Genomic DNA, 42,705 nt, shown 5'->3' on the forward strand with positions numbered 1-42,705 from the left:
CGCCGAGGGCATGAGCAAGAAAGAGATCATCCGCTGCCTCAAGCGCTACATCGCCCGAGACATCTACCGAGCCCTACTCACACCCCACGACCTCGAACTCGCCGCTTGACATCCATAGGAGCATCCCGTGAGTGGATATCGCGGTCCCGACCGCGATATCCACTCACGGGTCAGCGGTGCGGGCGCGGGACCAGCTCGACGTCCACCGGCCCGCCGCGGTCGTTGGCGGTCGTGACCGCGTCGTCGACGAGGTGGTGGTCGGGCGAGAGGTGGCACACCGGGTCGGTCGCCGCGGCGTCGCCGGTCAGCTGGAACGCCTGGCAACGGCACCCGCCGAGGTCGATCTCCTTGCGGTCGCAGCTCCGGCACGGGTCCTGCATCCAGTCGTTGCCGCGATAGGCGGTGAACAGCGGTGCCGACGTCCAGATGTCGGCGAGCGAGGCATCCCGCACCGAGGCCGGGGGGAGCGGCAGGGTCTGCGCGGCGGGACAGGGCAGTGCGTGCCCGTCCGGGGCGACGGTCAGCTGCCGCTGCGCCCAACCGCCCATGCACGGTTTGGGGTAGCGGCTGTAGTAGTCGGGCAGCACGTGCACGATCTCCATCCGGCCGGCCAGCCGGTCGCGGGCGGCGGTGACGATCTCCTCGGCCCGGTCCAGCTGCTCCCGGCTCGGTAGCAGCGCCTCCCGGTTCTTCCAGGCCCAGCCGTAGTACTGGGTGTTCGCCAGCTCCACCCGGTCGGCCTGCAGCTCCTCGACCAGGGTGACGATCTCGGCGACCCGGTCGATGTTCTGCCGGTGCAGCACCACGTTCACGGTCAGCGGCCAGCCGAGCTCGCGCACCAGCCGGCACGCCTCGATCTTGCGCTCGAACGAGCGGATGCCGGCGATCCGGTCGGACGTGGCCGGCTCGTCGGCCTGCACGCTGACCTGCACGTGGTCCAGCCCGGCCTCCCGGAGCCCGAGCGCCCGCGGCCGGGACAGCCCGATCGCGCTGGTCACCAGGTTGGTGTACATGCCCAGGTCGTTCGCGGTGCGGACCAGCTCGGGCAGGTCGCGGCGCAGCAGCGGCTCGCCCCCGGACAGGTGGCACTGCAGGACGCCGAGGTCGGCGGCCTCCGCGAACACCCGCTGCCAGTCCGAGGTGGACAGCTCGTCGTCGTAGCGGGCCAGCTCGATCGGGTTGGAGCAGTACGCGCAGGCCAGCGGGCAGCGGTAGGTGAGCTCGGCGAGCAGTCCGAACGGGCGCGGGGCGGTGCCGGTCATCGGACGGCCCCGCCCAGGTTCACCAGGTTCCGGGCCGCGAGCCGGGACAGGTAGTCCCGCACCTGCGCGGCGACGGTCTCCTCGTCGGCGCCCTCGTGCGTGGCGACCAGCTCGGCGACGATCTCGTCGACGGTGCGCGCGCCGTCGCACCGCGACAGCACGGCGTGCCCGGTCGCGTTCAGCACGACGACGGTCTCCGGGCCGAGCAGGACGTGCCCGCCGGTGGCGCGGTCCGGGCGCATCCGGACGTGCGTGCCCAGCCGGGGCCGGGCGTCGCCGGGGACGCGGGTCACCGTCTCACCCACGGCCGTCGCCCGGGTAGGCGTGCTCGATCGCGTCCATCATGGACCACAGGACGTCGCACTTGAACGACAGCGCGGCCTCCGCGGCGTCCCGCTGCTCCGGCGTCCGGCAGTGCTCGACGACGACCTCCAGCGCGTGCTCGGAGTCCCGTGGCGCCTGGAACAGCCGGTTGCGGAAGTACTGCAGGCCGTCCGGCTCGATCCAGGTGTAGTACCTCTCGAACGCGGCCAGCCGCTCGGCCATCAGGTCCGGGGCGAACAGCTCGGTCAGCGACGAGGCGACGGCCTCCACCCACGGCTTGGTCCGGGCGAAGGTGACGTAGGCGTCGACGGCGAACCGGACGCCCGGCTGCACGTGCCGGCGGTCGAGGATCTCCGCGCGGGTCAGCCCGCACGCCTCACCGAGCCGCAGCCACGCCTCGATCCCGCCGCTCGTCGGCCCGTCGGCGTCCGTGCCGTCGTGATCGGTGATCCGGCGGATCCAGCGCCGGCGCACGGTCACGTCCGGGCAGTTCGACAGGATCGCCGCGTCCTTGACCGGGATCGCCTCCTGGTAGGCGAACCGGTTCGCGACCCAGCCACGGATCTGGTCGGGGGACAGCGCGCCCTCGTTCATCCGCAGGTGAAACGGGTGCGCGCTGTGGTAGCTGCGGGCGTGCGCGCGCAGGCGCTCCACCAGCGCGGTGCCGGTGCCGCTCTCGATGCCGCCGTCGAGCTCGCGTTGGCCGTCCAGGGTTGCGCTCACCTCAGACCTCCAGGTCCAGTCCGTCGGTGCCGACCGTGAAGCCGGCCTTCTCGACCTCGGCGCGCTCGTCCGAGTCGTCCAGCAGGATCGGGTTCGTGTTGTTGATGTGCACGTAGACGACCCGGGGCAGGCCCAGCCGGGCCAGTGCCTCCAGGCTGCCACCGGAACCGCCCACGTGCAGGTGTCCCATGTCGTGCGCGGTCTTCGCGGCGAGCCCGAGCCTGGTCAGCTCGTCGTCGTGCCAGGTCGTGCCGTCGATCAGCAGCAGGTCCGCGCCGGCGAGCTCGTCGAGCACCGCGGGGGTCAGCTCCTGCACGCCGGGCAGGTACACGGCGACACTCCCGCTGCCGGCGTCGGTGAACCGGTACCCGACGACCCGTCCGCTCCCGGTGCCGATGCTCGTTCCGCCTGCGCTCCTCTCGGCGCCGATGCTCGTTCCGCCTGCGCTCCTCTCGGCGCCGATGCTCGTTCCGCCTGCGCTCCTCTCGGCGCCGATGCTCGTTCCGCCTGCGCTCCTCTCGGTCCCGAACCGGTCGTGCTTGCCGGTCGGCACGTCGAACGCCCGGTAGCGCAGCCCACCCAGGTCGTGCTCGACGCCGGGGTCGACGGGGGTCCAGTGCACCGGGCAGAACTTCTCGAGGGTGTCCAGCAACCCGGTGCCGGAGCGCAGCGTGCGCTCGGTCGCGGCGGTGGCGTGCAGGTGCACCCCACCGCCCTCGCGCAGCAGCACGAGCCCGAGGCTGTGGTCGATCTCGGCGTCGGTCAGCAGCACGCCCCGCAACGGCGTGCTGCGGTCCCCGGTGGGGTGCAGGTCCGGGGTGTCGGCGAGCTGGGTACGGACGTCCGGGGAGGCGTTGACCAGCCACCACTGCCGCCCGTCCGGGCTCACCGCGATCGACGACTGGGTGCGCGGTGTCGCCGGCCGGGTCCCGTCGCGCACCGCCCGGCATCCCGGACAACCGCAGTTCCATTGCGGGAACCCGCCACCGGCGGCCGATCCCAGCACCCGTATCCGCATCCCCGTCTCCTCTGCCGCACACGCCACAGGGGCGCCGGATCGCTCCGGCGCCCCTGGGCACTGCTCACCCCATCACGCCTCGGTGCGGGCGATGTACATCGTCACCTCGGGCGCGCACCCGATCTCTTCGAAATCGGGGGCCTCCCACTCGGTGATGCTCTCCACGGCGGACACCTCCTCTCCCCGTCTCGGGTCTGCCGTGTGCACGGATGGCCGGCCTCGGTGTTGCTGTTCCGGCCCTCGACCGCCGGGCCTCACGCCTCCGGCAGCGCGAAGCAGAACAGCGCGTCGCCCGCGGCGGCGCCGAGCAGGCCGGGCAGGAAGCCCTCGATCCAGCCGCCCCAGCCGGTCGGGACCGCGATGTACTGGCGGCCGTCCACACTGAACGTGCTGGGGCTCGAGTGGTGCCCGCTGCCGCACTGGAACGACCACAGCTTCTCGCCGGTCGCGGCGTCCAGGGCGACGAACTCACCGGTCGGGGTGCCCTGGAACACCAGGCCGCCCGCGGTGGTCAGCGTCGAGGCGCACATCGGGTACTCGTTGCGCCAGCGCCACTTCTCCTCCCCGGTCAGCGGGTCGACCGCGCTCACGAAGCCGTAGAAGTCCTCGATGTCCACGGCGACGCCCGCGCCCCAGTACGGGATCGACTCCCGGAACTCGCGACGCCGCCGGGTCGCCGTCGCCCCGACCTCCTGGACCGGGATGTAGATCAGCCCGGTCTGGGGGTTGTAGGACATGTGTGTCCATTCCTTGCCCCCGGCCGGCCCCGGCCAGAAGTGCACCGGGACGCCCTCCTCGTCCGGATAGACCTTGGGCGTGACCGTCCCGTCCGGGGCGATCTCACCCCAGGTGATCCGGTCGACGAACGGGAACACGCGGACCAGCTCGCCGTTGGTCCGGTCCAGGACGAAGAAGTACCCGTTCTTGTCCGCGTGCGCGAGCAGCTTGCGCCCGTTGGGGGCGTCGAACAGGAGGTTCTCCATCGTGGAGTCGTAGTCCCACAGGTCGTGCGGGGTGAACTGGTAGTGCCAGCGGATCTCGCCGGTGTTCACGTCCACCGCGACCGTGCTGTCGGTGTAGAGGTTGTCGCCCGGGCGCACGGCGCCGTCGAAGTCCGGCGCCGGGTTGCCCGTCCCCTGGAACAGGAGCTCCAGCTCCGGGTCGTAGGTCGGGGTGACCCAGCAGTTCGCCCCGCCGCGCTGCCACGCCTCACCGTCGTCGGGCCAGGTCTCGGACCCGGGCTCGCCGGGCTTGGGGACCATGTAGCGCCGCCAGCGCCGCTCCCCGGTCTGCGCGTCGAACGCGTCCAGGTGGCCGCGGACCCCGAACTCCCCGCCGGCGCTCCCGACGATGACCATGTCCTTCGCGATCAGCGGCGCGGCCGAGCCGCTCTCCCCGGCTCGCACGTCACCGTTGACGGTGTCCCAGACCTTCACACCGGTCGTCGCGTCGAGCGCGATGATGTGGGCGTTGAGCGTGTACATGTAGACCTTGCCGTGCCCGACGGCCACGCCCCGGTTCACGTTCCCGCAACACAGCGAGACGTCGTACGGGGAGTTGGCCTTGTACCGCCAGAGCTCCTCGCCGGTCTTCGCGTCGATGGCCCAGACCCGGCCGTCCGGGCCGGAGACGTACATGATGCCCTCGACGACGAGCGGCGAGGCCTCGAAGGAGTAGGTCGACGCGCCGGACTGCATGCCGACGGCGCCGGCCTGGAACACCCACGCCGGGCTCAGGCGCCTGACGGTGTCCTTGTTGATCTGGTCGAGCGTGCTGTAGCGCTGGCCGTCGTAGGTGCCGTAGTAGGTGAGCCAGTTCTCGGGCTCCGAGGTCGCGGCCCTGATGCGCTCGTAGTCCACGTTGGTGGTGGCCGGGGCGCTTCCCTTGACGTTGCTGAGCTGGGCGAACGGGATGGCCTCGCCGGCGTCGACGTAGTCGGTCATCTCTGCTCCTTCCTACGGACGCGGCTGCGCGGGACGGTCGAGCTTGGCGGAGTCCGGCACCTCTCCGCCGATGACGATGGCACCGGTCAGGCCGCGGCCCTCGTCGTTGCCGCTGGCGGAGCCGTACCAGTAGGTGCCGGGGCCATCCAGGGTGATCGAGGCCGTCCCCTTGGCGTGGTTGACCAACCAGATGAACTTCGGATCGCCGTTGTTGGGCAGCACCGCACAGTGGGTGTTCTTGTCGTCGTTGTAGAGGGTGAGCAGGAGGTTCCCGCCATGCGGGAGGATCAGGATCCCGGGGTCGTAGCAGAGGTAGTCCTCCGGGATCCGGATGTCGGCACGCATCGTGCCGTCGGCGTCCTCCTCCGCGTAGCCGATGCGCCCGGTCCCGAGCAGCCGGCCCAGCGCGGTCCGGTTCTGGCCGTCCAGGCCTGCGGCGGCGAACTCAGCCGCTCGATCACTTTCTGCCGTCGTCATTGACACATCCTCCCGAGCACAATTCGTCGGCGGGTTGGTGATCACTTTCACACCACCCGGGCGGGCCGTCAAGCCCACCGGTGTGTCATTTGGAGAACGCGATCACGAGTGCGGGACGTTCCTGCGTACCCCCCAAATGGGCCACGGCGGTGGGCGGTGCCCCGGCGGCCGTGGGGCGGCCGACCGGCGGGCCCGATCCGGGTGCCGGGACACCGCCCACTCGTCGTGCGGCGGTGCCGGTCCGGGTGGGTCGCGGGTCCCGTGTCCGCGGGTCGTCGGCGCGCTCTCGCTGGTCGCGGGGTGTGCAACAGGGGGAGGATCGCCCGCTCGCGCGCGGGCGGGTGCCGATCCGGCCGGCCCTCGCCCGGCCGCCGGGCGCGTGGCGACGACGCCGGCCCGGGGTGGCTGTGGCGCCGGCCCGGCCGTGGGTCATGTCATGATCGACACTGCCTGTTCCGGGAGGTTTCCGGGATGGCGAACAATGACTCTACTCGGCCGTGCGCCGAGTGTCGGGATCGCTCTTGTCCGGCGTTTCCGCGGAACTGATAGACATCATTTCCGAGACAATTCCGTGCCGGCCCGGTGATCGTGACGGCGCGGGCGGTGTGGTCGCCGCCGACGGGTGCCCCGGTGCTGTGACGTGCGGGTGGACGGTATGCGGGCGATCACTCGGTCGCGCTCCGGCCGGTGTGGGCGGCGCGCGGCCGCCGGTTCTCGGCACCGGAGCCCGGCCACGGTGCGACATTCTCGCCGGGGTGAGGGGCACGGCGACCCGAAACGAAACACGTGTTTCTTCAGGCGCTGTTCGGCCCTCGGGTCCGGGCGTTCCGGCTCGGCCACGGCGGCCCGGCAGCGGGTCCGGCGAGCCGGTGCCGTACCTGCGCCCGATGATCGCCTCGACCGGGGCGAGAACGGACGAACCGGACCGGCTCGTCGTGCCGTGCCGCCGATCCGACCGACCTGACCATCGGGACAGGTGCCCACGTCACCGGCACCACCCGCGGCACGCGGCAGCGCCCGCCCCGGACGTGCGGGACGGGCGCTGCCGTGCGGACGCGGCGCGACGCCGCGCGGGATCACCAGAACTTGATGCCGGCCGCCTTGAGCCGGCGCTTGTGCTGCTTCACCGCGCTCTCGATCGCGTCGGCGGAGATGAGGTCCCCCCAGACCTTCGCGGCCGTCTCACCCTCCTCGAGCAGCCCGTCCGCCTCGGGGCCGCCGAGCGCGGCGCTCTGCACCACGCGCGAGCCGAACCCGATGTGCCAGCGCTCGTCGCGCAGGACCAGCTCCATCCCCTTGCGCAATCCCGGCAACTCGACCGACGGGCTCCCGAGCGCGTCGAGCATCGCGTGCTGTCCCGCCAGCAGGACCACACCCTCGATCACCATGTGGTAGAGCCCGACCGCGCCGGTCAGGCCCTCGTGGTCGGTGGCGAGCCGGCGGGCGGTGTCCGGGAGCCGGTGCTCGAACAGGTCGACCAGCTCGCTGCTGACGTGCGTACGCAGGGCGTGCTGCCGGTCCGCGGGGTTCGCCCCCGGGACGCCGACGACCTCGGCGGTGACCAGGTCGAAGAAGCGGGCGTGCCGCGCCTCGTCGCGAGCCTGCGCACGGAAGGTGGCCTCCATGGTCTCGTCCCGCGCCGCCGCCTGGTATGCCCCGAGCTCGCCCGCCACCGAGGTCTCGGCGATGCAGAACCCGGCGATCAGGCCGAGGAGCTGGGTGGTCTCGGCATCGGTGAGCTGCGGCCACGCCGCACGGTCGGCCGAGAAGTCGATCTCGCGCTCGTCCCACTGCAGCGACTCGGCGAGCTGCACGAAGTGGCTGTACCCGGCGATCATCGTCATCGGTCCCTCACATCCCCGGGAACTCTTCGCCCGGCTGCAGCTCGCGGAAGTCCGACTTGCTGGCCCCGCAGATCGGGCACATCCAGTCGTCGGGGATCTCCTCGAACGGCGTCCCCGGCTCGATGCCGCTGTCCGGGTCGCCCTCCTCGGGGTCGTAGATGAAGCCGCACGGCTCGCAGAACCACCTCGTGGCCCGTGGCCCGGCCTCGGCCAGCCCGACGCTCATGTCCCGGCCACCCCCGGCCCGGCCGGGAGGGCCTCGAGCCCGGCGCGGGCCGGCGACCCGGCCATGTCGGCGGGCCGGTCGACGGCGGGCCGGGAACTCGGCCCGAGCGGTTCGTGGCCGCCGTGCACGACGGCCTTCTCACACGTGGTCATGTGCCTCCTCAGGCTCCTTCGCCTGACGTGCCGGCCTTCCGGACCGGGGTTGCGCCGGTCCCTGGCCGAAGGGGCGATCCCCTGTGCCCAAGGGAGCCACACCGGGTCCGGGACCGCAAGGGGACCGGGCCGTGTGGGCCGCGGTCCGGGTGCGCCGTCCGGGTGGCCCCGTGGACCGCCCACGACCGGGTGGCCCCGTGGACCGGGAGGTCGCGCCGGGACGCGGGCGGGGCAGGATGAGACGATCATGTTCGACATCGCGCTCGCGTTCGTCTCCTTCGCGGTACCGGTCGTGTCCCTGCTCCTCGCGGTCGGCGGCTGCCTGCTCGTACGGCGCCGCATCCGCCGGGATCCGCGACGGCTGAGCAACGCCTACTGGCTGCTCGCCGCGGCGCTGCTCGTCGGCAACGCCGCAGCCACGCTGGGGTTCGTCGGTAGCAATCCGGTGCTGGCGACCGGACTCGTCCTGACGCTCGCCTCACCGCTGATCGCGCTCGTCTTCGCCGGGTTCCTGCTCCTCAACGGGGCCGTCATGCTGCGCCGTGAACGGGTGAGCCCGGGCAACTCGCTGTCCCTGCTCGGCGGGGTTCTGGTCGTGGTGCTGCTGGCGGCGGCCGTTCCGGTGCTGCTGGCCGACGCATCGTGGCTGAGGGCGCTGTGGTTGCTGTGCGCGCTGGCGGCCTTCTTCCTCGCCTTCCAGTTCGTGGCGTTCCTGCTCTACGCGCGGCTGTACCAGTGGCTGGTGCGGGACCGTCCGGCCGACTGGGTGGTGGTGCTCGGTTCCGGCCTGCGCGGCAGCGAGGTCCCGCCGCTGCTGGCCTCCAGGATCACGGTCGGGATGGCCGAGTTCGCCCGCCGCGACGCCCAGGTGCTGGTCCTGTCCGGCGGGAAGGGGAGTGACGAGCAGCTCGCGGAGGGGGAGGCGATGAGCCGGTGGGCCGTCGCGCACGGCGCCGATCCCGCCGCGCTGCGGGCGGAGACCGGGTCCCGCACCACGGAACAGAACCTGCGGTTCAGCGACGCGCTGGTGCGGACCGAGCGGAGCTCCGGAGAGCTTCCCGGGAGCGCCGGAGCCGGACTGATCGTCACCAGCAACTACCACGCGTTCCGCGCGGCCGTGCTCGCCCGCAGGCTCGGCGTCGACGCCCAGGCCGTCGGCGCTCCGACGGCCGGCTACTACTGGCCGAGTGCCGTGCTCCGGGAGTTCGTCGCCGTCCTGCGTGAGAACCGCGTCCTGGTGGCGGTCCTGCTGCTCCTGGTGTCGATCCCGGTGCCCGCCGCCATCCTGGTGGTCGCCTGACCCGATCCTGTCCGGACGATCAGGCGCCGAGGGCGTCGCGCAGGAACCGGACCTGCAGCAGGAGCAGGTTCTCCGCCACGACCTCCTGCGGCGTCATGTGCGTGACCCCGGACAGCGGCAGCACCTGGTGCGCGCGGCCGGCCGCGAGCAGTGCCGAGGACAGCCGCAGCGTGTGCGCGGCGACGACGTTGTCGTCGGCCAGGCCGTGCACGATCATCAGCGGCCGGTGCGGGCGCTGTTCGGTGGGCGGGACCGCAGCATCATCGACGATGGACGATCGGCGGTACGGCTCGCCGCCCGGCATCTCGAGGTAGCGCTCGGTGTAGTGGGTGTCGTAGAGCGCCCAGTCGGTCACCGGTGCCCCCGCGACGCCCGCGTGGAACACGTCCGGGCGGCGCAGCACCGCCAGCGCCGCCAGGTACCCGCCGAACGACCAGCCACGGATCCCGACCCGGGTCAGGTCCAGGTCCGGGTACTGCTCGGCGGCCGCGTGCAGGGCGTCGACCTGGTCGTCGAGCACCGGCCCGGCGAGGTCACCGTGGATCGCCCGCTCGAACTCCGGCCCGCGCCCGGGGGACCCGCGGCCGTCGGTGACCAGCACCGCGAAGCCCTGGTCGGCGAACCAGCGGCTGGTCAGGTGCGCGTTGCGGGAGCGCAGGACGCGCTGCGAGTGCGGCCCGCCGTACGGGTCGAGCAGCACCGGCACCTTCGCGCCCGGCACCTGCCCGGACGGCAGCAGCACCGCGCTGCGCAGCTCCCGCTCGCCGAGCACGTGCAGCGCGACCGCGGGGGAGAAACCGGGATCCAGGGCGTGCCCGGCGACCGCGTGCTGGGCTCCCTCCGCGGTGACCAGCACCGCGTGCGGTGCGGTCTCCAGGTCCTGCGAGATCCGCACCAGGGTGCCGCCGGCGGCGACGCCGGAGTGCAGGCCCGTGACCGGGGACAGCGCCTCGGGTGCGTCGCCCGGGGTGACCCGGTACAGCCCGACCGATGTCGGCTCGACCGACGCCCGGAACAGCACGGTCTCGTCCTCGATCCCGAGGACCTCGCGGACCTGCAGGTCCGGCCCGGTCAGCACCTCGTCATCGGCGAACAGCCGGCGGGCACCGCCCGAGTCCGCGGCCCGGATGAGCGCCCCGGACGCCGTGCGCGCCGGGACACCGGGGACGTTCTCCACCCACACCGGGTCGGTCTCGGCATGCAGCACGGTCGTCGCGCCGGTGCCGGGGTCCACGGCCAGCGTGCGCAGCTCGCGCTGGTCGCGGGGCTGGACCGACAGCAGCGGGCCGCGGGAGTCCCAGCCGGCGGTGGCCACGTACTCGAAGGCCTCGGCGTCCCGGACGATCGGGGTGCGGTCCCCAGCGACGGTCACGATCTCCAGCTGCACCCGGGCGTTCGGGGTGCCGGCGGCCGGGTAGCGGACCGCGGCGGGCTCCCGGTCCGGGTGGGCCGGGTCGGCGATGTGCCAGCGCGCGACCGGGGACTCGTCGACCCGCGCGACCAGCAGCGCGTCGCCGTCCGGGGACCACCAGAACCCGCGGGTCCGGCCCATCTCCTCGGCCGCGGCGAAGTCGGCCAGGCCGAACGAGACGTCGTCCTCGCCGGGCTCCGGGCCGACCAGACGGGTGGTGCGCCCGGACGCGAGACCGTGCAGGTGCAGCGCCCGGTCCGCGACGAACGCGACCCGGGTCCCGGTCGGGTCGATCCGCGGATCGACCACGGCCTCCACGTCGCCGACGTCCAGCGGGCGCGGGTCCGGGTCGCCGACCAGCGACGCCGTGAACGGCCGCCCGGACAGCGCGAACACCGCCCGCTCGCCTGCGGCGTCCACCGTGTACCCGACGACGCCACCGGCCTGCTCGCGCACCCGTTCCCGCCGCGCCCGCTCGGCGGCCGGGAGATCCTCCTCGCCGGGCAGCCCGGGCAGCGTCGCGGGGTCCACCAGCAGCCGCTCCGCGCCGGTCACCGCATCGATCGACCACAGGCAGGTCACCGGGTCGGTACCGGACCGGCTGCGCAGGAACGTCGCGCGCGAGCCGTCCGGGGCGATCGCGAAGCCGCGCGGGACGCCGAGCGAGAACCGGCGGGTGCGGGCGTGCAGGCGGGGGAACCAGTCGCGGGTCTCGGTCACCCGCCGGACGCTATCCGACCCGGTCCCGACGACCGGGCGGCGTCCCGCCGACGCTTTCCCTGCCAAACGTACGGTTGATACGGTCGGCCGGTGCCGATCACCGGGGACACCGTCGGGAGCCGCGTCGCGGCCGCGGCGCGGGACACGCCCTGGCTCGTCGCCGGGGAACCGACCTCGGCGGCGGCGCTCGACGCCGCCGCGGACCGGGTCGCCGGCGGGCTGCTGGGCACCGGCCTGGAACCCGGGGAGCACGTCTGCCTGCTGCTTCGGACCTCGCCCACCGCGCTCGTCACCTGGTTCGCGCTGGCCCGGGCCGGTCTGGTCGAGGTACCGCTGAACACCGCCACCCGCGGCGGGCTGCTCGCCCACCTGCTGGAGCACTCCGGAGCCCGGGTGGTGGTCGCCGACGCCGATCTCGCGCCGCTGGTGCTGGCCGCGCGGCCGCCGTCGGTGACCCGGGTGATCGTGCACGGTGGCGACCCGCCGCCGGACCCGCCGCCGGGCGTCACGGTGTCCCGGTGGGCGGAGCTGGCCGTGGCGGCGCCGCCGGAACGGCAGGTCGCCGTCGACCCGGACGACACGACGGTCGTCCTCTACACCTCCGGCACGACCGGCCCGCCGAAGGGCGTGCGGCTCTCGCACCGGGCAAACCTCGCGCTGGCCGAGCACACCGTGGACCTGATGTCCTACACCGCCGCGGACCGGCTGTACTCGGTGTTCCCGCTGTTCCACTCGAACGCCCGGTTCTGCTCGGTGCTGCCCGCACTGCTCACCGGGGCCGGCCTGGTGCTCGACGCCCGCTTCTCGGCGAGCGGGTTCTGGGACACCTGCCGCACCCACGGGATCACCGCGTTCAACTTCCAGGGCGCGATGCTCACCCTGCTGCACCAGCGCCCCGAGACCCCGGCCGACGCGGACAACCCGGTCCGCGCCGGGTTCGGCGCGCCCTGCCCGCCGGAGGTCACGCCGTCGTTCGAGCGCCGGTTCGGCGTCGAGCTGACCGAGGTCTACGGCAGCACCGAGGTGTCGATCGTCTGCCAGGCCCGCCCGCACGAGCGGCGGCCCGGCTCGGCGGGGCGGGAGTCGCCGCTCTACCACTGCCGGGTCGTCGACGACCGCGGCGATCCGGTGCCGTCCGGGGTCTCCGGCGAGATCGTGGCCCGCCCCAAGCGGGCCGGGCTGATGTTCTCCGGCTACCACGCGATGCCCGACGCGACCGTCCGCGCGTGGCGCGACCTGTGGTTCCGCACCGGCGACCGCGGCCGGATGGACGGCGACGGCCACCTGTACTTCCTCGACCGGCTCTCGGACTCGATCCGCCGCCGCGGCGAGAACGTGTCGTCCTGGGAGATCGAGCGCGCGCTGGTCGCGCTGCCCGACGTCGCGGCCGCCGCCGCGTACGGGATCGCCTCGGCACTGTCCGAGGAGGACGTGATGGTCGCGGTGGTCCCGGCGCAGGAGGCCCGGATCGACCCGGCGGACCTGGTGGGGCGGCTGCGCGAGGCGGTCAGCGGGTTCGCGCTGCCGCGCTACGTCCGGGTCGTCGACGCGCTGCCGCTCACCCCGAGCCAGCGCACCGAGAAGTACCGGCTGCGCGCCGAGGGGGTCACGCCGGAGACCTGGGACCGGGAGGCGGAGCGGGATGAGCGGTGACCGGCTGGTGGTGACGACCCCGCGGGAGGGCGTCGCGCTGGTGACGATGGACCGGCCGGGGAAGCTGAACGCGATGGACCCGGCGTTCTTCGCGGAGCTGACCGCGCTGGGTGCGCGGCTCGGGGACGGTGACGGGATCCGGGCGGCCGTGCTCACCGGTGCGGGCCGGGCGTTCTCCGCGGGCGGGGACATCGACTCGTTCCACGACCTCGACGGCGACCCGGCCCGGGCCCGGGCGCACCTGAAGCGGGTCTACGACGCGTTCTGCGCGGTCGAGCGGTGCTCCGTGCCGGTCGTCGCCGCGGTGAACGGGATCGCGCACGGCGGCGGCACCGAGCTCACCCTGGCCTGTGACGTGGCGCTGGCCGGGCAATCGGCGACGTTCGCGTTCCGGGAGCCGACGGTCGGGCTGATGCCCGGCTGGGGAGTGGTGCGCGGGCCCGAGGTGATGGGCCGGCACTGGACCCGGCTGCTCGCGCTGACCGGGCGGGTGATCGACGCCGGCACCGCGGAGCGGGCCGGGCTGGTCCAGCAGGTCGTGGCCGACGACGAGCTGCTCGGCGCCGCGCTGGACCTCGCGGGTGAGATGGCCGCGCTGCCCGCCCCGGCGGTGCAGGTGGCGAAGGCGTTCGTGAACCGGGACGCGGTCGGCGGGTTCGCCGAGTCGGTCGAGGCCACCGCGCTGCTGTTCGGTACCCCGGAGCACCGCGACGCCGTCGCCGCGTTCCGGGCCGCGCACGGCCGGTGAGGCCGGTCCGGTCCGCCGGGGTCCGACCCGCCGGCCGGGGCCACGGCCGTACCGGGAGCCGGCGCGGCTCAGCCGGGCTCGGCGACCGTGCGGGTCCGTTTCCGGGCCGGTCGGGCGACGGGGGCGGGCCGGCCGCCGGCCTCCTCGCACCCGCGCGCGGCCAGCCGGTCCGCCCGCTCGTTCTCCGGGTGCCCGCTGTGGCCCTTCACCCAGAACCAGGAGACCTCGTGACGCCGCACGGCGGCGTCGAGCTCGCGCCACAGGTCGTCGTTCTTCACCGGCTCGCCGGCCGCGGTGCGCCAGCCGCGGGACCGCCAGCGCGGCAGCCACTGGGTGATCCCGTTCCGGACGTAGGTGGAGTCGGTGTGCAGGTGCACCACCGACCGGCGGGTCAGGCACTCCAGCGCCCGGATGGTGGCGGTGAGCTCCATCCGGTTGTTCGTCGTGCTCGACGGCTCGCCGCCGTGCAGCTCGCGTTCGTGCGTGCCGTAGCGCAGCACCGCACCCCAGCCACCGGGACCGGGGTTCGGCACGCAGGCGCCGTCGGTGAAGATCTCCACGACCGCCGTCACGGGCCGTGACGTTAGCGTCCTAGTAGAGCCGGAACGACGCCCGGGCCGCCTCGAAGCCGTGACCGCTGCCCGCGTCCCGGCACTCGACACCGCTGCGCCGGCTGGCGCAGGTGACGTCGCCGCGCGTCAGGTGGGTGTCGTAGTCCAGCTCCGACCCGCCGGTCGGGTCGGCCGGGGCGCCGCCGCAGCTCGCCCGGGCGCCGCCCGCGCCCCCGACGACCAGCCCCTCGCCGGACCCGTCCGCGCAGTCCGGGTCGGCGGGCGGGGTCCAGCTGCGGGACGCGACGTCGCAGCGGGTGCCGTCCTCGTCCATCCGGCAGCTGATGTTGCCCGACGGGCTGCGGAACTCCGGGACGGCGCCGAACGCGGCCGGGTCGGCCGCAGTGGTGCCGGCCACCAGGTCGGCCGGTACCGGCGCGGCCGGGGCGGACCGCGGGGTGACCCCGGCGTCGTCCGTGCCGCCGGCGCCGGTGTAGGTGGCGGCGGCGACGCCGATGGCCATCAGGAGGGTCAGGCCGACCGCGAACGCCGCCCGGTGCGGGACGGGCGTGCCGGCGCCCAGCCCACCGGCCACGGCGCCGATCCGGCCGGTGAGCCCGGCGAGCGAGGGCCATCGCCGGTTCGGGCCCGCCCCCGGCTCCGCGGTCCCGCCCGGGTACACCGCCGGGACCGGCGCCGGCGGGATCGCCGGCCACGGCATCGGCGGCGTGTGCGGGCCCGGGTGCAGCCCGGGCACCGGCTCGGCACCGGGTGCGGCGCTGGTGGGACGGGGCGCGGGCCTACGGGGCGCCGGAACCGTCGCACCGGCGGCCGTCCCGTCGTCCCCGCGCCCGGCGAAGTCCCGGGACGCGTCGCTCCCGTCCGTGGCCCGGTGCGCGGCGCCGTCTCGGGGCAGCGGCACCGAGGGGTGCACGAGGACGGCGGCCGGCTGGTGGCCGTTCCGGGGAACCGTGGCATCGGTGGGCTCGGGCGGCTCACCGCCCCGATCGGAACGGCGGCGGTACGGGTCGTCGGCGTGGGGAGCGCTCATCGGAGCGGGACGCTAGGTGGGCATCGTCGACCGCACAGCGCCCGTTCGGCCTAGGCACGGCGGCCGGTCCCTCTGTGACGCTGACCGACAGTGACCGCCGTCGAGCGGTGGGTCCCGTCGGGAGCGGGGCCGCGGCACATCGCGCGTGCCGGCCCGGTCGTCGAGCACCGGCGTGCGAACCTGGCCGGGTGAGCCAGGCCCTGTACGAGGTGACGGTCAACGCGCTGCTCGACCGTGACCGCCCGCTCACCCCCGAGGAGTGGGACGCCGCCGCGGCCCGGGTCGGGGCCGCTCGCGCGCCACTGCTGCTGGCCGAGCTCGACGACGCCGGGCTCCTGTCCGCGGACCTGCTCCCGGTGGCGGTGCGGGCCGCGTGGGACGGCGCCGACCGCCCGGACGAGCGGCTGCATCCGGACCGCTGGGCGGAGTTGTTCGTCGACGCGGGCCTGCCGGGCCCGCGCTGACCGGCCGCGGTTCCGGCCTTCGGCGGCCCGCTCGTCACCCGACGGTCACCGGACCTCAACCCGGGCGACCGACGTGCCGGTCACCCTGGAGTCATGAGCGAGAGCAGTACCGCACACGCGACGACGACGTGGCCACACCCGGCGAGCGACGCGGCGAGGACCGCCGGCCGCTGGGCCGCGGACGACACCGACTCGACCCAGCGCCACGCGGACCACCGACCCCCCCCCCGCTGACCCACCCCACCCCAGCCGCCGCCCACCCCCTGCCCGCCGTCCCTGCGCGGAGAACGCGCACGAGACCCGGGAACGCGCACCCGATCGGGCGCGCGTTCTCCGATGTCGTGCGCGTCCGGCGTCGTGGCAGGGGCTCGACGCGGGCGGAGGCCGGCATCTGCTCCCCGGCACGACCCGCACGAGGGTGGGCCCGGGCTCGTCGTCGCGGCCGGCTCCGCGGCGACCACCGGTCGCTGCGGCACGCACTGGCCGGTACCGAGACCGGCGGAGCCGGTGACGACCCCTGGTCGTCCCTCAGCTCCGCGCTCGGCCACGTCCGGGCCGGGGACTCTCGGCCGCCCGCGACGCCCTGCACTCGGCGCGCGCCTGCCGACCCGCCGAGGACTCCGCGGAGCTCGCGGTGCTCCGCGGAGTCGCCGAGCAGCTCTACGCCGGTACCCCGGAGCGGCGCCGGTCGCGGGCGGACGACGGTGGCGGGCAAGCCGAGCGACACGTTGCACCCGCGGACCGAGCGGAGCATCTGAAGCAGGCTGGACTGGAGCGGAGGACGTCGTGAGCGGGAATGTCGCCGTGGTCGAGCGCGACGAGCCCGGTGGTTACAGCTCCTGGAGCCCTGAGCTGCCTGGTTGCGTCGCTGCAGCGGGTGACTACGACACGTGTCTTCAGTCGATGACCGAGGCCGTACAACGACACGTCGAGGGTCTGCGAGCGGACGGCGTACCGGTCCCGGAGCCAACCGCGCTGGCAGCGGTGATCGTCCCCGCGGCCTGATGCTGTCGTTCGAACGCTGCGGTCGGTCTGGGGAGGGTAAGTGGTGACCGTATGAAACGCTTACCTTGTGAGTTCATCACGGCGGACCCTTGACTGGCCGGCTTTCCTCGGTGAGGCGTTGCCGGGCTGCCTCACCGAGGTCGGGATAGCCGAAGGTGAACGTCAGGTCATTATTGGGGACATCGAACGTCGAGCGCTGGACTACGCTGCCAGCGGTAAGGCAGCGCGGCGATTGCTGCGAGCTCCGTTCCTGGACGACGTCGCGCAGTTCTTGCCAGATGAGGCGCCGATCGGTTCGAAGGCGGACACGGCGGTAGTTGTTCGAAACAGTGTGCTGGAGACTGCTCACTCTCGGGGGCCGGTCGACGGCGGTATGCTCGCTCGGATCACATATCTGGCGACTGGCGCCCTGAACCGATGGCTCAACCACAACGCGGACCAGGACGAGGCCGCGCCCCCTGCTGGTGTGTTCTCGTCGGTAGTCGAGTCACGTCGGGCTTGTGCGGCATTTCGTGCGATGGCGCTCGCGGCCGGGTCCGGTGGGAGGAAGGCGATCCGCGGGCCATCCGTTGGGCATGCTCCGCCGCGACTCTCCGACGTCGAGCATGGCGCCACGCCGCCGGCAGAGCTGGATGATGATGTGGCATGGCTCGGGCGTCAGGTGCGTTGTGGGCTCGATCCTGTCGATGACGACCTCTTGCAAATGTTGGGCAGCATTGAGACTGGCGCCAGCGAAATTCTGGTCACGAGTTCGCTGTCGCGATACAACCGCGGCAGTACTCGCTTGGCTCGAGTTCTCGAATTCGTCCTCGGTCATGGTGGCGCCGTTCTCACCACGAATTTCCTCATCCGTCCCCGCGAGGTATTCGCACGCCGCGCCCCCTTCCTCGGGGCGAACTCGGAGGAGCCGCTGGCACAATTGTCGACGGATCGCTTGTCAGGCCTCCACGCCCGCTACGTGCGTGATGTACTGGAGCAGCTCGGCTCAGCGGGAGACAGGTGATCGCCCGCGGATCCCGCGCGGCTACCAGCCGCGGCCCTTCCACTCGGACAGCTTCGGCCGCTCGTCGCCGATCGTCGAGTCGTCACCGTGGCCCGGGTAGAACCAGGTGTCGTCGCCCAGCTTGTCGAACACCCGCGACTCCAGGTCCCCGACGAGCTGGTGGAAGTCCCCCTCGGACCAGGTCTTGCCCGGCCCGCCCGGGAACAGGCTGTCGCCGGTGAACAGGTGCGGCCGGTCCTCGCCGCGGTAGAGCAGCGCGATCGAGCCCGGCGTGTGCCCGCGCAGGTGGATCACCTCCAGCTCGAGCTCCCCGAACGCGATCCGGTCCCCGTGCTCGACGAACTCGTCCATCGGTGCCGGCAGCTCGGGCGCATCGACCGGGTGCGCGATCAGCCGCGGCTCGAACATGCCGGCGACCGCGCCGAGCGCCTGCCAGTGGTCCGGGTGCCGGTGCGTGGTGACCAGGTGCCGCAGGTCCGGTCGCTCGGCGGTGGCGCCGATCAGGTCGGCGAGCCGGTTCGGCTCGGCGGCCGCGTCGACCAGCAGGGCCTCGCCGCTGGCCTTGCACACGAGCAGGTAGGCGTTGTTGTCCATCTCGCCGACCGAGAGCTTGGTGATGCTCAGCCGGTCCAGGTCGCGGCGCGTCGCCGCCCCGCCGGGGTCGGTGTGACCGGTGTAGTTCTCCAGGACGTCCACGGCCGGGAGCGTATCGGCCGGGTCCGACATCCGCTGGGGTGAACCCGCCGGTCGCGCGGACCCGCCCGCTCGCGGTGCGGTGGTGCGCGCCCCGGCCACGATCTCGAACATGCGTACGAGTATCATCGCTGCGGCACCGCGCGGCGCGGGCGGCGGCGCATCCACCGAGGAGGACCTGCGGGTACCCCCGGTCGACGGGTTCTTGTCGGTGGTCGCGCCTAGCATCGGGCCGGACGCGGAGACACCCTTCCCGGCCGGCGGAGTCCGGCCGCGGGAAGGTTCCGATCGCTGTGGGCGTCACCGGGTCCGTCCGGACCCCGACCCCGCCATCCCAGGAGGCGCGCATCGTGAGCGACCCGAGCACCGACCGCCGTGATCCCGGCACCGCCCTGTCGCCGGGTGCGTCGCCGGTCCCCAGCGGTCCGCGGCTGGTCGTGCGCGGTGCGCGCGAGCACAACCTGCAGGGCGTGGACATCGACCTGCCCCGGGACAGCATGATCGTGTTCACCGGTCTCTCCGGCTCCGGCAAGTCCAGCCTGGCCTTCGATACGATCTTCGCCGAGGGGCAGCGCCGGTACGTCGAGTCGCTCTCGGCGTACGCCCGGCAGTTCCTCGGCCAGATGGACAAGCCGGACGTCGACTTCATCGAGGGGCTGTCCCCGGCGGTCTCGATCGACCAGAAGTCGACCAACCGCAACCCGCGGTCCACCGTCGGCACGATCACCGAGATCCACGACTACCTGCGCCTGCTCTACGCACGCGCCGGCATCCCGCACTGCCCGACCTGCGGGCACGTGATCGAGAAGCAGACCCCGCAGCAGATCGTCGACCAGGTCCTGGAGATGGAGCAGGGCAGTCGGTTCCAGGTCCTCGCGCCGGTGGTGCGGACCCGCAAGGGCGAGTTCGTCGACCTGTTCTCCACGCTGCAGTCCCAGGGGTACTCCCGGGCGCTGGTCGACGGTGTCGTGCACCAGCTGTCCGACCCGCCGACGCTGAAGAAGCAGGAGAAGCACGACATCTCCGTCGTGGTCGACCGGCTGTCGGTGAAGGCGACCGCCAAGCAGCGGCTCACCGACTCGGTGGAGACCGCGCTGCGGCTGGCGGACGGGTTGGTCGTGCTGGACTTCGTGGACCTGCCGGAGAACGACCCGGAGCGGGAGCGCCGGTTCTCCGAGCGGATGGCCTGCCCGAACGGGCACGTCCTCGGCGTCACCGAGATGGAGCCCCGCACGTTCTCCTTCAACGGTCCCTACGGCGCCTGCCCGGCCTGCACCGGCCTCGGCATCAAGAAGGAGGTCGACCCGGAGCTGGTCGTCCCGGACCCGGAGCGGTCGCTGGAGGAGGGCGCGATCGCGCCGTGGTCGTCCGGGCACAACGCCGAGTACTTCGGCCGGCTGCTGTCCGGGCTCGCCCAGGCGGTCGGGTTCCGGATGGACACCCCCTGGCGGAAGCTGCCCGCCACCGCCCAGAAGGCGGTGCTGCAGGGCAGCGAGGACCAGGTGCACGTGCGCTACCGCAACCGCTACGGTCGCGAGCGCTCGTACTACGCCAACTTCGAGGGCGTCATGCCGTTCCTGGAGCGGCGCCTGGAGCAGACCGAGTCCGAGTCGCAGCGCGAGCGCTACGAGGGCTACATGCGGGACATCCCGTGCCCGGCCTGCGGTGGTGCCCGGCTGCGCCCCGAGGTCCTCTCGGTCACGTTGCCGCACAAGGACCTGGGGGAGCGGTCGATCGCCCAGGTCTCCGCGATGTCGGTGGCCGAGTGCGCGGACTTCCTCAACGGCATGGTGCTCGACGACCGCCAGGCCATGATCGCCGGCGCGGTGCTCAAGGAGGTCCGGGCCCGGCTCGGCTTCCTGCTCGACGTCGGGCTGGAGTACCTGTCCCTTGACCGGGCCGCCGGAACCCTGTCCGGTGGCGAGGCGCAGCGGATCCGGCTGGCCACCCAGATCGGGTCCGGCCTGGTCGGCGTCCTCTACGTGCTCGACGAGCCCTCGATCGGGCTGCACCAGCGGGACAACCGGCGCCTGATCGAGACCCTGACCCGGCTCAAGGAGCTGGGGAACACCCTGATCGTCGTCGAGCACGACGAGGACACCATCCGCGCCTGCGACTGGGCGGTCGACATCGGCCCGGGCGCCGGTGAGCACGGTGGGCACATCGTGCACTCGGGAACGGTCGCCGACCTTGAGTCGCACGACACGTCGCTGACCGGGGCCTACCTGTCCGGCCGGCGCTCGATCCCGTTGCCGCAGCGCCGCGAGCTCGATCCGGGCAGGGCGCTGACCGTGGTCGGGGCCCGCGAGCACAACCTGCGCGGGATCGACGTCGACATCCCGCTCGGCGGGATGATCTCGGTGACCGGGGTGTCCGGCTCGGGCAAGTCGACGCTGATCAACGACATCCTCGCGACCACGCTGGCGAACCGGCTCAACGGGGCCCGGCAGGTCCCCGGCCGGCACACCCGGATCAACGGCGTCGACGAGGTGGACAAGCTGGTGCGGGTCGACCAGTCGCCGATCGGCCGGACCCCGCGGTCCAACCCGGCCACCTACACCGGGGTCTGGGACAAGGTCCGCAAGCTGTTCGCCGCGACCACCGAGGCGAAGGTCCGTGGCTACGCCGAGGGCCGGTTCTCGTTCAACGTCAAGGGCGGGCGGTGCGAGGCGTGCACCGGCGACGGCACGATCAAGATCGAGATGAACTTCCTGCCGGACGTCTACGTCCCGTGCGAGGTCTGCAAGGGCGCCCGGTACAACCGGGAGACCCTGGAGGTGCACTACAAGGGCAAGACCGTCTCCGACGTCCTGGACATGCCGATCGAGGAGGCGGCCGAGTTCTTCGCCCCGATCACGTCGATCAGCCGGTACCTGCGGACCCTGGTCGACGTCGGGCTCGGGTACGTGCGACTGGGCCAGCCGGCACCGACGCTGTCCGGTGGCGAGGCGCAGCGGGTCAAGCTCGCCAGCGAGCTGCAGAAGCGCAGCAACGGCCGGACCGTCTACATCCTGGACGAGCCGACCACCGGCCTGCACTTCGAGGACATCCGCAAGCTGCTCGCGGTGATCCAGGGGCTGGTCGACAAGGGCAACACGGTGATCGTCATCGAGCACAACCTGGACGTCATCAAGACCTCGGACTGGATCATCGACATGGGGCCGGAGGGCGGCGCGGGCGGCGGGACGGTCGTCGCGCAGGGCACGCCGGAGCAGGTCGCGGCGCACTCGGAGAGCCACACCGGACGGTTCCTGCACGACCTGGTGACCCCGGACGACTCGCCGGTGCGCCCGCGTCGCACGTCGAAGACCGCGGGCTCCGGCGGTGCGGCCGGAGCCACGACGACGCGGCGGCGGAGCCGGGCGGCTGCGGCGAGCTGAGAACGCCGCCGGACGAGCACGCGGTGCGAACCGGTGGTGTCAGCCCGTCCGGACCGCGGTGGGTGCCGGGCGCCGGACCGTGCTGTAGAGGAATAGGGCACGGCGCCGGGCCATCGCGGCGTAGCTGCCGACCACACCGGCCACCCGGTCCCGGCGGCGGATCCCGGCCGCCGGGTTCGCGATCAACCGGCGGGTGAACTCCCGCTGGGTCGTGAGCTGCTCCCGGCTGGTCGCCGCGGACGCCGAGCCGGGGTGCACCCGGAAGCTCGCCGCTGTCGCCCGGTCGCCGTGCATCCTGCCCCGCGCGAGCAGCCGGACCCACAGGTCGAGATCCATCGTGAACTCCAGGTCGTCCCTGAACCCGCCGACCGCCTCGAAGTCCGCCCGCCGGAACGTGCCGGCGACCGGCGGACCGATCGGGTTACCGCCGTGCCGGACCACGGCCCGGGAGACGTCGGTGGCCGACCGGGTGCCGAGCACCGAGCGGGGCAGGTGCCTGCCGCGGAACAGCACCCGGTCGTCGGCGTCGATCATGTCGGTCCGGCCGACGGCCAGTGCCAGCGACCGGTCCGCGCGCAGCGCCGCGAGCTGGGTGCGCAGCGCCCCCGGTGCCAGCATGTCGTCGGCGCAGAGGAGTTTCACGAACTCGCCGCGGGCCAGGCCGACGACGTGGGCCCAGTTCTCGGCGAGCGGGACGGTGTCCTCGGCACGTTCGAGCCGGATCCGCGGGTCGTCGAAACCGCGCACGACGTCCGCGGAGCCGTCGGTGCTGCCGTTGTCCCGGACGACCAGCTCGAGCCCGTCCACGTCCTGGTCCAGCACGCTGCGGACAGCCCGCTCCAGGTAGACTCCGCCCTGGTAGACGGGGACGCAGACGGACACCGTGGGGGATCGGTCCTCGTGCGATGCAGGTGCCACCGCTCGCTCCTCTCACCTCCGGACGAGCCGGACGTCGGCGGCCGAACCGGATCATGCGATCCGATCGCCGGAGCAGGGCAGGCCACCCTGTCGCCGCGAAACGTTCGGACGATGGTGGCAGACGGCGTGCGGCCCGCGCCCGGCGGTGCCGTCCCCGCCGCCGGACGCGCGGCGGGGCGGGCCCGGGGACACCCCGGGTCGACCTGCTACCCTCGGGAATGCGACCACCCGGGACCGCGTTGAGGCGTGTGTTCCGGGCGTCAAGTGGAGCCCCGCTCCCACCCGCGCCGTGATCGTAACGGTGTGCGGGTCCATGGTCCGGCCGTCCGGCATCTGTGTGCCGTCGGTCGATCAACGGGTCTTCGCTTGTCGTCGCCGGCGCAACAGCAGCGGCAGACAACCGAGACATCAGGAGACCCCATCAGCACAGAGCCCCGCATCAACGACCGCATCCGCGTGCCCGAGGTCCGCCTCGTCGGCCCGAACGGAGAGCAGGTCGGGATCGTGCGCATCGAGGACGCCCTGCGCCTGGCCCAGGACGCCGACCTCGACCTCGTCGAAGTGGCCGGCCAGGCCCGGCCGCCGGTCTGCAAGCTCATGGACTACGGCAAGTTCAAGTACGAGAGCGCGCAGAAGGCCCGGGAGTCCCGGCGCAACCAGCAGGCCACCGTGATCAAGGAGCAGAAGCTCCGGCCGAAGATCGACAAGCACGACTACGAGACGAAGCGCGGGCACGTCCGGCGCTTCCTCGAGGGCGGCAACAAGGTCAAGGTCACGATTATGTTCCGTGGTCGCGAGCAGTCGCGTCCCGAGCTGGGCTACCGGCTGCTCCAGCGCCTCGCCGAGGACATCGGCGACATCGCCGTGGTCGAGGCCGCACCGAAGCAGGACGGTCGCAACATGACGATGGTCGTGGCGCCGACCAAGAAGCCGACCCCGCGCAAGTCCGCGGCAGCGGCCACCGCCGACGCCTCGGCGGAAGCCGAGGCGTAAGGGGTCGGCCGCCCTCCGCCGGGTGACCGACGGAGGGCGGCGGACCGCAGTACCCCGAACCGACCCCCGGTCCGCCGGGGGCCGACACCGAACGGATACCTCATGCCCAAGAACAAGACGCACAAGGGAACCGCGAAGCGGGTCCGCACCACCGGCAGTGGCAAGCTGATGCGCCAGCAGGCCGGCCTGCGGCACCGGCTGGAGGTCAAGTCCCGCAAGGAGAAGCGCGACCTCTCGGGTCTCGTCGACGTCGCCAAGCCGGACCAGAAGCGCGTCAAGAAGCTGCTCGGCCGCTGAGCCTCCCGGCTCGCGCCACGTGACCCCGCGGCGGCCCGTCCCCCTCGGCCGCCGACCCCACCCCAGACGACAAGGACAGACCCATGGCACGCGTGAAGCGCGCGGTGAACGCCCAGAAGAAGCGTCGCACCACGCTGGAGTCGGCCGCCGGCTACCGCGGGCAGCGTTCGCGGCTGTACCGCAAGGCCAAGGAGCAGGCGCTCCACTCCATGACCTACGCCTACCGGGACCGTCGCCAGCGCAAGGGCGACTTCCGGCAGCTGTGGATCACCCGGATCAACGCCGCGGCCCGCGCGAACGACATGACCTACAACCGGTTCATCCAGGGCCTCAAGGCCGCCGGCGTGGAGGTCGACCGCAAGAACCTGGCCGAGATCGCGGTCAGCGACCCGGCCGCGTTCACCGCGCTGGTCACGGTCGCCAAGCAGAACCTGCCGGCCGGCCCCGAGCAGGGCTCCTCCGCGGCCTGAGCGTGACCCACGCTTCCGCGCGCGAGACGCGCAGCGCCGAGCGGCGTTCCGCGAGCTCCACGCCCGGTACCGAGCGCACCCCGCGCGTCGCGGCGGCCCGAAAGCTGCTGCGCCGCGCCGGGCGCGATCGGGCCGGGCGTTTTCTCGTGGAGGGGGCCCAGGCCGTCCGGGAGGCGCTGGACGCCGGACCCGTGCACGAGCTGTTCGTCACCGACGTCGCGGCGGACCGGAACCCGGAGCTGCTCGCCGTCGCCCGCGACCACGGGGTCCCGGTGGTCCCGGTGACCGGGAAGGCCGCGGCCGCGCTGTCCGAGACCGTCACACCGCAGGGTCTGGTCGCGGTCTGCGACCTGCTCGACGTCCCGGTGACGACGGCGCTGGCCGGTACCCCGACCTTCGTCACGGTCTGTGCCGGGATCGCCGACCCCGGCAACGTCGGCACCGTGGTCCGGGTCGCCGACGCCGCCGGCTGCGACGCCGTGCTGCTCGCCGGGGACACCGTCGACCCGCACAACGGCAAGGCCGTGCGGGCGTCCACCGGCAGCGTGTTCCACCTGCCGCTGGCCCGGGACCGGGACGCCGCCGGGGTGCTCGCCGCCTGCCGCGACGCCGGCCTGGTCACCCTGGTCGCCGACGGCGGCGGCGAGCGGGACCTGCACGACCCGGACACCGCCGCGCTGCTCGCCGGCCCGGTCACCTGGGTGCTGGGCAGCGAGGCGCACGGCCCCGGACCGGAGGTGCTGGCCGCGGCCGACCACCGGGTCCGGGTGCCGATCCACGGTCGAGCCGAGTCGCTGAACCTGGCCACCGCGGCCGCGGTCTGCCTGTACGCCACCGTGGCCGCGCGGGCGTGAGCGAGGCTCGCCGAGCGGACCACTGGCGCTGAGCGCCCGGACCGCACCCGCCCGACCTGGTCGGGAACCCGTTCGCGGCACCCCTCTAGGATCGGGGCACCATGAGTGACGACGGTACGAGCCCGCTGGACCCGGACGCGCTGAAAGCCGCGGTGGAGGCCGCCCGGGTGGCGTTCGAGGACGCCTCCGACCTGGACGCGCTGGCCGCGGCCAAGCCCGCCCATCTCGGTGACCGGGCCCCGATCCCGATGGCCCGCCGCTCGCTCGGGCAGCTGCCCGGCCCGGAGCGCGCCGACGCCGGCAAGCGGGTGAACGCCGCCCGCCAGGAGGCACAGGCCGCGTTCGACGAGCGCCGTGCCGTCCTCGCCGCCGAGCGCGACGCCCGGGTGCTGGCCGAGGAGACCGTCGACGTCACGCTGCCCTGGGACCGGCGCCCGCGCGGCGCCCGGCACCCGATCACCCAGCTCTCCGAGCGGATCGCCGACATCTTCGTCGCGATGGGCTGGGAGATCGCCGAGGGCCCCGAGGTCGAGGCGTCCTGGCTGAACTTCGACGCGCTGAACTTCGGCAAGGACCACCCGGCCCGCACCATGCAGGACACCTTCTACCTGGGTGACGCCGCGCAGGGTCAGGACTCCGGCACCGTGCTGCGCACGCACACCTCGCCGGTGCAGGTCCGGTCGCTGCTGGAGCGCGAGCTGCCGGTGTACGTGGCCTGCCCGGGCCGCACCTTCCGCACCGACGAGCTGGACGCCACGCACACGCCGGTCTTCCACCAGGCCGAGGGCCTGGCCGTGGACACCGGTCTGACCATGGCGCACCTCAAGGGCACCCTGGACGCGTTCGCCCGGGCCATGTTCGGCCCGGAGGCCGGCACCCGGATGCGACCGTCGTACTTCCCCTTCACCGAGCCGTCCGCCGAGGTGGATCTGTGGTTCCCGCAGCGCAAGGGCGGTCCCGGCTGGGTCGAGTGGGGTGGCTGCGGCATGGTCGACCCGGATGTGCTGCGGGCCACCGGCGTCGACCCGGAGGTGTACTCCGGCTTCGCGTTCGGCATGGGTATCGAGCGCACCCTGCAGTTCCGCAACGGCATCCCCGACATGCGCGACATGGTCGAGGGCGACGTCCGCTTCTCGACCGCTTTCGGCGTCTGAGCCGCCACCACCGCTACCTGAGGAGTACCGAGCAGTGCGCGTGTCCGCCTCCTGGCTCGCCCGGCACATCGACCCGGCGGCCCTTCCGACGTCTCCCGAGGACATCGGCGAGGCCTTCGTCCGGGTCGGGCTGGAGGTCGAGGAGATCCATCCGGCCCCCGAGGTCACCGGGCCGGTGACCGTGGCCCGGGTGGCCGAGATCGAGGAGCTGACCGGCTTCAAGAAGCCCATCCGGTACTGCCGGGTGGACTTCGAGGCCCGGGGAGACGGAACGGCCCGGTCCCGGCACGTCGTCTGCGGCGCGACCAACTTCGTCGTCGGCGACCTGGTGGTCGTGACCGAGCCGGGCGCGGTGCTGCCGGGCGGTTTCGCGATCGCCGCGCGGGAGACCTACGGGCACACCTCGGACGGCATGATCGCCTCGGCGCGCGAGCTCGGCCTCGGCGCCGACCACGCCGGGATCCTGGTGCTGCCGCCCGGCACCGCCGAGCCCGGCGCCGACGCGCTGGAGGTCCTCGGCCTGTCCGAGCCGGTGATCGAGCTGGCCGTCACCCCGGACCGCGGGTACTGCTTCGCCGTCCGTGGGCTGGCTCGCGAGCTCGCCACCTCGCTGGACGCCGACTTCACCGACCCGGTCGCCCGGGTCACCGTCCCGGACGCGACCGGGGACGCCTGGCCGGTCCGTATCGACGACGCCGAGGGTTGCGCCCGGTTCGTGCTGCGGCGGGTGGACGGCGTCGACCCGGCCGCGCCGAGCCCGTGGTGGATGCAGCGCGCCCTGCTCTCGGCCGGGATGCGGCCGATCTCGCTGATCGTCGACGTCACGAACTTCGTGATGCTCGACCTCGGCCAGCCGCTGCACGCCTACGACGCCGCCCGGGTCACCGGGACGATCGCCGTGCGGCGGGCCGCGGCGGGGGAGGAGGTCGAGACCCTCGACGGCCGGACCCGCCCCCTCGACGTCGACGACCTGCTGATCACCGACGACTCCGGGCCGGTCGGCCTGGCCGGGGTGATGGGCGGGGCGTCCACGGAGATCCCGGAGCTCGCGTCGCTGGGCGACGGGGCGCGGGTGGACGTGCTGCTGGAGGCCGCGCACTTCTCCGCACCGGTGATCGCCCGCGGCGCCCGCCGGCACAAGCTGCCCAGCGAGGCGTCCCGCCGGTTCGAGCGCGTCGTCGACCCGGCGTTGCCGCCGGTCGCGGCGGAGCGCGCCGCGCAGCTGCTGGTCGAGCTGGGCGGCGGCACGCTCGCCGCGGGACGCACCGACGAGGGCGGCGTTCCGGCCGTGCCGCCGGTGCGGATGCCGCTGGCGCTTCCCGACCGGGTCGCCGGTGTCGGCTACCCGCGCGGGGCCACCGTCCGCCGGCTCACCCAGGTCGGCTGCGCGGTGGAGCTGGACACCGGCGCCGACGGCCAGGGCCAGGTCGTCGCGACCCCGCCGACCTGGCGGCCCGACCTGCGCCGGCCCGCCGACCTGGTCGAGGAGGTGCTGCGCCTGGAGGGCTACGACACGATCCCCTCGGTCCTGCCGGCCGCCCCGGCAGGACGCGGGCTCACCCCTGCCCAGCTCCGCAGGCGTGCGGTGTCCCGGGCGCTCGCCGAGGCCGGGCACGTCGAGGTGCTGCCGTTCCCGTTCCTCTCCGACGCCGTCTGGGACGACCTCGGGCTGCCCGCCGACGACGAGCGCCGGCGCACCGTCGCGGTCACCAACCCGCTGGACGCCGAGCGGTCCCGGCTGGCCACGACGCTGCTGCCGGGCCTGCTGGACATGCTGGTGCGGAACCGGTCCCGGGGGTCCGAGGATCTCGCGCTGTACGCGATCGGGCAGGTCGTGCAGCCGCAGGAGCACCCGCCGGCGATGCCGGACCCGGCCGTCACCGGCCGCCCGTCCGACGACGAGTACGCCGCGATCCGGGCCGCGTTGCCCGTCCAGCCGACCCACGTCGCCGTCGTGCTGGCCGGCAGCCGCGAGCCGCGCGGCTGGTGGGGCCGCGGCCGCCCGGCCGGCTGGGAGGACGCCGTCGAGGCGGCCCGGCTGACCGGTGCCGCCGCCGGGGTGGAGCTGCGGTCGCGTCGCGGCGAGCGTGCGCCCTGGCACCCGGGGCGGTGCGCCGAGCTGGTCGTCGAGGGCACCGACGTCGTGGTCGGGTACGCGGGGGAGCTGCACCCCAAGGTCGTCGAGGGGTTCGGACTGCCCGCCCGCACCGCCGCCGTCGAGCTGGACCTGGACGCGATCCCGCTGCGGGAGAACCTGCCGGTCCCGGCGGTGTCGGTGTACCCGCCGACCGCCGTGGACGTCGCGCTGGTCGCGCCCGAGCAGGTGCCGGCGGCGGACGTCGCGGACGCGTTGACCGCGGGCGCCGGGGAACTGCTGGAGACGGTGCGGCTGTTCGACGTCTACACCGGTGACCAGGTCGGGGAGGGGAACCGCTCGCTCGCGTTCTCGCTGCGGTTGCGCGCCCCGGACCGGACGCTGACCAGCGAGGAGGCGAACGCGACCCGGGACGCGGCGGTGGCCGAGGCCGCCCGCAGGCACGCGGTCGCGCTGCGCTGACGGCCTCCGGCGACCGCGCACCGGTGATCGCTCGTCGGGCGGTCGATGCGGTCACCGTTGTCCACGGTCGCCGCCCGATCGTCGATCACCGGCCCCGGCTCAGCGGGCCAGGGCGGCGACGGCCGAGCGCGCGGCGGCCCGCCACTGCTCGTCCGACGGGGCCCGCCCGGCGACGGCGACGGTGACCAGGTGCCCAGCGGTGCCGAGCTGCATGGTCGGCCCGCCGACGGTCTCCACGAGTGCCGCCGTCGTGCCGTTCCCCGTGCCGGCCAGCGGCCGGGATCCGGTGGCCGCTCGCAGGTGGCCGGCCGGGGTGGTCAGGTTCGTGGTGTAGACGTTCACCGCCACCGTGGCCGACCCGCCGACCGCGAAGCAGGACCGCGCCCGGCTGCCGTCCGGGCGGCCGACCTCGGCGTTCGACGCCGGTGCCGCCGGCGCGGTCCCGAGCAGCCCGGCCAGCGCGTCCGCCCGGACCAGGCACTCGTCGGGCAGCACGTCCGCGGTCAGCGGGGCGACCTCGACCGGGGCAGCCGGTGCGGCGGCACGGGGTCCCGGGACTCGGTCACCTGCTGCCGGGATGCCGCCACCGGGGCCGGGGGCGGCCGGCGTCGTGGGGCGGGTGGCGGGGGAGTCGCCGGCGTCCGGTGCCGCGACGGGCCGGCGGGGGTGGCCCTCCGGGACCTCGGAGGTCGGGCCGACCTCGACCGGCGGAACCGTACGCGTGGCCGGCCCGCCGCCGTACCGGCCGGGACCGGGTTCCGGGGCGACCGGAGGCGGCGTCACGGCCGCCGGACCCTGCCCCTCCGGCCACGGCCTGCCCTCCACCGAACCCGCGCACCCGGTGAGCGACAGCGCGACCGACCCGGCCAGCGCCATCGCGAGAAGGCTGCCCGCCACCCGGCTCGTCCGCACCGCCCGGAGGCTAGGGTCCGGGCGCGCCGGGGCCGGGCGTTCGCGGGCGCCGGATCACGATCGTGAACCGCGTTGCATGGATTTCCGTTCAGGTGCATAATCATCCACGTGGTACGCATCGCAGTGGCGGGAGCCAGTGGGTATGCCGGAGGGGAACTGCTCCGGTTGCTGCTGGCGCATCCGCAGGTGGAGATCGGCGCCCTCACGGCCGGCGGGAACGCCGGCAGCCGGCTGGGCGAGCATCAGCCGCACCTGACCCCGCTCGCGGACCGCGTGCTGGGCGAGAGCACCGCGGAGAACCTCGCCGGGCACGATGCGGTGTTCCTCGCGCTCCCGCACGGCCACTCCGCAGAGATCGCCGCGCAGCTCGGCGAGGACACCCTGGTGGTCGACTGCGGGGCGGACCACCGGCTGACCGACGCCGCGGCCTGGGACCGCTGGTACGGCGGCGAGCACGCCGGGCACTGGCCCTACGGGCTGCCCGAACTCCCCGGGGCCCGGGAGCGGCTGGTCGACTCACGCCGGGTCGCCGTCCCCGGTTGCTACCCGACCGGCACCAGCCTCGCGCTCTTCCCGGCCCTGGTCGCCGGCCTCGTCGAGCCGGACGTCGTGATCACCGCGGTGACCGGCACTTCCGGGGCGGGCCGGTCGCTCAAGCCGCACCTGCTCGGTGCCGAGGTGATGGGCTCGCTGTCCGCGTACGGCGTCGGCGGTGCGCACCGGCACACCCCGGAGATCGCGCAGAACCTGGGTGGCGCCCTCGGTTCACCGGTCTCGGTCAGCTTCACCCCGGTGCTCGCGCCGTTGCCGCGGGGCATCCTCGCCTCCTGCTCGGCCCCGCTGACCAACCCGTCGACCGACGCGACCACCGTCCGGCAGGCGTACGAGAAGGCCTATGCCGGTGAGCCGTTCGTCCGGGTGCTGCCGGAGGGGGCCTGGCCGACGACCGCGCAGACGCTCGGCTCGAACATGGTCGCGCTCCAGGTCACGGTCGACCCGGACGCGCGGCGCCTGGTCGCGGTCTCCGCGATCGACAACCTGACCAAGGGCACCGCGGGTGGTGCGGTGCAGTGCATGAACCTGGCGCTCGGCCTGCCCGAGACCGCAGGCCTGCCGACGACGGGAGTCGCACCGTGACGGGGAACGAGGGGGTCACGGCGGCGGCCGGCTTCCGGGCCGCCGGGATCGTGGCCGGGCTGAAGAAGTCCGGGAAGGCCGACCTCGCCCTGGTCGTCAACGACGGGCCGCGCTTCGAGGCGGCCGGGGTGTTCACCCGGAACAAGGTCAAGGCCGCCCCGGTGCTGTGGTCGCAGCAGGTGCTGACGACCGGGGTGCTCCGCGCTGTGGTGCTCAACGCCGGCGGTGCGAACGCCTGCACCGGGCCGGAGGGGTTCCAGACCGCGCACGCCACCGCGGAGAAGGCCGCCGAGGTCCTCGGATGCGGCGCCGTCGAGGTCGCGATCTGTTCGACCGGCCTGATCGGCGAGCAGCTCCCACGGGACACCGTGCTGGCCGGGGTGGCGAAGGCGGCGGGCGAGCTGGCCGGCACGCCCGAGGCGGGTACCGCGGTGGCCGGCGCGATCATGACGACGGACACCGTCCCGAAGCAGGCGGCGGAGACCGACCCGGCGGGCTGGACCGTCGGCGGCACCACCAAGGGCGCCGGGATGATCGCCCCGTCGATGGCGACCATGCTCACCGTGATCACCACCGACGCCGTGCTGCACCAGCGCGACCTCGACGCCGCGCTACGGACGGCGGTGCATTACAGCTTCGACCGGCTCGACGTCGACGGCTCGATGTCGACGAACGACACCGTGCTCCTGCTGTCCTCCGGCGCCTCGGGCGTCGCGGCCGACCCGGACGTGTTCACCGGCGCGCTGACCCGGGCCTGCCAGGATCTCGCACGGCAGATGCAGGCCGACGCCGAGGGCGTGAGCAAGCGGATCTCGGTGCGCGTCACCGGCGCCGCCACCGAGGACGACGCCGTCACCGTGGCCCGCACCATCGCTCGGGACGCGCTGGTCAAGACCGCCATGTTCGGGTGCGACCCGAACTGGGGCCGGGTCGCCGCCGCCGCCGGTTACGCCGACGCCGAGGTCGATCCGGACCGGCTGGACGTCACGATCAACGGGGTGCTGCTCTGCAAGGGCGCCGTCGTCGCGGGCGACCGGGCGGCGTGCGACCTGTCCGGCAAGGACGTGCTGATCGAGGTCTCGCTCGGGCTCACCGGCGGGGCCGAGGCCAACACCGCCGAGATCCGCACCACCGACCTGTCGCACGCCTACGTGGAGGAGAACAGTGCCTACTCCTCCTGAGCCCGCTGTCCCCGCCACTGCCTCGGCCGAGCAGGCCGCGCAGCCGCAGGTCGCCGCGTCGCCGGAGACCCCGGCCCGGCTGAAGCGGGCGGGGGAGAAGGCCGCGGTGTTGGCCGAGGCGCTGCCCTGGCTGCAGCGCTTCCACGGCCGGATCGTCGTCGTGAAGTACGGCGGCAACGCGATGATCGATGACGAGCTGAAGCAGGCCTTCGCCCGGGACATGGTGTTCCTGCGGCTGGCCGGGATCCACCCGGTCGTCGTGCACGGCGGCGGCCCGCAGATCAGCGCCATGCTCACCCGCCTCGGCATGCCGGGCGAGTTCCGCGGCGGGCTGCGGGTCACCACCCCGGAGACGATGGAGATCGTCCGGATGGTGCTGTTCGGCCAGGTCGGCCGGGAGCTGGTCGGCCTGATCAACGCGCACGGTCCGCTGGCCGTGGGGCTGTCCGGGGAGGACGCCGGTCTGTTCACCGCCGAGAAGCGGACCGCGCTGGTCGGCGGCGAGCCGCTGGACATCGGCCTGGTCGGTGACGTCACGCGGGTCAATCCGGACGCGGTGCTCGACATCATCGCCGCGGGCCGGATCCCGGTCGTCGCGGGTGTCGCACCGGATGCCGACGGGCAGGTGCACAACGTCAACGCCGACAGCGCGGCCGCGGCACTCGCCGGCGCGCTGGGTGCGGCGAAGCTGGTGGTGCTCACCGATGTCGAGGGGCTCTACGCGAACTATCCCGACCCGGACTCGATCATCACCTCGCTGACCGCGGACCAGCTGGAGCCGATGCTGCCCCGGTTGGAGAGCGGGATGGCACCGAAGATGGAGGCATGCCTGCGTGCCGTCCGCGAGGGCGTCGGGCAGGCGCACGTGATCGACGGGCGGGTGCCGCACTCGGTCCTGCTCGAGGTCTTCACACACGAGGGCGTCGGGACGATGGTGCTGCCCGACGACACCGGGGGAACGACGCCAGGGGGAACATCGTGAGCACGCACGCCCAGCGGTGGCAGGCCGCGCTGATGAACAACTACGGCACCCCGCCGCTGACGCTGGTCCGCGGCGACGGCGCCCAGGTCTGGGACGCCGAGGGTCGCCGATACCTGGACCTGTACGCCGGGATCGCGGTGAACGCACTGGGCCACGCCCACCCGGGGACCGTCGAGGCCGTCTCCGAGCAGGTCCGCACGCTCGGCCACACCTCGAACTTCTTCATCACCGAGCCGGCACTGCAGCTCGCCGAGCGGCTGCAGGCGCTGCTCGACCGTGAGGACGCCCGCACCCTGCTGTGCAACTCGGGCACCGAGGCGAACGAGGCCGCGTTCAAGATGGCCCGGCGGACCGGCCGGCCGGAGATCGTCGCATGTGAACAGGCCTTCCACGGCCGGACGATGGGGGCCCTCGCGCTCACCGGGCAGCCGGCCAAGCGGGCCCCGTTCGAGCCGATGCCCGCCGGGGTCACGCACATCCCGTTCGGCGACGTCGCGGCGCTGGACGCGGCCGTCACCGAGAACACCGCGGCGGTCTTCCTGGAGCCGATCCTCGGCGAGGCCGGGGTGATCGTCCCGCCCGAGGGCTACCTGGCCGAGGCCCGCCGGATCACCGCGGAGCGGAGCGCGTTGCTGGTGCTCGACGAGGTGCAGACCGGGATCGGCCGCACCGGGCACTGGTTCGCGCACCAGGCGCACGGGATCGCCCCGGACGTCGTCACCCTGGCCAAGGGGCTCGGCGGCGGCCTCCCGATCGGCGCCTGCATCGGCATCGGTGACGCGGGGGCGTTGCTCGAGCCGGGTCAGCACGGCACCACCTTCGGCGGCAACCCGATCGCGTGCGCCGCGGCACTGGCGGTGCTGGACACGATCGCCACCGACGGGCTGCTGGGGCACGTCGACCGGCTCGGCAAGGAGATCCGGAGCCGGATCGAGGGCCTGGGACACCCGCTGGTCTCCGACGTCTCCGGCGCCGGGCTGCACATCGGGGTCGGGCTCACGGCGCCGGTCGCCGCGCAGGCCGCGACCGCTGCCCGGGACGCCGGCCACCTGATCAACAACGCCACCCCGGAGCGCCTGCGGATCGCCCCCGCCCTCACCCTCACCGACGACGAGGCGGCCGAGTTCCTCGACGCCCTGCCGGGAGTCCTGGACGCGGCCGCGGCGGAGCACGAGGGGCAGGGCAACTGATGGTCCGCCACCTGCTGCGTGACGACGAGCTGTCGCCGGCCGAGCAGGCCGAGGTGCTCGACCTCGCCGATCGGCTCAAGGCGGACCGGTTCGCCGAGCGTCCCCTGGCGGGGCCGAAGGCGGTCGCGGTGCTGTTCGACAAGTCCTCCACCCGCACCCGGGTGTCGTTCGAGGCGGGGGTCACCCAGCTCGGCGGCTCCGCGGTGATCCTGGACGGCACCACCAGCCAGCTGGGCCGCGGCGAGACGATCTCCGACACGTCCCGGGTGCTGTCCCGCTACGTCGACGCCATCGTCTGGCGGACCTCCGGCCAGGAGCGGATCGAGGAGATGGCCGCGGCCGCGACCGTCCCGGTGGTGAACGCGCTGACCGACGCGTTCCACCCCTGCCAGGTCCTCGCCGACCTGCAGACGATCCGGGAGCGGTGCGGCCGGCTCGCCGGGCTGACCCTGACCTACCTCGGTGACGGTGCCAACAACGTCGCGCAGTCGCTGCTGCTCGGCGGGGTCACCGCCGGGCTGCACGTGCGGATCGCGGCCCCGGCCGGGTTCACCCCCGACCCGGCGGTGCTGTGCGACGCGAAGGCTCGGGCCGAGACCACCGGCGGGTCGGTGACGGTCGTCGCGGACCCGCACGCCGCCGTGGCGGGCGCAGACGTGCTGGTCACCGACACCTGGACGTCGATGGGGCAGGAGAGCGACGGGCTGGACCGGGTGGCCCCGTTCCGGCCGTACCAGGTGAACGCCGAGCTGCTCGGCCGTGCCGCCCCCGGTGCGATCGTGCTGCACTGCCTGCCCGCGCACCGGGGAGACGAGATCACCGACGAGGTGATCGACGGTCCGGCCAGCGCGGTCTGGGAGGAGGCCGAGAACCGGCTGCACGCGCAGAAGGCGCTGCTCACGTGGTTGCTGCGGGCATGAGTGACGGTGAGCGGGAGCGGCGGTCGGCGAATGCGAGCCGGGCGGCGCGCCAGGCCCGGATCATCGACGTGCTGTACCAGCGGGCGGTGCACAGCCAGCCCGAGCTGATCGTGCTGCTCGACCAGCTGCACGGCATCGAGACCACCCAGGCCACGCTGTCCCGGGACCTCGACGAGCTGGGTGCGGTGAAGCTGCGCGGCCCGGACGGCGGGGCACCGGTGTACCGCATCCCGGAGGACGGCAGCCCGGTGCGCGGCGTCGAGGGCGGCACCACCCGACTGGGTCGGTTGATGGGGGAGCTGCTCGTCTCCGCCGACGCGAGTGGCAACCTTGCGGTCCTGCGGACTCCCCCGGGAGCCGCGCACTACCTGGCCAGCGCGCTGGACCGGGCCGCACTGCACGACGTCGTCGGCACGATCGCCGGGGACGACACGATCATCGTGGCCGCACGAGAGCCCCGCACCGGGGCCCAACTCGTCGCGCTCCTGCGCGAACTGTGAGAAGGAGCAGCATCCGTGAGCAAGGTCCTGAGCTCCCTTCCCGAGGGCGAGCGCATCGGCATCGCGTTCTCCGGAGGCCTCGACACCTCCGTGGCGGTCGCCTGGATGCGGGACAAGGGCGGGATCCCCTGCACCTACACCGCTGATCTCGGTCAGTACGACGAGTCGGACATCGCCGGGGTGCCTCCGCGGGCGAAGGAGTACGGCGCGGAGATCGCCCGCGCGGTCGACCTCAAGCCGCAGCTGGTCGAGGAGGGGCTGGCGGCACTGGCGTGCGGCGCGTTCCACCTGCGCTCCGGAGGCCGGACGTACTTCAACACCACGCCGCTGGGCCGCGTCGTCACCGGGACGTTGCTGGTGCGGGCGATGCAGGCCGACGGCGTGAACATCTGGGGCGACGGGTCGACGTTCAAGGGCAACGACATCGAGCGGTTCTACCGCTACGGCCTGCTGGCCAACCCTCGCTTGAGGATCTACAAGCCGTGGCTCGACGACGAGTTCGTGCAGGAGCTGGGCGGACGCGACGAGATGAGCCGGTGGCTCACCGCGCACGGGCTGCCCTACCGGGACTCGGCGGAGAAGGCGTACTCCACCGACGCCAACATCTGGGGTGCGACGCACGAGGCCAAGACGCTCGAGCATCTCGACGTGTCCCTGGAGACCGTCGAGCCGATCATGGGTGTGAAGTTCTGGGACCCGGCGGTCGAGATCGCGACCGAGGACGTCGCGGTCACGTTCGAGGCCGGGTGTCCGGTGGCGATCAACGGCAAGCGGTTCGCGAACCAGGTCGACCTCGTGCTGGAGGCCAACGCCATCGGCGGGCGCCACGGCCTGGGCATGTCCGACCAGATCGAGAACCGGATCATCGAGGCGAAGTCGCGTGGCATCTACGAGGCGCCCGGGATGGCGCTGCTGTTCATCGCCTACGAGCGGCTGCTCAACGCGATCCACAACGAGGACACCGTCGCCAACTACCACAACGAGGGCCGCAAGCTCGGGCGGCTGCTCTACGAGGGGCGCTGGCTCGACCCGCAGGCGCTGATGGTGCGCGAAGCGGTCCAGCGCTGGATCGCCTCACTGGTGACCGGCACGGTCACGCTGCGCCTGCGCCGTGGTGAGGACTACTCGATCCTCGACACCGAGGGCACCGGCTTCTCCTACCACCCGGAACGGCTCTCGATGGAGCGGGTCGAGAACCCGGCGTTCGGACCCACGGACCGGATCGGCCAGCTCACGATGCGCAACCTCGACATCGCCGACTCCCGCGCCAAGCTGGAGGCCTACGCCGACCAGCCGCAGGAACAGGGGACCGTGCTCGTCGAGCACGGCACGCTGTTCGGTGAGCTGCCGTCGGGCGGGTTCGACCGGATCGCGGCCGCCCGCGAGGGCTCCGACGGCTCCGGCGTTGCTCGCGAGACGTCGCTCGACGAGGCCGCCCTGGAATCGGGTACCGACTGATGGCCGAGGGAAGGCCTGCCGGAACGAGCACCGGCTCGAGCTCCGGGTTGTGGGGCGGCCGGTTCGCGACCGGGCCGGCCGACGCACTGGCGGCGCTGAGCAAGTCCACGCACTTCGACTGGGCGCTGGCCCCCTACGACATCCGGGGCTCGAAGGCGCACGCCCGGGTGCTGCACCGCGCCGGGCTGCTGTCGGACGAGGAACTGTCCGGCATGCACAAGGCCCTCGACGAGCTGGCCGCCGACGTGGCCTCCGGTGCGTTCGGCCCGGCACCCGGCGACGAGGACGTGCACACCGCGCTGGAGCGCGGCCTGATCGAGCGGGCCGGCCCGGACCTCGGCGGCAAGCTGCGCGCCGGGCGGTCCCGCAACGACCAGGTCGCCACCCAGTTCCGGATGTGGCTGCGCGACGCGGCCCGCCGGGTCGCGGCCGGGGTGCTCGACGTCGTCGACGCCCTGGTCGCCCAGGCCCAGGCACACCCCGCGACCGCCATGCCCGGCCGTACCCACCTGCAACACGCCCAGCCGGTGCTGCTCGGCCATCAGCTGGCCGCGCACGCGCACGCATTGCTGCGCGACGTGGACCGCCTCCGGGACTGGGACCGGCGCGCCGCGTACTCGCCGTACGGTTCCGGGGCGCTGGCCGGGTCCTCGCTCGGGCTCGACCCGGAGGCGGTCGCGACGGAGCTCGGTTTCACCGGTTCGTCGGCGAACTCGATCGACGGGACGGCGTCGCGGGACTTCGCGGCCGAGGCCGCGTTCGTGCTCGCGATGATCGGCGTGGACCTGTCGCGGCTGTCGGAGGAGGTCATCGTCTGGGCCACCGCCGAGTTCGGCTACGTCACGCTCGACGACGCGTTCTCCACCGGCAGCTCGATCATGCCGCAGAAGAAGAACCCCGATGTCGCCGAGCTTGCCCGGGGCAAGTCCGGTCGTCTGGTCGGCAACCTGACCGGGCTGCTGACCACCCTGAAGGGCCTGCCGTTGGCCTACAACCGGGACCTGCAGGAGGACAAGGAGCCGCTGTTCGACTCGGTCGCCCAGTTGGAGCTGCTGCTCCCCGCGGTGGCCGGGATGACAGCGACCCTGACCTTCCACACCGACCGGCTGGCCGAACTGGCCCCGGCCGGGTTCACCCTGGCCACCGACGTCGCCGAGTGGCTGGTCCGGCAGGGCGTGCCGTTCCGCGTCGCGCACGAGGCTGCCGGGGGTTGCGTCCGGACGGCCGAGGCCCGCGGCGTCGGTCTGGAGGATCTGACCGACGACGAACTGGCCGCCGTGCACCCCGCGCTGAACCCGAGTGTGCGCGAGGTGCTGACCGTGGAAGGCTCCATCGCGTCGCGGAACGCACGGGGCGGCACGGCGGCGGACCGCGTCGCCGAGCAGCTGGCCGCCCTGCGCTCCGAGTCCGAGGCAGCGAGAGAGTTCACCGGAGGAACCGCATGACCGACCCGGCAACCGCCTACGAGGAGCTCAGGGCCGCGGGCCTGAAGCTGGACCTGACACGGGGCAAGCCGTCGTCCCAGCAGCTGGATCTCGCCGCCGGACTGCTCGACCAGCCCGGTGCCGGTCAGCACCTCGCCGCGGACGGCACCGACACCCGCAACTACGGCGGCGGGCAGGGACTGCCCGAGCTGCGGGAGATCTTCGCGCCGTTCCTGCAGGTCCCGACCCCGCAGCTGATCGCGGCGAACAACTCCAGCCTGGAGCTGATGCACGACACCCTGGTGCACGCGTTGCTGTCCCCGCTGCCCGGCGCCCCGACCCGCTGGGTGGATGCCGGCCGGGTGGCCTTCATCGCGCCGGTGCCGGGTTACGACCGGCACTACGGCGTGTGCGAGCGCCTGGGCATCGACCTGGTCACCGTCGGGATGACCGAGGACGGCCCGGACATGGACGAGGTCGAGCGGCTGGTCGCCGGCGACGCGTCGATCAAGGGCATCTGGTGCGTGCCGAAGTACTCGAACCCGGACGGCGCCGTCTACTCCGACGAGGTCGTGCGCCGGCTGGCGTCCATGCCGACGGCGGCCCCGGACTTCCGGATCATGTGGGACAACGCCTACGCGGTGCACCACCTGACCTCCGACGAGGTCGAGATCGCGGACGTGCTGGCCCTGGCGGCCGAGGCGGGCAACCCGGACCGGCCGTTCGTCTTCGGCTCCACCTCGAAGATCACCTTGGCCGGTGCGGGCGTGGCGTTCCTGGGCGGCTCGCAGGCCAACGTCGACTGGTGGCTGAAGCTCACGTCGAAGAAGAGCATCGGCCCGGACAAGGTCAACCATCTGCGGCACGCCCGCTTCCTGCGGGACGGTGCCGGGCTGCGCGCGCACATGAGCGCGCACCGGGAGCTGATCGCGCCAAAGTTCGCGATGGTGGAGCGGCTGCTCTTGGAGGCGTTCTCGGACACCCCGGGGGTGAGCTGGACGACGCCGAAGGGTGGCTACTTCGTCAGCCTCACCGTTCCGGACGGGCTCGCCTCCGAGGTCGTCCGGCTCGCCGGCGAGGCCGGGATCGCGCTGACCCCGGCCGGGGCGACGCACCCGTACGGCAAGGACCCGCAGGACGCGGTCATCCGGCTCGCCCCGACGCTGCCGCCGCTCGACGAGATCGAGCGCGCGATGGCCGGCGTGGTGACCTGCCTGCAGCTGGCGCTCGCGCGGCGCTGAGCGGAGTCGAAATCGGCGCTGAGGCGGGACACGAGACCTCGGTTCCGGGACCCGGCCGGTCCGACCGGCCGGGCCCCGGCGCGTTGCTGGACCGTAGCGAGCTGACCGGGGACGTGTTGCCCGCCGCGGCCCGGTTGCTCGGCTGCCGGCTGGAGGCCGACACGCCGGAGGGGACCGTCGCCGTCCGACTGGTCGAGGTCGAGGCCTACCGGGGCCGGGACGACCCGGCGTCGCACTCCTACCGCGGCCGCAGCCCGCGCAATGCGGTGATGTTCGGCCCGGCCGGGCACCTCTACGTCTACTTCGTCTACGGGCTGCACTTCTGCGCCAACGTGACCTGCCTGACCGACGGCGAGCCCGGCGCGGTGCTCCTGCGCGCCGGGGAGCTGCTCACCGACCCGGGCGCGGCCCGGGTCCGGCGGCCGACCGCCCGGCGCGACGTCGACCTGGCCCGTGGGCCGGCTCGCCTGGCGTCGTTGCTCGGGCTGGGACGCGACGACAACGGTCGCGACGTCACGGACCCGTCCTCGCGGGTGCGTCTGGTGGCCGGCGAGCCGTTGCCGGACAGCGCGGTCCGTACCGGCCCCCGGGTCGGGGTCGGGACCGCCGAGGAGCTGCCGTGGCGCTTCTGGGTCGACGGTTCCCGGGCCGTGAGTGCGTACCGGCAGGGCACCCGGTCCCGGCGCGGCCGGACTCGCTGAACCCGGATGCGGCCCGCCGCGCGCGGCGACGATGATGGGCGGCGTGGGCACGGACATCCTCGAGGACCTGGAGTGGCGCGGTCTGATCGCGCAGAGCACCGACCGGGACGCGCTGGCGAAGGAGCTCGCCGGCCCCGAACCGGTCACCCTCTATGCCGGTTTCGACCCGACCGCGGCCAGCCTGCACGCCGGTCATCTGGTGCAGATGCTGACGCTGCGGCGTTTCCAGGAGGCGGGGCACCGGCCCGTGATCCTCGCCGGTGGCGCCACCGGGATGATCGGCGACCCGCGTGAGGCGGGGGAGCGGAACCTGCACGACGCCGAGACGGTCGCGCAGTGGACCGGCCTCATCCGCGGGCAGCTCGAGAAGTTCGTGACCTTCGACGACTCGCCGACCGGTGCGCTGACGGTCAACAACCTGGACTGGACCGGCAACCAGACCGTGCTGGAGTTCCTGCGTGACCTGGGCAAGCACTTCCCGGTGAACACGATGCTCGCGCGGGAGACGGTCAAGCGCCGGCTCGCCGCGGACGGCATGTCCTACACCGAGTTCAGCTACCTGCTGCTGCAGTCGCAGGACTACCTGCAGCTCTACCGGGATCTCGGCTGCCGGCTGCAGATCGGGGGCTCGGACCAGTGGGGCAACATCGTCGGGGGGGTGGAGCTGGTCCGCCGGATCGAGGGCGCGCACGTGCACGCGCTCACCACACCCCTGGTCACCGACTCCGAGGGCCGCAAGTTCGGCAAGTCGACCGGGGGCGGGAACGTCTGGCTGGACCCGGAGCGGACCTCGCCCTACGCCTGGTACCAGTACTTCGTGAACGTCGCCGACGCCGACGTCCTGAAGTACCTGCGGCTGTTCACCTTCCTGGACCGCGCGGAGGTCGACGCGCTGGCCGCGGAGCTCGTCGAGAAGCCGCACCTGCGCAGCGCCCAGCGCAGGCTCGCCGCCGAGCTGACGACGCTCGTGCACGGCGCCGAGCAGACCCGCCAGGTGACGACAGCCAGCCAGGCACTGTTCGGCCGGGCCGAGCTCGCCGAGCTCGACGCCGACACGTTGGGCGCCGCGCTCGCGGAGGTGCCGACCGCGGAGAGCGCGGGCGCCGACACGATCGTCGAGCTGCTCGTCGCCACTGGCCTCACCGAGAGCAAGAGTGCTGCCCGTCGTGTCGTGAAGGAGGGCGGGGCGTACGTCAACAACGTGAAGGTGACCGACGAGGAGTGGGTGCCCGGATCCGCGGACGCCCTCGGCGGCGGCTGGCTGGTCGTGCGACGCGGCAAGCGCAGCCTGGCCGGCGTCCGCCTGGTACGCGGGTAGATCCGTTCTGAGCTGCGGAGACGCCGGAGAGGGGACCCCCCTGTACGACGCCCCGGAGCGGTCCTGTAACTTTCTCTTTGTCGCCAGGACGGGACGGACCGAACAAGACACAGAGCGAGGCTGGCCGAAAGGCCAGGGACGCGAGGGTCCGGCCCGGAGGGGACATCCCCGGAACTCCACTACGGTGGAGATCCGAAGCCCGGAGCAGGGGTTGACTCTGCCCTCCGGCACAAGTAGCATAGAAGAGTTGCCTCCGACAGGGAGCAACTCAGACGCCCCGGGGTGACGGTCGCGAGGTCCGGTCCCCCGAGTGCGGGTGTCCTTTGAGAACTCAACAGTGTGTCGAGCTATTTTTGGTTTGGCGTTTTTGTGCCAGATTGTTTGGTCATGGGTCTGACCCCGTCGGGTCTGTGACTGTGTTTCTTTGTCAGGGTTTTTGTTGGAGAGTTTGATCCTGGCTCAGGACGAACGCTGGCGGCGTGCTTAACACATGCAAGTCGAGCGGTAAGGCCCTTTCGGGGGTACACGAGCGGCGAACGGGTGAGTAACA

The 42,705-nt window shown here is 73.2% G+C and carries 40 protein-coding genes and 1 rRNA gene; 25 read left to right on the forward strand and 16 right to left on the reverse strand.

The window, feature by feature from the left end; translation table 11 throughout:
• Positions 1–170: 170 nt before the first annotated feature.
• From pqqE to ACLFMI_RS25880, 10 genes are all read right to left on the reverse strand, one after another.
• The gene (gene pqqE / locus ACLFMI_RS25835; protein WP_410950567.1) at positions 171–1,262 is read right to left on the reverse strand and encodes a pyrroloquinoline quinone biosynthesis protein PqqE; all 1,092 of its coding nucleotides are present in this window, start codon (positions 1,260–1,262) and stop codon (positions 171–173) included.
• The gene (pqqD, locus tag ACLFMI_RS25840) at positions 1,259–1,555 is read right to left on the reverse strand and encodes a pyrroloquinoline quinone biosynthesis peptide chaperone PqqD (protein WP_410950568.1); all 297 of its coding nucleotides are present in this window, start codon (positions 1,553–1,555) and stop codon (positions 1,259–1,261) included. The genes pqqE and pqqD overlap by 4 nt, the downstream gene beginning before the upstream one ends.
• A 4-nt stretch (positions 1,556–1,559) precedes the next feature.
• Entirely contained in the window at positions 1,560–2,309 is a 750-nt protein-coding gene (gene pqqC, locus ACLFMI_RS25845) for a pyrroloquinoline-quinone synthase PqqC (RefSeq protein ID WP_410950569.1), read from the reverse strand.
• A 1-nt stretch (position 2,310) separates the two neighbouring features.
• Positions 2,311–3,327, reverse strand: a complete 1,017-nt coding sequence (locus tag ACLFMI_RS25850; protein ID WP_410950570.1) for a pyrroloquinoline quinone biosynthesis protein PqqB — start codon at positions 3,325–3,327, stop codon at positions 2,311–2,313.
• 72 nt (positions 3,328–3,399) lie between these two features.
• Complete coding sequence (gene pqqA / locus ACLFMI_RS25855; protein ID WP_410950571.1) at positions 3,400–3,492, reverse strand: pyrroloquinoline quinone precursor peptide PqqA; 93 nt, start codon at positions 3,490–3,492, stop codon at positions 3,400–3,402.
• A gap of 89 nt (positions 3,493–3,581) precedes the next feature.
• Positions 3,582–5,270 carry a PQQ-dependent dehydrogenase, methanol/ethanol family gene (locus ACLFMI_RS25860; protein ID WP_410950572.1) on the reverse strand — a complete coding sequence of 563 codons (1,689 nt, stop codon included), beginning with the start codon at positions 5,268–5,270 and terminating at the stop codon, positions 3,582–3,584.
• Positions 5,271–5,282: 12 nt separating this feature from the next.
• Positions 5,283–5,747 carry an MSMEG_3727 family PQQ-associated protein gene (locus ACLFMI_RS25865; RefSeq protein ID WP_410950573.1) on the reverse strand — a complete coding sequence of 155 codons (465 nt, stop codon included), beginning with the start codon at positions 5,745–5,747 and terminating at the stop codon, positions 5,283–5,285.
• Positions 5,748–6,823: 1,076 nt separating this feature from the next.
• Positions 6,824–7,591, reverse strand: coding sequence for a ribonucleotide-diphosphate reductase subunit beta (locus tag ACLFMI_RS25870; RefSeq protein WP_410950574.1), 768 nt, complete (start codon positions 7,589–7,591; stop codon positions 6,824–6,826).
• Positions 7,592–7,598: 7 nt separating this feature from the next.
• Entirely contained in the window at positions 7,599–7,817 is a 219-nt protein-coding gene (locus ACLFMI_RS25875; RefSeq protein WP_410950575.1) for a rubredoxin, read from the reverse strand.
• Positions 7,814–7,969: a hypothetical protein gene (locus ACLFMI_RS25880; RefSeq protein WP_410950576.1), complete on the reverse strand. Its 156-nt coding sequence runs from the start codon at positions 7,967–7,969 to the stop codon at positions 7,814–7,816. Before ACLFMI_RS25880 ends, ACLFMI_RS25875 begins: the two co-directional genes overlap by 4 nt.
• A 247-nt stretch (positions 7,970–8,216) precedes the next feature.
• On the opposite strand from ACLFMI_RS25880, the gene ACLFMI_RS25885 reads away from it, so the two are divergent.
• The gene (locus ACLFMI_RS25885) at positions 8,217–9,269 is read left to right on the forward strand and encodes a YdcF family protein (protein WP_410950577.1); all 1,053 of its coding nucleotides are present in this window, start codon (positions 8,217–8,219) and stop codon (positions 9,267–9,269) included.
• Between the two features lie 19 nt (positions 9,270–9,288).
• Here ACLFMI_RS25885 and ACLFMI_RS25890 read toward each other — a convergent pair whose 3' ends face one another.
• A complete protein-coding gene (locus ACLFMI_RS25890) occupies positions 9,289–11,400 on the reverse strand; it encodes a prolyl oligopeptidase family serine peptidase (RefSeq protein ID WP_410950578.1) in 2,112 nt (703 codons plus the stop codon).
• A gap of 90 nt (positions 11,401–11,490) precedes the next feature.
• Here ACLFMI_RS25890 and ACLFMI_RS25895 point away from each other — a divergent pair, with 90 nt between their 5' ends.
• Positions 11,491–13,053 (forward strand): AMP-binding protein, encoded by a 1,563-nt coding sequence (locus tag ACLFMI_RS25895; protein ID WP_410950579.1) that lies wholly within the window; start codon positions 11,491–11,493, stop codon positions 13,051–13,053.
• Positions 13,043–13,801 (forward strand): enoyl-CoA hydratase/isomerase family protein, encoded by a 759-nt coding sequence (locus ACLFMI_RS25900; RefSeq protein WP_410950580.1) that lies wholly within the window; start codon positions 13,043–13,045, stop codon positions 13,799–13,801. Before ACLFMI_RS25895 ends, ACLFMI_RS25900 begins: the two co-directional genes overlap by 11 nt.
• A 68-nt stretch (positions 13,802–13,869) precedes the next feature.
• Here the strand turns inward: ACLFMI_RS25900 and rnhA are convergent, their stop codons facing one another.
• Both rnhA and ACLFMI_RS25910 read right to left on the reverse strand, forming a co-directional pair.
• Positions 13,870–14,373, reverse strand: a complete 504-nt coding sequence (rnhA, locus tag ACLFMI_RS25905) for a ribonuclease HI (protein ID WP_410950581.1) — start codon at positions 14,371–14,373, stop codon at positions 13,870–13,872.
• A 19-nt stretch (positions 14,374–14,392) separates the two neighbouring features.
• On the reverse strand, positions 14,393–15,403 hold the full coding sequence (locus ACLFMI_RS25910) for a hypothetical protein (protein WP_410950582.1): 1,011 nt from the start codon (positions 15,401–15,403) through the stop codon (positions 14,393–14,395).
• A 188-nt stretch (positions 15,404–15,591) separates the two neighbouring features.
• On the opposite strand from ACLFMI_RS25910, the gene ACLFMI_RS25915 reads away from it, so the two are divergent.
• The 3 genes from ACLFMI_RS25915 to ACLFMI_RS25925 all read left to right on the forward strand — a co-directional run bounded on the left by ACLFMI_RS25915 (position 15,592) and on the right by ACLFMI_RS25925 (position 17,875).
• Positions 15,592–15,867, forward strand: a complete 276-nt coding sequence (locus ACLFMI_RS25915; RefSeq protein WP_410950583.1) for a hypothetical protein — start codon at positions 15,592–15,594, stop codon at positions 15,865–15,867.
• Positions 15,868–16,203: 336 nt separating this feature from the next.
• Positions 16,204–16,872 (forward strand): type II toxin-antitoxin system HicB family antitoxin, encoded by a 669-nt coding sequence (locus tag ACLFMI_RS25920; protein WP_410950584.1) that lies wholly within the window; start codon positions 16,204–16,206, stop codon positions 16,870–16,872.
• 67 nt (positions 16,873–16,939) lie between these two features.
• On the forward strand, positions 16,940–17,875 hold the full coding sequence (locus ACLFMI_RS25925; RefSeq protein ID WP_410950585.1) for a hypothetical protein: 936 nt from the start codon (positions 16,940–16,942) through the stop codon (positions 17,873–17,875).
• Positions 17,876–17,896: 21 nt separating this feature from the next.
• Here the strand turns inward: ACLFMI_RS25925 and ACLFMI_RS25930 are convergent, their stop codons facing one another.
• Positions 17,897–18,571: an MBL fold metallo-hydrolase gene (locus tag ACLFMI_RS25930; RefSeq protein WP_410950586.1), complete on the reverse strand. Its 675-nt coding sequence runs from the start codon at positions 18,569–18,571 to the stop codon at positions 17,897–17,899.
• A gap of 389 nt (positions 18,572–18,960) precedes the next feature.
• On the opposite strand from ACLFMI_RS25930, the gene uvrA reads away from it, so the two are divergent.
• Entirely contained in the window at positions 18,961–21,948 is a 2,988-nt protein-coding gene (gene uvrA / locus ACLFMI_RS25935; RefSeq protein ID WP_410950603.1) for an excinuclease ABC subunit UvrA, read from the forward strand.
• A 39-nt stretch (positions 21,949–21,987) separates the two neighbouring features.
• Here the strand turns inward: uvrA and ACLFMI_RS25940 are convergent, their stop codons facing one another.
• Positions 21,988–22,866 carry a glycosyltransferase gene (locus ACLFMI_RS25940; RefSeq protein WP_410950587.1) on the reverse strand — a complete coding sequence of 293 codons (879 nt, stop codon included), beginning with the start codon at positions 22,864–22,866 and terminating at the stop codon, positions 21,988–21,990.
• 366 nt (positions 22,867–23,232) lie between these two features.
• On the opposite strand from ACLFMI_RS25940, the gene infC reads away from it, so the two are divergent.
• The 6 genes from infC (at position 23,233) to pheT (ending at position 29,191) form a co-directional block, all read left to right on the forward strand.
• Positions 23,233–23,859 (forward strand): translation initiation factor IF-3, encoded by a 627-nt coding sequence (gene infC / locus ACLFMI_RS25945; protein WP_410950588.1) that lies wholly within the window; start codon positions 23,233–23,235, stop codon positions 23,857–23,859.
• A 102-nt stretch (positions 23,860–23,961) separates the two neighbouring features.
• Positions 23,962–24,156, forward strand: coding sequence for a 50S ribosomal protein L35 (gene rpmI / locus ACLFMI_RS25950; protein WP_410950589.1), 195 nt, complete (start codon positions 23,962–23,964; stop codon positions 24,154–24,156).
• Positions 24,157–24,239: 83 nt separating this feature from the next.
• Positions 24,240–24,626: a 50S ribosomal protein L20 gene (gene rplT / locus ACLFMI_RS25955; protein WP_410950590.1), complete on the forward strand. Its 387-nt coding sequence runs from the start codon at positions 24,240–24,242 to the stop codon at positions 24,624–24,626.
• A 2-nt stretch (positions 24,627–24,628) separates the two neighbouring features.
• Positions 24,629–25,480, forward strand: coding sequence for a TrmH family RNA methyltransferase (locus ACLFMI_RS25960; protein WP_410950591.1), 852 nt, complete (start codon positions 24,629–24,631; stop codon positions 25,478–25,480).
• Between the two features lie 101 nt (positions 25,481–25,581).
• On the forward strand, positions 25,582–26,634 hold the full coding sequence (gene pheS / locus ACLFMI_RS25965; protein ID WP_410950592.1) for a phenylalanine--tRNA ligase subunit alpha: 1,053 nt from the start codon (positions 25,582–25,584) through the stop codon (positions 26,632–26,634).
• A gap of 34 nt (positions 26,635–26,668) precedes the next feature.
• Entirely contained in the window at positions 26,669–29,191 is a 2,523-nt protein-coding gene (gene pheT, locus ACLFMI_RS25970) for a phenylalanine--tRNA ligase subunit beta (protein WP_410950593.1), read from the forward strand.
• 99 nt (positions 29,192–29,290) lie between these two features.
• On the opposite strand, the gene ACLFMI_RS25975 is transcribed toward pheT, so the two are convergent.
• Positions 29,291–30,103: a hypothetical protein gene (locus ACLFMI_RS25975; protein WP_410950594.1), complete on the reverse strand. Its 813-nt coding sequence runs from the start codon at positions 30,101–30,103 to the stop codon at positions 29,291–29,293.
• 102 nt (positions 30,104–30,205) lie between these two features.
• Here ACLFMI_RS25975 and argC point away from each other — a divergent pair, with 102 nt between their 5' ends.
• From argC to ACLFMI_RS26035, 12 genes are all read left to right on the forward strand, one after another.
• Entirely contained in the window at positions 30,206–31,240 is a 1,035-nt protein-coding gene (argC, locus tag ACLFMI_RS25980; RefSeq protein ID WP_410950604.1) for an N-acetyl-gamma-glutamyl-phosphate reductase, read from the forward strand.
• The gene (gene argJ, locus ACLFMI_RS25985) at positions 31,237–32,421 is read left to right on the forward strand and encodes a bifunctional glutamate N-acetyltransferase/amino-acid acetyltransferase ArgJ (RefSeq protein ID WP_410950595.1); all 1,185 of its coding nucleotides are present in this window, start codon (positions 31,237–31,239) and stop codon (positions 32,419–32,421) included. The genes argC and argJ overlap by 4 nt, the downstream gene beginning before the upstream one ends.
• Before the next feature lie 79 nt (positions 32,422–32,500).
• Complete coding sequence (argB, locus tag ACLFMI_RS25990) at positions 32,501–33,403, forward strand: acetylglutamate kinase (protein WP_410950605.1); 903 nt, start codon at positions 32,501–32,503, stop codon at positions 33,401–33,403.
• A complete protein-coding gene (locus ACLFMI_RS25995; protein ID WP_410950596.1) occupies positions 33,400–34,593 on the forward strand; it encodes an acetylornithine transaminase in 1,194 nt (397 codons plus the stop codon). The genes argB and ACLFMI_RS25995 overlap by 4 nt, the downstream gene beginning before the upstream one ends.
• Complete coding sequence (gene argF, locus ACLFMI_RS26000; protein WP_410950597.1) at positions 34,593–35,513, forward strand: ornithine carbamoyltransferase; 921 nt, start codon at positions 34,593–34,595, stop codon at positions 35,511–35,513. The genes ACLFMI_RS25995 and argF overlap by 1 nt, the downstream gene beginning before the upstream one ends.
• Complete coding sequence (locus ACLFMI_RS26005; RefSeq protein ID WP_410950598.1) at positions 35,510–36,013, forward strand: arginine repressor; 504 nt, start codon at positions 35,510–35,512, stop codon at positions 36,011–36,013. Before argF ends, ACLFMI_RS26005 begins: the two co-directional genes overlap by 4 nt.
• A gap of 15 nt (positions 36,014–36,028) precedes the next feature.
• The gene (gene argG, locus ACLFMI_RS26010) at positions 36,029–37,471 is read left to right on the forward strand and encodes an argininosuccinate synthase (RefSeq protein ID WP_410950599.1); all 1,443 of its coding nucleotides are present in this window, start codon (positions 36,029–36,031) and stop codon (positions 37,469–37,471) included.
• On the forward strand, positions 37,471–38,916 hold the full coding sequence (gene argH / locus ACLFMI_RS26015; RefSeq protein WP_410950600.1) for an argininosuccinate lyase: 1,446 nt from the start codon (positions 37,471–37,473) through the stop codon (positions 38,914–38,916). Before argG ends, argH begins: the two co-directional genes overlap by 1 nt.
• Entirely contained in the window at positions 38,913–40,136 is a 1,224-nt protein-coding gene (locus tag ACLFMI_RS26020; RefSeq protein WP_410950601.1) for an aminotransferase class I/II-fold pyridoxal phosphate-dependent enzyme, read from the forward strand. Before argH ends, ACLFMI_RS26020 begins: the two co-directional genes overlap by 4 nt.
• 86 nt (positions 40,137–40,222) lie before the next feature.
• Positions 40,223–40,837, forward strand: coding sequence for a DNA-3-methyladenine glycosylase (locus ACLFMI_RS26025; protein WP_410950606.1), 615 nt, complete (start codon positions 40,223–40,225; stop codon positions 40,835–40,837).
• A 43-nt stretch (positions 40,838–40,880) separates the two neighbouring features.
• Positions 40,881–42,155: a tyrosine--tRNA ligase gene (gene tyrS, locus ACLFMI_RS26030; RefSeq protein ID WP_410950602.1), complete on the forward strand. Its 1,275-nt coding sequence runs from the start codon at positions 40,881–40,883 to the stop codon at positions 42,153–42,155.
• 436 nt (positions 42,156–42,591) lie between these two features.
• Positions 42,592–42,705, forward strand: a 16S ribosomal RNA gene (locus tag ACLFMI_RS26035); the annotation flags it as partial.

The sequence above is a fragment of the Pseudonocardia nantongensis genome (assembly GCF_046546495.1).
In the GTDB taxonomy this organism is placed as follows: domain Bacteria; phylum Actinomycetota; class Actinomycetes; order Mycobacteriales; family Pseudonocardiaceae; genus Pseudonocardia; species Pseudonocardia nantongensis.

What these genes read in the sequence shown, in the direction of transcription:
- pqqE (WP_410950567.1), bottom strand. Translation starts at nt 1,262, where the DNA reads ATGACCGGCACCGCCCCGCGCCCGTTCGGACTGCTCGCCGAGCTCACC.
- ACLFMI_RS25850 (WP_410950570.1), bottom strand. Translation starts at nt 3,327, where the DNA reads ATGCGGATACGGGTGCTGGGATCGGCCGCCGGTGGCGGGTTCCCGCAA.
- ACLFMI_RS25860 (WP_410950572.1), bottom strand. Translation starts at nt 5,270, where the DNA reads ATGACCGACTACGTCGACGCCGGCGAGGCCATCCCGTTCGCCCAGCTC.
- ACLFMI_RS25865 (WP_410950573.1), bottom strand. Translation starts at nt 5,747, where the DNA reads ATGACGACGGCAGAAAGTGATCGAGCGGCTGAGTTCGCCGCCGCAGGC.
- ACLFMI_RS25870 (WP_410950574.1), bottom strand. Translation starts at nt 7,591, where the DNA reads ATGACGATGATCGCCGGGTACAGCCACTTCGTGCAGCTCGCCGAGTCG.
- ACLFMI_RS25875 (WP_410950575.1), bottom strand. Translation starts at nt 7,817, where the DNA reads ATGAGCGTCGGGCTGGCCGAGGCCGGGCCACGGGCCACGAGGTGGTTC.
- ACLFMI_RS25880 (WP_410950576.1), bottom strand. Translation starts at nt 7,969, where the DNA reads ATGACCACGTGTGAGAAGGCCGTCGTGCACGGCGGCCACGAACCGCTC.
- ACLFMI_RS25885 (WP_410950577.1), top strand. Translation starts at nt 8,217, where the DNA reads ATGTTCGACATCGCGCTCGCGTTCGTCTCCTTCGCGGTACCGGTCGTG.
- ACLFMI_RS25900 (WP_410950580.1), top strand. Translation starts at nt 13,043, where the DNA reads ATGAGCGGTGACCGGCTGGTGGTGACGACCCCGCGGGAGGGCGTCGCG.
- ACLFMI_RS25910 (WP_410950582.1), bottom strand. Translation starts at nt 15,403, where the DNA reads ATGAGCGCTCCCCACGCCGACGACCCGTACCGCCGCCGTTCCGATCGG.
- ACLFMI_RS25920 (WP_410950584.1), top strand. Translation starts at nt 16,204, where the DNA reads ATGTCGTGCGCGTCCGGCGTCGTGGCAGGGGCTCGACGCGGGCGGAGG.
- rpmI (WP_410950589.1), top strand. Translation starts at nt 23,962, where the DNA reads ATGCCCAAGAACAAGACGCACAAGGGAACCGCGAAGCGGGTCCGCACC.
- rplT (WP_410950590.1), top strand. Translation starts at nt 24,240, where the DNA reads ATGGCACGCGTGAAGCGCGCGGTGAACGCCCAGAAGAAGCGTCGCACC.
- pheS (WP_410950592.1), top strand. Translation starts at nt 25,582, where the DNA reads ATGAGTGACGACGGTACGAGCCCGCTGGACCCGGACGCGCTGAAAGCC.
- argF (WP_410950597.1), top strand. Translation starts at nt 34,593, where the DNA reads ATGGTCCGCCACCTGCTGCGTGACGACGAGCTGTCGCCGGCCGAGCAG.
- ACLFMI_RS26005 (WP_410950598.1), top strand. Translation starts at nt 35,510, where the DNA reads ATGAGTGACGGTGAGCGGGAGCGGCGGTCGGCGAATGCGAGCCGGGCG.
- argH (WP_410950600.1), top strand. Translation starts at nt 37,471, where the DNA reads ATGGCCGAGGGAAGGCCTGCCGGAACGAGCACCGGCTCGAGCTCCGGG.
- ACLFMI_RS26020 (WP_410950601.1), top strand. Translation starts at nt 38,913, where the DNA reads ATGACCGACCCGGCAACCGCCTACGAGGAGCTCAGGGCCGCGGGCCTG.